This is a genomic window from Streptomyces sp. NPDC002537, from assembly GCF_053594975.1.
Genome location: NZ_JBSFWT010000061.1, coordinates 1 through 44,105 on the forward strand (window position 1 = coordinate 1; position 44,105 = coordinate 44,105).

Consider the following 44,105-nt stretch of genomic DNA (forward strand, 5'->3'; position numbering starts at 1 on the left):
CAAGAAATACCCGATGACAAAGTTATTGACGGGATTACTCACGTGTTCTCTCCCGATCTCGCCGCCAACGCGCGGGCCGCCCGGCCGGCCGCGTCGCCGAGCCGATCCCGGTCGGCGACGCGGACCTCGTCGTCCGGCGGCTGCACGGGCTCTCGCCCCTCGCCGGTACGGGCCTGGACGCCCTGCTGCGCAACCTCGGTTGCCGCACCCTCGTGGTCGTCGGCGTCTCGGCGAACGTCGCGATACCCAACACCGTCTTCGACGCCGTCAACCTCGGCTACACCGCCGTCGTCCCCGTCGACGCCATCGCCGGAGTGCCCGCCGACTACACGGTGGCGATGATCCGCCACACCCTCGCGCTCGTCGCCACCCTCACCACCACCGAGGCCCTCCTGCGCGACTGGCGCCGCCCGCAGTCACCCGCACCGGAATGACTGACTCCGGTCAGCCCAGCCGGATCGTCCCGCCCTCCACGCTGATCCGCTCCGCGGGCAGTGGACGCTGCGCCGGGCCGTGCCGCACGCTGCCGTCCGTCACGCTGAACCTGCTGCCGTGGCAGGGGCAGTTGATGGTGCCGTCCCGCACCTCGCCGACCACACAGCCCTGATGGGTGCAGACCGCCGAGAACGCCTTGAACTCGCCCTTCACCGGCTGGGTCACCACGACCTTGCGGTCCGCGAAGACCTTTCCGCCGCCCTCCGGGATGTCACTGGTCCTCGCCAGCCCCGCACCCCCGGGCGCGGCGGCGGACGGCGCGGTCGAGGTCTCCGGGGCGCCCGATGCCGCCGAGGTGCCGGACGTCTGCTCGGGCGCCTGTGATGTCTGCGGCGTCGCGCCCTTGTCGCCCGAGCCGCACGCCGCGAGCGCGGCCACGAGGCCGGATGCCCCGGCGGCCGCGACGACGGTACGGCGGCCGACACCGAGCCGGTCCGGTGACGTGTGTGTCATGTTCGCTCCCTCTGTGCTTCTTTGTGCTTCCTTCTGCGCTCGCTGGTTCACTGGAGTCATACGGCCCAGGCGGCACTCGCGTTCAGCAGTTCAGCGCGTTTTTGAGGAAATCCAACTCGAAAAGCAGCAACTGCCCGGCCGCGTCCCCGTTCGCCGCGTGCGTGACGCCCGCCAGCGGCAGGACGGTGTGCGGCCGCCCCGCCGCCAGCAGCGCCGCGGACATCCGCAGCGTGTGGGCCGCGGCCACGTTGTCGTCCGCCATGCCGTGCGCCAGGAGCAGTGGCCTGCGCAGCAGCGGCGCGTCACCGATCGTCGACGAGCGGTCGTAGTTCCCCGGTTCCTCGTCCGGGTGCCCGAGGAACCGCTCCTTCCAGTGCGTGTCGTACAGCCGCTGGTCGCTCGGGGCCGCGCCCGAGACCGCCGCGTGGAAGACGTCCGGGTGTCTGAGCACCGCGGCCGCCGCGAGCGTGCCGCCGAACGACCAGCCCCGGATGCCCACCCGCTCCGGGTCCAGGTCCGGGCAGTGCGCCGCGGCCGCCCGCAACCCGTCGATCTGGTCCTCCAGCACGGGCGTCAACTGGTCGCCGCGCACGGCCTTCTCCCACGCCGGACCCCGCCCCGGCGTTCCCCTGCCGTCCACGGTCAGCACGGCGAAGCCCTGCTCGGCGAACCACTGCGCCACGCACGCCGTCCAGGTGCGCGCCCGTACGGCCAGCCGCATGCCCGGCCCCGCGTACGGGCACAGCAGCACCGGCAGTTTCCGTGCCCCCGGCTCGTGCCAGGAGGGGAGGAAGAGCGTGCCGGGCAGGCCCCGTTCACCGAGCGTCAGGAACTCCGGGCGCGGGACGACCAGGGGATCGGCGGACAGCGAGCCGACGGAGCCGACGGGCTCGCCGTCGTGCAGGACGGTCACCGCGTGCCCGTCGGGGGTACGGCTGTCCAGCACCACCGTGGGGCCGCCCGTCACGGCCGTGTGCACGCCCGGTTCCCGGCTCAGCCGACGGAGGCCGTGCCCCGGCTCGTACGACCACACATGACGCTCGAACAGGCCGTCCCAGGCGGAGAACAGCACCCGCTCGCCGTCCGTGCCGAGCACCTCGTCGACCTGGAGGCCGTCCGGCGTGCGGAAGTCGCCGATCCGCAGCGCCCGGGTGTCGTCGCGCTCCCAGGGGACGACCGGGGTGCCGGAGGCCGTGCGGGCCGGGGTGCCGGGGACGAGCTCCACCCAGGCCGGGTCCCGCCGCTCGTGCAGCAGCGCGGTCGCGCCGGTGCCCGGGTCGACGGCCAGCAGGCGTAGCACCCGCTGGTCACGGCTCTGCACCCCGATGACGGGGCCGTGCGCGTCCCAGTCCGCGGTGGTGAGGTACTCGAAGGCCGCGCGGTCCCACACCACTTCCGTGCGCCGTCCGTCGAGCCCCACCACATACAGGGTGACCTCCGCGTTGGCGCCGCCCGCCGCCGGGTAGCGGAACGCGCGCGGCCGCCGCGCGGGGTCGGCCGGGTCGCCGAGATGCCGCAGCGGCACGGGCGTCGGGTCGACACGGGCGACGAGCAGGGCGCTGCCGTCGGGTGCCCACCAGTATCCGCGCTGCCTGCCCATCGACTCGGCGGCCGCGTGCTCCGCCAGACCGTAGGTCACCTCGGGCGCCTCCGGGGCGACCCGCAGCAGTTCCCCGCCGTCCAGGGACATCACGTGCAGCGCGCTGCCGGACACATAGGCGACGTGGCGGCCGTCCGGGGAGGGGCGCGGGTCCACGGCCGGGCCGGCGGTGGACAGGGGGAAGGGCGCGCCGCCGTCCGTACGGACCGCGTGCAGCACACCGCCGGTGGTGTACACGGCGAGCCGGACGTCCCGGTCGGCCGCGTACGACACGATGCCCTCGGACCGTTCGCGCGCCCGCTCCCGCCGGATACGCTCCGCCTCCGGCAGCGCGGCGTCCGCGACCGCCGGTGACGCGAGCAGCCGCTCCCGCCCGGACGCGTACAACCACAGTTCACCCGTCGGGTCCAGGCCGCCCCGCGTGCGGGTGAACAGGACCCGCAGGCCGTCGGGGGAGACGGTGAAACGGCCGGGGACACCGAGCGAGAAGCGACGGCTGAGGACGAAGCGGCGGGGGAATTCCGGGAGATCCATGGCGGGCACCCTGACACGGCTGCCGCCGAGGCCGCGAACGGTTTCGGGCCGGCACCCCGGCACCCCGGCAGCCTGGCAGCCTGGGCCAATGCTCCCCGAAGAAATGCCGTCGCCACGGGCAGCGGCGAGCCGGAAGGCAGCACTTTCGTAGGCACGTTGAGCGACTGCTGCGGGCCGGAGGCGGTCCTGCCGCAACCGTAGGAGACAACGCCCCGCCATCGCGGACAACCTCGCATCTTCCCAGCTCAGACAGCCCATGAGGCAGAGAGTTACACCCATCGACCGTTGATCGCTTGTTGATCACCCTGTCCCACGATGACTGGACCGGGTCGCCACGGTCCGTCGCGGCACCGCCGCTCAGCCTCCCACCGGACGTGGGCCCCGCTTTGAGAGAGGAACCGCCTGTGAACGCCCTGTGCAAGAAGCTGCTGCTGGCCGGAAGCGCCTGTGCTGCCGCCCTGATGACGGCCGCCGCGCCCGCCTCGGCCGAGACCACGGCCTTCCCCAGCTTCACGGTCAAAAACCTCGCGACCAAGGGCGTTCTCGACCTTCCCGGCGGCAACGACGAGAACGGTGCGCAGCTCTGGACGTACCGCCAGTTCGTGCCACAGGGCAAGTTTATGAACGAGTCCCAGATGTGGGTCTTCAACCGCTACGACGACGGCACCTTCTCGCTGTCGCGTGGTGCCGGAAAGTCCGTGTCCGTCCTGGATGTCGACGTCAACACCCATAAGGTGCAGCTGTGGTCGGCGTTCGGCGGTCATGACTCCATCGATTCCGGCAACCTGCCCTCGAACCAGAAGTTCCGCCCGTACCACACCGCCAAGTTCCAGGGCGACTCCGGCAACTGGAAGGTATGGCAGAACGTCGGCACGGGACTGTGTGTGACCGCCCCCTCCGGCGCGCAGCAGGAGTACCTCGTCGCGGTTGACTGCGACAAGGACGACAGCCGCCAGTACTTCGACAGCGACTTCTGACCGGGCCCGTGGGCCAGGTCGTCTTGCAGGTCCTCTGTCCCGTTGAGCCTGGCATGGACCTTCGTTTTCCCCTGAACAGCGGGCAGATTTGCGGGAGTTGTTGAGCTGTCGCATCGACTGCCTCGGACGGCGTGAAGCGCACCGCCGACTACGTCCGCCACGGCGCCACGAACCCGTTCGCGGCCCCGAGCGAAGCGTCAGCGAGACGTCAGTAAAACGTGAGCGGGGTGTGGAAATCTGCTCGAAGTTTGATCGCAGCCCACCGCGCAAAAGGAATCGGTGTAACGCCAAGGCCGCAGACGGGCCGGCTTTGAACTGCTCCGACGCCCGCATCTTCCTCACCTCATGAGGTGGTCATGCCGGGCGATCCCGAAATATTGATCAGAACCCCAACGGAACTTGTCACAAACAGCGAGCGGAACAGGGCGTACAGGACATGGCTTTTGGAGTGACGCTGCGGGAAATTCGGCTGAAGCAGGGCCTGTCCCTCTCCGAGCTGTCGAAGTTGATCCACTACAGCAAGGGGCATCTGAGCCGGATCGAATCGGGAGACAAACAGGCTTCGGAGGACTTGGCCCGTCGATGCGACGAGGCCCTCGGGGCACGTGGTGAGCTGCTCTCGGCCCATCGGGTCGGCAGCACCGTGCGGCGCCCGCGCCGGACGTCCCGGCCGCCGTTCCAGCTTCCTCCCGACACGTCCCACTTCACCGGGCGGCACGAGGAGATGGCCGAGCTCGACGGGGTCGCGGCGCGGCCGGACCTCGCGCGTCGGGGATCCGTGCCCGTGGTGCTGATCGACGGGATGCCCGGCGTGGGTAAGACGGCGCTCGCGCTGAGGTGGGCACACCGGAACGCCGAGGCCTTCCCCGACGGCGTCCTCTTCCACGATCTGGGGGCATACGGGCCTGCCGGATCCACCGTCCGACCGGACGAGGCACTCACCGCCAGTCTGCACGCCTTGGGCGTCGAGCACGGGTCGGAGCCCACCGGCCCCCGGGAACGGGCCGCGCTGTACCGGAGCCTGCTCTCCGGGCGCTCGGTCCTCGTCGTCCTCGACAACGCGGCGAGCGCCGACCAGGTCCGTACGCTCCTGCCCGGGTCACCCGGCTGCGCGGTGCTCGTCACCAGCCGCAGTCGCATGGCCGGACTGGTGGCACGGGACGGCGCGGCACGGCTCTCCCTGCGGCCCCTCTCCTGCACCGAATCGTCGCTCCTGCTGGCCAGGACCGCCAGTCCCGGGCTGCGGGATGCCCGTCCCGGGATGGTGTCCGCGCTCGCCGAACACTGCGGCCGATTGCCGCTGGCCCTGCGCATCGCCGCCGAGCGGCTTTCGGGGTTCCCTCCCAGACAACTCGACGAAGTGGTCCGGGAGCTGGGCGAATCGGAGGCGTTGCTGGATTTCCTGGACTGCCCGGACGACACGACCGCTTCGGTGCGCACCGCGTTCTCCTGGTCGTACGGACGGCTGGAGGAGGACGCGGCACGGGCCTTCCGGCTGATCGGGCCGCGCGCCGGGGCGGGCATGCCCGTACGGGACGCGGTGGGTGTGCTCGGGGTGCCGAAGGCCGCTGCCACGCGGCTGACGGAAATCCTGTACCAGAACAACCTTCTGGAACTGACGGCTCCGGGCCGGTACCGCTGCGACTCCCTTCTCGGTGCCTATGCGGCGGAGCTGGCCGCGGCGCGAGGCACCGAGGAGGAAGCGGGCGGGCCCGGCCCGGCGTACCGCCCGCTTCGGGAAGGAGCGGCCTGATCCGGGCGCCGCTCGGGCGAGCTCCTGCCGACGCGGTGCGGCCCTCGAAGGACGGGATGGTGCTCCGAGGGCCGTCGGGTGCTCAGGACGTGAAGTCGATCGCCCCGGTCCGCCGGCTCCGCTTCAGCAGGGATCCGAACGCCAGGTGTGCCGCGCCGAGCCAGATCAGCCCCACGAGCAGCCCTCCCGCCGCCTGCGCGCAGACCGTCGCCAGGCTGCTGCCGTCGAGGAGGGAGCGCAGGGCCCGCAGAAGGTGGGTGAACGGGACGCACTCGGCGACCCCTCCGACCCAGGCGGGCCAGTAGTCGACCGGCACCTGGACCCCGCACACCGCCATCATGACCAGATAGGCGGCGTTGGACACGACGTTGCGCATGCCGTCCGCGTTCAGGACGAGCGCGGCCAGGAAGAGTCCCACGAAGTAGGTGGTCACCGCGGTGAGCAGCACCAGGCAGACGGCCACCGGGACCTGCCCGGCGCTCCACCGCAGGCCGAACGCGGGGCCGAGGGCGAAGAGCGCCACCAGGGAGGTCCCCGTGCCGCTGACCGGCCAGTGGATGCTCCGGCCGACGAACACCCAGGTGGGGTTCGCCGGTGCGGCCGCGAGGAGCGGGAGTGTGCCCGCCCGGCGTTCCCAGCTGGTCGACGCGATCACGATCAGCGACTCGATCGCGCAGGCCATCAGGGCGTTGCCGGCGGCCAGGTAGCCCGCCTGCTGCGGGCCACCGACCAGCCGTCCCAGCATCACGAAGAACGTGACCTGCGCCAGCATCCGGCCGAGCCAGCCGAAGGTCCAGGTCTTCCAGGTGTAGATGGCGCGCAGGTCGGCGAAGGCGTTCAGCGCACTGTGCTTGACGATCTGTACGGGTTGTACGAGCAAAGGACCCACCTCACGTCTGGGAGAGCGTGCCGAGCCGACGCACCCTGTCGAGAACCCGCCGCAGCAGTACGAGGCCCAGCCCGAATCCGGCCGTGCCGAGGGCGAGGATCATCGCCAGCCGGAGTTCCGTGTGGGGGACGGCGGCCGGGGCCAGGCTGTCGCGCAGCAGGTCGGAGGACCAGGACAGGAACACCGCCCGTGACCCCGGCTGCAGCCAGGAGGGCAGCGCGGAGACGGGCACGAGGACGCCGCCCAGCAGGTAGAACGGGTAGCTGAGGGTGTTCTGGACGATGCGCGCGGAGGGCATCAGGACGAACAGGGAGGACAGGATGCTCGCGGTGCCGGCCGTCGCCCAGGCCGTCGCCAGGACGCAGGCGGCGGTGAGGACCGGATGGGGGAGCGCCACCCAGCGGTCGAAGACCAGCCCCGCGGCGAGCCATGACTCGGCGAAGGACACGACTCCGACGGCTCCGACCGCGCACAGCCGCCCCATCACGACGGTCCCGAGCCGGGCGGGCGCGGCGACCAGGCCCTCCAGGGTGCCGAGCGCCCGCTCCTCGTTGATGAGTTCACCGGCGGTGTAGAGCGCGAGGAGCCACAGCGACATGAGGGTCGGTGCCACCACGGCGTACGGCGAGAGGTCCGCCCGCCCGGCGCTGTCGCTGATCGCGAGGAAGACCACGGTCAGCAGGGGCGCGGTCACGCACACCTGGACGGTGTCCGGTGACTGCCGCGCCAGCCGGAGCTGGAAGCGGACAGCGGTGAGGAACAGCCTCATCTCCCCACCGCCATGCCCCGTTCGCCGATGACGTGCAGATAGACCTCTTCCAGGGTGGGACGGCCGGTGACGATGTCCGTCACGTTCGCTTCCACCAGGCGTCGCAGCACCGCGCGGGTGGCCGACGCATCTTCCGTCTCGACGTGGATGCGGCCGTCCGCGATCGTGCGGACCGAGATGACACCGGGAAGGTCCGCCACTTCCGCCGCCACTGTGGCGGGGACGGCGGCGGCCTGCACCTGTTCGTAGCGGGAGATCAGGGCACCGACCTCGGCCGGTGCCCCGGTGAGGACGATCCGGCCGTGATCGACGAGGGACACCCGGTCGCAGAGGGCTTCCGCCTCGGCCATGTCGTGGGTGGTGAGCACGACGGTCCGCCCGTCCGCGCGCAGCCCTTCCATCAGGGCACGGAAGTCTTTCGCGGCCACCGGGTCCATGCCGACCGTAGGTTCGTCGAGGATGAGCAGGGGCGGGTTCGCGACCAGCCCACGGGCGAGGTGCAGGCGTTGCTTCATGCCGCGGGACAGCGTGTCCACCCGGTCGTCGGCACGGTCCGCCAGCCCCATCCGTTCCAGCAGTTCACCCGAGCGCCGCCGCAGCTCGCCGCCGTGCAGCCCGTAGAGCGCCGCCCAGAAGCGCAGGTTCTCCGCAACGGTGAGCCGTCCGTACAGCCCCCGGTCCCCGCCGAAGACGATGCCGATGGATCTCTTGACCTGGTCCGGCTCCCGGACCACGTCGTGGCCCATGACGTGGGCGGTGCCCGATGTGGGGAGCAGGATCGTCGAGAGGATCCGGCACAGGGTCGTCTTTCCGGCCCCGTTCGGCCCCAGCAGCCCGTAGATCTCACCCCGTTCGACCGTCAGATCCACGTCGGACAGCGCCTGGACGCCGCTTTCGGGGTCCTGCTTCCGGCCTGTCCCGTAGCGGCGTGTCAAGGCACGGGTCACCACGGCTGTCACGGCGCCTCCCCGATCAGGTCCAGTTCCCGCAGTGCCGCGTCGTACCGCTCCTGTGTCACCGTCTCGTCCGCCACCAGGAGGTAGTCGCCGACAGGGGTGAGCAGCAGCGCGTCGTCCTGGAAGGGGTGGAGGCGTGCACGGTCCCAGTGGGCCCGTCCATCGGCGTGACGCAGCGGCATGCCGTAGAGAGGGCGGCCCGAGGCGAGCGCTCCGCGGGTTCCGGTGTCCTGGTCGGGCGGCGTCCGGTGGGCGGCCCGGCGGGCCAGTTCCGCCGCCTCGGCCGACTCCAGAGCCGCACCTGTGCCGGACAGGCTTCCCAGCGGCAGTCGTTGTGCGGTGTAGTCCAGAAGCTCACGCACTTCGGGCGCCAGTCGGTACGCGATGACGGCCGGGACGAGTTCGGCGGGCGATTCCGGTTCGGTCGTGCCGAGCAGGTGCACGTCGATGGCGTCCCGCGGGTGGAAGGGGCGCTGGAACCGTTCCTCGGCCAGTGCCAGCAGGTTCGAGGCCAACGGGTCGGCGGGCATGCGAGGCCGGATCGGCACCGCGGCGTCGTCACCCACCAGCGCGGCCGTGGCGACCTCCACGCGGAGTTCGGGGTCGAGCAGCGGGTCCTCGGGCTGCCAGGTCAGCGTCACCACCACATGGCGGTCGGGAGCGCCCAGCACGGAGACCCCCACGTACAGCGGGGGTTCCGTCATGAGCAGGCGGACCGCCCGCCACAGGTCCGGCTCGCTCTCGGCCACCAGGTCCAGGTCGCCTTGCGGGCGGAGCAGCCCGTCGGGGTAGGCCCGTGCCAGCAGCGGTCCCTTGATGACCTGTACGGGCACCTGGGCGGTGATCCCGGCGAGCACGTCCTCGTAGTGGCGTGCCCGCCGCAGGGCCCGCTCCAGTGTCCCGCGGGCCGCCTCGCTCATGGGGTGGCCGTCCCGGTGCAGCGCGGAGAGGACGAGGTAGGGAAGGGTGTGGTGCGCCTTGCGCGCGGCGGCGAGCAGCGGCCCGGGGCCCTGCTCCTCCGCCACGTCCAGGGCGTCGTACACCATCGCGAGGTCCATCTCATACACCGTCCTTGCCGTAGTGGTGCTGCCAGAAGACGTGGTCGACCGCCCAGCCACGCGCGACGAGCGAGGCCACGATCCGGTCGCCCTGTTCCGGGGCGACGTGCGGGGCGGGGTGGACGACATGGCCGGTCAGCGGGAGCGCCGCCCGGTGGGCATGGGCGATCGCGGCGGCCGTAAGGGCGTTGACGGCCGTGCGCTGCGCCTCGTCCGTCTCGTCGACGAGAATGTCGACGAGTTCGACGTGGTCGCGGCCGGTCACCGGGTCGTGGGCGTCGCACAGCAGGGTGGCGTGGCCGACCGGCCGGCCGTCCCGGCAGGCGACGTAGGAGAAGCGGTCGGGTGCGTCCAGGAACTCGCGTACGAGCAGGTCCACTTCCGCGGGGTCGGCCGTGCCGCCTTGGTCGGCGCTGCCATCGGCGAGTGCCTTGGCCAGCCAGTGGGCGATGGCCGGGGTGTCCGTCTCCGCATCGGCCGGGCGGACGGTGAACGGCGACGGCTCGGCGTCGCTCCGGGGCGGCGGGCCCGCATGGGTCAGATAGGTCAGATGCGGCCGCCAGGGTTCCCGGAGCCGGATGCGGGCGGGTACGCGTACGGTGACGATCGCCGTGCCGAGCGCCTGCCCACCGGCGTTCTCCAGCGCCTGCTCCAACCCGCGGGCGTCATCCAGGAGTTCCTCCGCGCAGTACTCCACGAGGAACTGGCGCCGGTCGTGGAGGGGGTCGTGGGTCTCTCCCACCACGTAGGGGTGGCCGTCGAGCCGGTGCAGGAGGCCCGCCTCGGCGGCGGCGGCGAGATAGCGAGGTGAGGCCGCGGTGGAGGTGTTCACCGCGCCTCCGGACGCACCACGGTGACGAGATCGGCCCTGAGCGACGAGGCCGCCTGACGGATGTCGTCCCGGGTGACGGCGGCGATCTCGCGCAGCTCGGTGTCCAGGTCCCAGCCGCCCCGGTGGAAGAGCGCCCGTGATGCGAGCAGACGCGCGTGCTCCAAGGGGCTTTCCGTGTCGCGCAGCACACTCATCCGCGTGTGCCTGCGGGCCGCGTCGAGGTCCGTGTCGTCAGGCCCCTCCGTCGCCAGTGTGTCGAGCACCCGCAGCACGATGCGGACCGCTTCCGGGCCGTTCCCGCTGTCCACGCCGATGAGTACGCGCCAGGCTCCGGCCTCCGCGTAGCCGCCCTCCCAGGACTGGAAGGAGTAGGCGAGGCCTGCGGCGACGCGGAGTTCGCGGTAGAGGATGGAGGAGGCGGGGGCGCCCATCAGGTTGGCCAGCACCGCGTAGCGGTGCCGGTTGCTGTCGGCCAGCCCGGTGGACCGGCCGGCCACCATCACCCAGGCGAACTCGTCGGGCCAGCCGGGCTCGGTGGCCGCGACCGGTCCGAGGGGGAAATGAGGGCGGGACGACACCTCGGCGGGCATTGCCGCGCCGACGGTCCGGTCGAGGCCGCGGGGCACCCGGGGGCCGACCACGGCGAGCGCCATCGGGCTGGTGAGCAGGGCGGTACGGTGTCCGTCCAGCACGGTTCCGAGGTCCATGGCGGTGATCTCGGCGGCCGTTCCGCCGACGGGGCGCCCCAGCGGGTGGCCGGGGAAGAGCGCGGCGAGGACCGCGTCCTGGACGGTGTCCATAGGGTCCGCCGCCGCGGCCGCGAGCTCCTGGAGGACGGCCGCCCGCTCTGTCTCCAGGGTCGCGGCGTCCAGTTCGGGCTCGAGCACGGCGCGCAGCAGGAGGTCCGCGACCTCGTCCGCGTCCTGCGCGTCCACCTGGACGTGGAAGAGCATCTGCTGCACTCCGGTCTCCGCGTTGGCGTTGCCGCCCAGGCGCTCGACATGCTGCACGAGCGGCCCGACTCCGGGGAGGGGCGCCGACATCAGCACGTGCTCCAGCACATGGGCGAGTCCGCCGCGGCCGGGCGGATCGTGACGCGCGCCGTAGCTGACCCCCAGGCAGATACTCGTCGTCTTCAGACGGTCGTCGATCGATGTGACGACCGGTATCCGATCAGCAGGTGTCATCGGGTTTCCTCGTGGGATTTCCTCGCCGTGCGGAGAATGCGGCGGCTTGAGGCGGGGAGTGGCAACAGTGCAGAGATGCCGCCGCGCACAGGCTCCGCGGCGGCATCTCACTTATTTGTTCCGGCTCGCTCAGCGGCCGGACTTGATCTTGTCCAGACGCGGGCGGAGGCCCACCTTGTGGTTACGCATGAGTACACCTCCTTTCCAGAAATCTCCGGCGGGAAAGCGGCCCGGGATGAATTCCGGGAAATCCTCTTCCCCGCACAGAAATACTCGCCTGCCCCGTCGGTGTGGATCAAGGGGTTGTCCGTTTGCCTTTGAAAGGACAACGCGGGGGTCGCACGGGTTTCCCGGGGTGGGTCCCGGACATCGGCACCGGCTCCGCCACGAACGCGTGCGGCAGGTCAATATGGCTTTCGAGGAGGGGGACTTGAGCGCGGGTGGGGCGAAACCGCCCGCGATGCAGGCGGCGTACCGGGCCGCGGTCAGGAAACCGGCCTGGAGGCTGGAGGCGTGCAGTACGTTGACGGCTACCAGGGGCAGGGCGGCCGTGGTGATCGCGTCGCCGGCGCCGCTGATCGTGGATGCCGTACACGCGAGAACGCGGATGCGGAGCGAGGCCGGCCCGCTGCGGGGTCGAGCGGCTTGACGTCCCGATGGGCCGTCAAGCGATATCGACCTCCATGGTGAGATCCCGGCAGCGCTGAATGACGAGGCCCGCCCAGACCTGGGGCTCCTCGGAGTCGAAGGACCGCATGGTCTCCAGGGCCCAGTACTCCTCGAAGGACAGCGCCTCGGGCCGCACCTCGCGGAACCGGCGGGCCCGCCACTTCGGGGTGCGCGAGCCGAAGTTGCCCTCGCTCTCCAGCAGGGCGTCCACGGTGTGCCCGAGCGCCTTGCGGGCGGACAGCACCGCGCTGTCGAAGTCCCCGTCGGCCAGCTGGCCGACGGCGTCCTCGATGGAGGAGTCGGCCTCGGTGAGCGAACGGGTGGTCACGAAGGCCCGGAACGCGGACTCCTCGACCTGGCGCCGGCGCTTCTCGGCCCAGGCGGCTCCGCTGAGGGTGAGACACGTGCCCAGCCGCTCCAGGAACAGCTCCTCGGTGTCGATCAGTGCCTTGGCGGTGGAACTGCCCGTCTCGAACTGCTCCCAGCCGACCTTGTCGATCATCTGCTGGACCTGGCTGTCGAGCCAGTACTTGATCTCCCAGCGGCGCCCGTCCACGTGCAGGACGACCGCGGGGACGGCACCGGGCTCCAGCGGCACGGGGATGGTACGGGCACTCTCGCCGGTCCACGGGGTGGAGGAGATGACGTTGAAGTCGTAGTCGCTGGTCACGTTGGACCAGCCGCGGGCGACCGAGCCCACGCAGCATACTGCGAGGCAGTCGGCCGGTATGAGCCCCAAGCGATCCATCTCCTCCAGGCAGCCGGTCAGGCTCGTACTCATCGCTCTACCTCCCAGGTCGGATCCAGCCGCAGCGTTCGACTGCCATGCGGGACAGGGTGATTGGACTCGACGGGGCTGTCACAGTCCGGTCAGCGCCATACGGCGAACGGGGTGTCGGTCTCTTCGGGAGCGAACGAACCGTGGTCGTAGCGGTAGGCGGGGTCGGTGAGGAACTTCTCCCCCTCGGCCACGAGCAGGACGTCGCCGACCCGGGCGCGTGCGGCCGAGCCCGGCCGGAAGACCCGGTCCGCGGGCAGCACCCGCACGTCGCCGGGCAGCACCTCGCGCAGTCGCGCGGACAGCTCGGCGCCGCCGTCCCGGTCGGGATACAGCCAGCGCATGCGTCCGGCGCCGCCCATGGTGAACCCGTGCCGCTGTCCCATGCGATCGAGAAGGTCCGCGAGGGCGGGGTCGTGCACCGTGGGCACCAGGCCGTGGTCGGCGTGGGCGACCGTCACGATGCCCCGCGCGGCCAGTGAGCCGGCGAACTCGCCGAGTGCGGTGAGCACTTCGACGGTGTGAGCGTCGTAGCCGTGGCGGTGCACGTGCTGGTCGATCTCCACGTAGCACCAGAGGAGGCAGGGCGGCCGGGTGCCGTGCCGGGCGAGCGTCTCCTCGACCGCCGTCCGGACGCGGGCGGCCACCTCGGCGGGCGGTCGCCTGCGGTAGGCGCCGTCCTCGGTGTAGAAGGAGTGGCCCGATACCGGGTGGGCGTGCGCCAGCAGGGCGTCGCGCCAGGCCGAGCCGTAGTGCTCCATGTCGCCGAGCACCGCGAGCGGCCTACGGCCGTGGCGTGCGGCGTCGGAGAAGACGTTGCCGTCGGCCGGGGTCAGGTCCGCACCGTGGTAGTCGAGGAAGGTGACCAGCCCGGGGCCGCCCGAGGGCGCGGAGAAGACGACTCCCGGCACCGCGTGGTCGGCGACGGTGAGGCCGGTCAGGGAGCTGAGCCAGCAGGCGGAGGACGTGGTCGGGGCGACCGCGCGCATCGACCGGAGATCGGCCGACGGCCAACAGGCCCGCGCCACGTCGAGGTTGACGCCGTCGAGCGCGAGCACGACGACGTGCCGTCCCGCGTTCTCGGCCATCACGCGGTCCAGCCGGCCGCGGAAGTCGGTGAGGGACAGTGGCGGGGCGGTGCTCAGCGGAGGCCGGCCACCCTCTCCGCCGGGTGTGCCCGGTCGGGACCGGCTCGGGCCGGCGTTCACTGGGCCCGGCGCAGCGCCTGGCCCGGTGCCCCGACCGGGGTACGGGGCGGGCCGAACAGGCGGACCGTGAGGTCACCCGGCTGGTGCAGCCGGATGCCGGGCTTGAGGCCCTCGTCGCGCTGTGGCGCCTGCGGGGTCCGGCCGGTGGTGGCGGGTGCGGTGCGGTTGAGCCGCTCCTCGGCCAACGTGCCGATGATGTCGGCCCATTGCCGGGTGTGGTCCGGTGTCTGCAGCCGGCGGGACGACTCGCGGATGCGGTCCCACAGACCGGCCTCGCTCCACTGCGTGAAACGGCGGTGGGTGTTCTGCCAGGACGCGGTGAACGCCTTGGGGAGCGCCCGCCAGGGCACCCCGCTCACCAGGACGTACACGATCGCCGCGAAAGTCGCCTCGTCGTCGGCGCGTTGGGTGCCGCCACCTTGCGGACGCACTGCCGGACGCGGCAGGTGCGGGCGGGCCAGTGGCCACAGCGCCATCGGGGCGAGCCAGGCGAAGCGGCCGGCGCCGGGCGTCGTCGCCTGCGTCGGGAGGTGCGGCACCGGCGCCCCGGAAAGGCGTGCGGGAGCGGCTGTGCGGCGCAGCGGGGACACCGTCTGCGGGTATCGGGTCACTTGGTCTCCAGGGCGGTCGCGAGGGCGCGGAGGGCCGGCGCGGCGGTCGGCGAGGCCGTCGGCCGGCGGACGTCGGCCTCGGGCCCGGGGGAGATGAACGCCCTGCCCAGGGCTCTGAAGGAGTTGCCGAACAGAGGCCCGGAAGCCCCGCCGATGGCCGCGTCCAGGCTGGTCAGCCGGTCCTTGTCCTGGTCGATGAGCGGTGCCGTCGTGCGCAGCCGCTCGCGGATTCGTGCGGGGTCCAACGGTCGTCCTCCTGTGCGTTTGTGGCCATCGGCTCGTGTCACCCTCGGCAACCCCGGCGCGGCGTCGGCGTGTTCATGGGTTCCGTCCAGAGGCCGAGCAGGTCGGACAGCACGCTCTCGGCACGGTTGATCGGCTTCTTCAGGACGGTCCCCTGCCATGAGCGACCGCCCTCCCCGAGTGGTCGGCAGACCCGCGGACGTCACCTCACGACGAACGCGGCTCCTCAAAAACTCCCAGTGCGTTCAGAACATCGTTCTCCGTTACTGAACGCTCGCCTGAAAGTTAGATTTCCCGTACCCCAAGTGTCAACGGTTGTCCGTTGTTGTCCGCTGTTGTCCGAGCGCCGGACAACGAACGGTGTGGGAGTCCACGAGCACCATGGCGCTCGGCGCCACCGCGGGCAGCCGCGAGCAGCCCGAGCAGGCCCCATGGGCAGTGGGCCGTCAGCGTGCCGCCGCCCGGCTCAGGCGTGACTCCAGTTCGGTCAGGCGGTGGGCCGTCAGCGGCACACTGAGCCGGCCGACCGAGGTGAGGGCGCCGGTCCGGGATGACCACACCGGCTGCACTTTGCCCTGGACGCCACGGGACGCGAGAAGCTCCACGGCCTCCTGCGGCTTCTCGGGGAAGAGCACGTAGGGCAGCCCGTCCGCCGCGGCGACCGGCTCCGGTACCCCGGCGGCCGCCAGGAGGTCCCGTACGTACGGCTTGTTCCTCGTGATCCCGGCCCGCAGCCCGGAGGTCACGTCACCGAGTCCGAGGACACGCCGCCCGATGCGCAGTGACAGCGAGGACGCACCCAGCGGGGCCACCGCGCCGCGCACCGTCCCGGTCAGGGCGGCGGACGCCACGCAGTAGCCGAGCCGCACCCCGCCGAGGCCGTAGGCCTTGGACAGTCCGCGCACCACGATCAGGTTGGGCAGCTCCGCGGCGAGGTTCGCGGCGCTGAACTCCGCGGGGCAGTAGTTGGCGTTGGACTCGTCGACCAGCACCACCGCGCCACGGTCCGCCGCCCCCGCGCACAGCTCGCGCACCGCGTCGAGACCGGCGAAGCGGTCGTCGGCGAGTGCGGGCCGCTCCAGCAGCAGGACGTCGCCGGGTGTTCCGGAGCCGAACGGCACGCACCGGCCGCCGGCCCTGGCCACCCAGTGCGGGTAGTCGGGGTAGACGTCGGTCACGACCTCTGTCGTACCGCCCGCGGACAGCAGGCTCAGGCCGTGCAGCAGCGGTCCGACACCGGCGCCGCACGTCACCGAGGCGGTCCAGCCGGGCCGGCCGAGGAACTCGGCGACCGCCGGGCCGAAGGCGCCCTCGCCGTAGGGGTCCTTGACCATGTAGTCGCCGGCGTAGGGCAGCGCCTCGGCCACCTCGGCGGTCAGCTCCTCCGCCACGACCGCCATGACGTCCGCGCTCAGCAGCTCCCGTTCGTCCTGGGTCCAGGCGAGGTTGAGCAGGTCCGACCCGTCGGACAGGTCGCGGAGCTTCTCGTACGAGCCGATGGCGAGGGACATGGAGCGGGAATCGCCTTCCGGTGCGGGGTGCGGGGTGCGGGGTGCGTGCGGGTGCGGCACGGGGCGGGCGCGGTGGGCGCCCGCCCCGGAGGCCGGTCGTGATGGCGGTGTGCCGGCGTCAGCGCACGCGCAGGACGCTGCTGCCCGGGTAGACGGCCTGCGAACCGAGCTCCTCCTCGATCCGGATGAGCTGGTTGTACTTGGCCGTGCGGTCCGAGCGGGACAGCGAACCGGTCTTGATCTGGCCGCAGTTGGTGGCCACCGCCAGGTCGGCGATCGTGGTGTCCTCGGTCTCGCCGGACCGGTGCGACATCACCGCGGTGTACCCGGCCTTGTGCGCGGTCTCCACGGTGGTGAGGGTCTCGGTGAGTGAGCCGATCTGGTTGACCTTGACCAGGATCGAGTTGGCGTAGCCGTCGCGGATGCCGTCCTTCAGCCGCTCGACGTCGGTGCAGAAGACGTCGTCGCCGGTGAGCTGGATCCTGCCGCCCAGCTCGGCGGTGACCCGCTTCCACCCTTCGATGTCGTCCTCGGCCATCGCGTCCTCGATGGAGGCGATCGGGTAGCGGGAGACGAGTTCGGTGAGGTAGGCGATGTGCTCCTCGACCGAGCGCTTGACGCCCTCGCCGGCGTAGTCGTAGACCCCGTCGCGGAAGAACTCGGAGGTGGCCGGGTCGAGTACGAGGACGATGTCCTCGCCGGGGGCGTAGCCGCTCTGCTCGATCGCGCGGACCACGAAGCCGAGGGCCTCGTCGGCGGAGCGCAGGTTGGGCGCGAAGCCGCCCTCGTCCCCGACGTTGGTGTTGTGGCCGGCCTCGGACAGTGCCTTGCGTAGGGTGTGGAAGACCTCGGAGCCCATCCGCACGGCCTCGGCGAAGCTCGCCGCCCCGACCGGCGCGATCATGAACTCCTGGAAGTCGATCGGGTTGTCGGCGTGGGCGCCGCCGTTGACGATGTTCATCATCGGTACCGGCAGGGTGCGGGCGCCGACGCCGCCGACGTAGCGGTACAGCGGGAGCCGGTGGGCCGCGGCGGCGGCCTTCACCGTGGCGAGCGAGACGCCGAGTATCGCGTTGGCGCCCAGCGCGCCCTTGTTCTCCGTGGCGTCCAGCTTGATCATCGTCTCGTCGACGAGGGACTGGTCCTCGGCGTCGAGGCCGCGCAGCGCCTCGGCGATGGGTCCGTTGACCGCGTCGACGGCTTTGCGCACGCCCTTGCCGTGGAACCGGGAGCTGTCGCCGTCGCGCAGTTCGACGGCTTCGTTGGCGCCGGTCGAGGCGCCCGACGGTACCGCGGCCCGGCCGAATGAACCGTCCTCAAGGGCGACGTCGACCTCGACGGTCGGGTTGCCGCGGCTGTCGACGATTTCACGGGCTATGACTCGGGATATCGCGGTCATGTGACTCCTCGAAGGCATTGATTAACTCGGCGCCATCCTGCCAGAGTTCTGCCAGTCGTGCGACTGACGTCTCACCATTCGCAACCCGACAGCGCCGATTGAGCGGGATGCCGCGCAGTTGACCTGCGCCACTCGGGGGTTGGGCGAGTTCCGTGCGCATCCGAGCCTTTTGCCAACCGTTCGAAGGAGTTCACCAAATGACGGCTGTCGGTCTCCGCCGCTCTCAACCCGCCTGCTCGTTCTGCGAGAAGAGACAAGAGGAAGTCTTGAAGATTGTGTCGGGACCGGGCGTGCACATCTGTGACGGCTGTGTCGACCTGTGCGCGGAAGTGGTCGCGGAAGCCAGAAATGAGGGCCCCGACGGACTTCTCGCCGTCGGCCTTCCGAAGCCACGTGAGATACGGGCATTCCTGGACACTTATGTGGTGGGTCAGGAGCGGGCCAAGAAGTCGCTTTCCGTCGCCGTGTACAACCACTACAAGAGGGTGCGGGGTGCGGCAGCGGGCGACGACGATGTCGAGCTGGCCAAGTCCAACATCCTGCTGCTGGGGCCCACCGGCTCGGGCAAGACCCTGCTCACCCAGACGCTGGCCCGGATTCTCGACGTCCCCTTCGCCATCGCCGACGCCACCGGTCTCACCGAGGCGGGGTACACGGGCGAGGACGTGGACGCGATGCTGATGAAGCTGATCCAGGCCGCCGACCACGATCCGCGCAGGGCGGAGACCGGCATCATCTACATCGACGAGATCGACAAGATCGCCCGTCGGGGCGACGGCCCGGCCGTCTCACGTGATGTCTCCGGCGAGGGCGTGCAACAGGCGCTGCTGAAGGTGCTCGAGGGCTCGGTGGTGACCGTCACCCCGACGGGGCGGGGGACCGGCGCGGTCGCGGGGAGCCGCAGCCGCACCGCCCAGGAGGGCATTCAGCTCGACACCTCGCACATCCTCTTCATCGTCGGCGGCGCCTTCCCGGGCCTGGAGAGGGTCATCGAGGCGCGGACCGGGGCCAAGGGCATCGGCTTCGGCGGCAGCGTCCGGTCCCGGCAGGACGTCGCGGCGGACGACCTCTTCGACCAGGTGACGCCCGAGGACCTGGTGAAGTTCGGGATGATCCCCGAGCTGATCGGGCGGCTGCCGATGATCACCTCGGTCGCCCAGCTCGACCGGGAGGCCCTGCTGCGGATCCTCACCGAGCCGAAGAACGCCCTGGTGCGCCAGTACCGCAGGCTGTTCCAGCTGGACGGCGTCGAGCTGGTCATCGAGCAGGGGGCGCTGGAGGCGGTGGCCGACCAGGCGATCACCCGGGGCACCGGCGCGCGCGGGCTGCGGGCCATTCTCGACGAGGCGCTGATGTCGGTGATGTACGACGTGCCGTCGTTGGAGGACGTGGTGCGGGTGACCGTGACCGAGCGCACCGTCCTGAAGGGCGAGGAACCGCTGCTGACCCACCGGGACGCCTCGGTGATCGCCGGGTGACGACGACCGGGTGACGGGTGGGCCGGGTGACGGGTGGGCCGGGGCGTGGCCCACCCGTCACGGACATGGCCGACGGACGGGACCGGGGGAGCGCGTCACCCGGGCCCGCCCGTCGGCCTGTGCCGTACGGGGGAAGGCGTCCGGCGCGGACGGGGGCCATGCCTCCGGCGCACGGACCGGCCCGCGTCTCCGGAACGGTCACCGCGCGCGACCTCGGTCATGCGACGACCTCCACCACTCCGTGTCCGAGCAACTGCGCGGCGAAGTCCACGGTGTCGGTGGTCGCTTCGTCCACCGGCACCCCGTACTCCTCGGCGAACCCGGCCGCGATCTCGCGCAGCGTCGCGGTGCCGTCGACGCGGCGGAAGACGGCCTGCGCGATCTCGTCCAGCTCCAGTGCCTGGTCCCGCACGGCTACGTACAGCTTGCCGCGGTACTTGCGCGCACGGGCCTCCAGCCGACGGCGCACCACGTTGTCCGGCTGCAATTCCGTATCCCCCATCAGTAAAATCTCCACGTCGGTCGACAGAGTTTGCGGCATGGGGAATGCAACTGTCCGTTCGGCGACCGCGTCAAGGTCCACGTGAGACAGTGAAATGCCGAACCACCCGGCCGGGTTGGCGTTCTCGCAGGTCAACAGGCGTTCTGGCGGGGCGCCCAGGCTCCGCCGCCCGCGCGGGAACAGGGCACGACGTGAGACGGATTCGCGATTGCCCAGCCGCGGTCGGGCTCTGTATAGATGGGAGCACAGGCAACCCGGCCGTCTTCCGGAGCGTTTCCCATGGGCGATTCCCGCATACTTGACGATTCCCTGGTCCGGCGGATCCTCCGCACCGTGCGCATCGACGACGTCATGGACCACGTCGCCCGGGTGAGCGCCCACGACCGTTACCAGGCCTCGCTCGGTCTGGAGCGTGCCGCACAGCTCGTGGCCGAGGCCGCCGAGGCGGCCGGGCTGGACGACGTGGGCGTGGAGCGCTTCCCCGCCGACGGCGAGCCTCAGTGGTGGACCTTTCGCGCGCCGGTCTCCTGGACCCCGCTCGGCGCCCGCCTGACCGTGCACGCCGGACCCGGCACGGATGCTCCGGTGGTGCTGCACACGGACCACGACGAGCAGCCCTTCACCGTGGCGACCCACTCCGCCGCCACCCCGGAGGGCGGCGTCGTCGCCCCGCTGGTCCCGGTCCGCGGCGACGATCCGGTCGGCGCCGCCGTGGCCGGGTCGATCGCGGTGGTGGACCGGGCGGCCTTCGTGCGAGGCTCGCTGCTGACCGAACTGACCGCCGCGGGCGCGCTCGGTCTTGTCACGGACGCGCCGTGGAAGGGCACGGAGACCGCACCGCATGCCGGCCGCATCGAACTTCCTCCCCACAGCACCCTGTTCGGCTTCAGCCTTACCCCCGCGATGTTCCGGCGCGCCTGCGCCGCCGCGGACCGGGGCGCGGTCGCGCGCGCCGAGGTCACCGTGGACCGGAGCGCCGCCATGCCCCTGGTGAGCGGGGTGCTGCCGGGCGACGACGACGCGGGGGAGATCTGGCTCACCGGCCACCTGTGCCATCCGCGCCCCGGCGCCAACGACAACGCGTCCGGGGTCGCCGCGCTGCTCGGCATCGCCGCGACCCTGGCCCGGATCCGGCGCGCCGATGCCCGGTACGGCACCCGGCGCTCGATCCGGTTCTTCTGGGGCGCCGAGTTCCTCGGCAACGCGGCGGTGCTGCACGGCCGTTCCCGGCCGGGCGGCGGTGGTCTGCCGGAGGCGCTGATCAACCTGGACATGGTCGGCGAGGACCAGGCGCTGTGCCGCTCGCCGTTCGTCGTCGAGCGGCCTCCGGAGACCACGCCGACTCTGCTCGCGCCCCTGGCCGAGCACGTGGTGGAGCAGGTGTTCGCGGCCACCGCAGACAGCCCCGGTACCTGGCAGCCGTCCCCGTTCCTCGGCTTCTCCGACCACGCGCTGTACGCCGACCCCTCGGTGGACCGGCCGGCCGTCCAGTTCTGCCACCCGGCCGACCGCTTCAACCACTCGGCCGGTGATTCCCCGGACAAGGTGTCTCCTGTGGAGATGACGCGCTCCTGCGCGGCCGGTGCGGCCCTGGCCCACCTGCTCGCCTCGGACGGCCCGGATCCGGTCGCGCGGACCGCCGTGGTGGAACGCTGGTGCCGGCGCGAACAGGAGGCGGCGTCCCGCGTGGTCCGAAACGCCGGCGGCGCGGACGACGGCTGGGCCCGCGGCCTCGTCGGTCACGTGGCGCGCCGGAACACGGCCCTGCGGGCGCTGGCGGCCGGGGCGCCGGTGGCCGAGGCGGGCGAGCTCGCCTCGGCGGGTTCGGCCGCGGCCGGCCTGCCGGTGCACCGGCGCTGGCAAGGTCCGCTCAACCTGCGGGCCATGCTCGGCGAACTACCGCCCGCCACGCGCGCCGTGCTCGGGGGGATGATCGCCGAGGACAAGCACCATCTGTCGGTGCTGTTCAACCTCGCCATCCGCGCCGACGGCACCCGGGACCGCGAGCAGATCGTCACCGACACGTCGTACGGCCTGCGCCGCCCCCTGGACCCCGCCACCACGGCCCGACTCTTCGACGCCCTCCTGGAGTCGGGCTGGGTGACGGAGTCCTGACCCTGCCCCTCGCCCGGCCCCGGGCCGGCCGGCTCAGCCCTCTCGTCCCACCGTCGCCGCCTGCGCGGCGAAGGCGGCCGGTCTGTGTTCCGGGTGCCGGGTGATCGCCTCCACCGCCGCGCCCACCCGCAGCACCGTCGCCTCGTCGAAGGGGCGGCCCGCGATCTGCATGCCCAGCGGCAGTCCGGTCATGGACAGGCCGACGGGCAGGGCGAGAGCCGGGTGGCCGGTGACGTTGAAGGGGATGGTCTGCATCGCGGACAGCTCGCGAGGCGGCGGCCAGTCGAGCGGGAAGGCGTCCAGCCGGGGCGGCGGGGCGAGTCCGGTCGCGGTCACCCACACGTCGTACCGGTCGAAGACCGTGCGGCGCACCTCGTCCGCCAGCTCCTGCCGCAGCCGGTACGCCTGCACCAGGTCGGCCGCGGTCAGCCCGGCCGCGGGCGCGATCCGCTGGTAGGTGTAGCGGCCGTAGGAGCCGGGCCGCTCCCGCAGGTCGGCCTCGTGCACGGCGTACGCCTCGGCGGCCATGATGACCCGCCCGCACGCGTTGAACCGCCGGTACGGCGGTGGCTCCACCTCGTGGACCGTGGCCCCGCGCCCGGCCAGCTCCGCCAGCACCCGCTCGATGGCCGCCGTGACCTCCGGCGAGGTCACCGGGTCGTCCCGGAACCAGCAGGGCGAGTAGGCGACGCGCAGCCCCCGCACGCCGTGTCCGAGCCCTGCCGTCAGATCCGGCACCGGACGCCGTACGCTGCCCGGGTCGCGCGGGTCGTACCCGGCGATGACCTGGGTGGCGAGCGCGGTGTCCTGCACGGTCCAGCCGAGCGGGCCGATGTGGTCGAGCGCGTACGACAGCGGGAAGGCGCCCCGCCGGGACACCAGGCCGTAGGTGGGTTTCAGGCCCACGGTGCCGCAGTGGCAGGCCGGGCCGCGCACCGACCCGCTGGTGTCGGAGCCGATCGCGACCCGGACCAGCCCCGCCGCCACGGCCGCGCCCGCGCCCGTCGACGAGGCGCCGGTGAAGTGGTCGGTGTGCCAGGGGTTGCGGGCGGGCGGAAAGGGCAGTTCGGGGCTCGGGCCGCCGAGCGCGAACTCGTGCGTGGCCAGCTTGCCGACGAGGACCGCGCCGCCGGCCCGCAGCCGGGTCTCGACCTCGGCGTCCTCGTCCGGCACATGCTCCGCCATCAGCCGGGAGTGGCTGGTGGTGCGGATGCCCCGGGTGTCGAAGATGTCCTTGAGGGCGTAGGGGATGCCGTGCAGCGGGCCGCGGTCGAGCCCGGCCGCCAGTTCGTGGTCGGCGCGGTCGGCGTCCTTGAGCGCCCGCTCCTCGGAGACGGTCACGAAGGCGTGCAGTACCGGGTTCACCGCGGCGATCCGCGCCAGCGTGTGCCGGGTCAGCTCGGTGGAGCTCAGCGCGCCCGAACGGAGCAGCACACCGGCCTCGGCGACGGACAGTTCGTGCAGCTCGCCTGGTTCAGGCATGGTCGTCCTCCACGGCGACGCGATAGACGGCGGAAGGTTCGTGCCCGGGAGGCCGGCCCGGTGCGCGCAGCAGGTCGGTGAACGCCCTGAGCTCCGCGTAGGAGGCGACGGTCCCGGCCCGCCACTCCGCCGGAACGGTCAGCCGGGCGTGCTGTGCCACCCGGTCGAACTCGGCCGCGAGGGTCTCCTCGTCCCGCCGTTCCCGCTCGTTCACCGGCCCGGCCTTCCCAGTCCCAGGTGGTCGCGGAGCGTCGTGCCCTCGTACGCGGTCCGGAACAGCCCGCGGCGCCGCAGCTCGGGCACGACCAGGCCGACGAAGTCGTCCAGGCCGTCGGGCAGGGACGGCGGCATGACGATGAAGCCGTCGACCGCCCCGCTCTCGAACCAGTCCGCCAGCTCGTCGGCGACGGACTCGGCCGTGCCCACCACCTGCCGGTGCCCCCGGGAGCCGGCCACCCGCTTGTAGAGCTGCCGGATGCTGAGCCCCTCGTCGGCCGCCATGCGCACCAGCAGATCCCGCCTGCTCCGGCCCGAGTTGGAGTCCGGCAGCTCCGGCAGCGGCCCGTCCAGGTCGCAGCCGGAGAGGTCGACGTGGCCCAGTTCGCTGGTCAGCAGGGCGAGTCCCACCTCAGGATCGATCAGGTCCTGCAGCCGCTCCGCCTTCTCCTCGGCCTCGGCCCGCGTACGGCCGACGAAGGGGAGGACACCGGCCAGCACCTGTACGGAGTGCGGGTCGCGGCCGTTCTTGCCGGCGCGCGCCCGTACGTCCTCGGTGAAGGCACGTACGTCGTCCTTGTCGTGCTGCGCGGTGAACACCACGTCGGCGGTGGCGGCGGCCAGGTCGCGGCCGGGCTCCGAGGAGCCCGCCTGCAACGTCACCGGGTGCCCCTGCGGACTGCGCGGCAGGTTCAGCGGCCCGCGCACCGAGAAGTGCTCCCCGCGGTGCTCCAGGGGACGGACCCGCTCCGGGTCGAAGAACCGGCCGGACTCCTTGTCCCGCACCCAGGCGTCGTCGCTCCACGTGTCCCACAGCCCCTTGACCACCTCGGCGAACTCGCGCGCCCGGCGGTAGCGGGCGTCGTGCCCGGGGTGTTCGGGAAGGCCGAAGTTGTGGGCCTCGTAGGGGTTCTGGGAGGTCACCAGGTTCCAGCCGGCCCGGCCCCGGCTGATGTGATCCAGCGAGGCGATCATCCGGGCCGTGCGGTAAGGCTCGTTGTAGGTGGAGGAGACCGTGGCGGTCAGTCCGATCCGCTCGGTGACCGCGGCCAGCGCGCCCAGCAGGGTGAGTGGTTCGAACTGGGCCACGTACCGGATGGCGGCGCGGCTGAGCACCGGCATGTCGGCACCGCGCATCGCCGAACTGTCCGGCAGGAAGAGGAAGTCCAGGGTGCCGCGTTCCGCGGTCCGGGCCAGCTCGGCGTAGTGCGCGAAGTTCACGCCCGCGTCGGCGGGCACCTCGGGGTGGCGCCATGCCGCCACGTGGTAGCCGGTCGGGTACAGGAAGGCCCCGAGCCGCATGTGGTGGGGGTGTCGGGTCAACGCGTCAACCATCCTTCTGCATACGGCGGTGGGGGTCCTTCTGATGGGGCATGCGCTGCACCGCCTCCTCCGCCCAGTCCGCGGCGACCGCGAGGACCGAGCTGTTGGAGTGCGGCCGGGCGGCGCTCTGCTGGAAAACCCGCAGTCCCTCGGCGGGAGCGCCGAGGAAGGTGAGCCGGGGTTCGTCGGAGCCGTCGGGGAGGACAGGGTGGAAGCGGTCGGTCAGGTCCAGCGCGCCCGGCACGTAGTCGTCACCGGTCCGCCCCCGGTTGTGCCACAGCCTCACCAGGCCGGCGTCCAGCAGCGAGCGGTACAGCGGGAGCACGTCACGCCGGGGGGCGAACGGATGGACCCGGCCCTCGATCACGGTGTCCACCGCCCGTACGACCCCGGTCCGGCCGCCGGTCACGGTGAATCCGCCGGTGCCGTCCCCGGCCGGGCGCATCGTGGGTTCCGGCCCGACCGACAGGTCGAGCAGCCCGGCGTCGAGCAGCGCCAGCACCTTCCGCATCGGCTCCGGGCCCGCGCCGTTGGAGAGCCGGTTGTAGTGGCGCAGATGAGTGCGGACGAAGCGGCGGTGGGAGCCGGGAGTCAGGCCGCCGAAGTCCACGGCCTCGGCGAAGACGGCCCGCAGGTCCCGCCAGACGCCGTCGCAGGCCGCCTTGACGGCGTTGCGCAGATTGCCCTCCAGGGCGTCGAGATGGTCCCGGCGCAGGTAGTCGGCGCTGCGCCGGGACCAGTCGGCGCCGTCGTCGCCGCGCCGGGCGGAAGCCGCGGGCAGCGGGTCGAGCAGCGCCCGCCAGTCGAACCGGCCGGGCTCCGCCGTGCCGAGCGGGGCCTCGAGCGCTGCGATCAACGCGTCCGCGCCCGCCTCGCCCCATGGCCCGTGCCCCGCCAGGAAGCGCCGGTGCGCCGGCTCCACCGTCGCCCGCAGCCGCCGTACGGCGGTCTCGTCCCCCAGCGTGCGGTGGTGGACCCAGGCCATCTCCAGGGCGACGAGTGGAAACAGGTGCCGGTCGAAGTCGAGCGCCCGGCGCCCGCCCGGCAGGGGCGTGCCGACCCGGGAGCGCAGGGTGCGCACCGCCTCGACGGTGAAGAACTCCCCTGTGTGCTCCAGCCGGGCCGGGTCGGCCACCTTGCCGTTGAGCGGCCGTCCCGAGACGGGCACCCCGCTGGGGCTGCAGGCGACGATCACCGACGGCTCACGGCCGGACGGTACGTAGCGCAGGCCGTGCGGGGCCGCGTCCGCGTCGGCGACGAAGGTGCCGCCACGGCCCTCGGTCAGCCGGAGGAAGACGTCGATCGCGGTGAGCCCGAGCCCGCGCACCGCCACGGGCCGGCCGGACGGCACCGCCGGCTCGGCCAGCCGCTCGGCCGTCCCGTAGGGCATGGGCACGTAGCCCGGGTGCGCGGCGAGCAACTCCTCCTCGCTGCCCGGTGCGGGTGTGTTCCACGAGTGCCCGGTGACGAACAGGATCTCGTCGGCGACGAGGTCACCGCCGTCGGCGGAGCGGACCACGAACCGCCCGGCACCGGCGCCGCCGACGCGGCGCACGTCGGTGACCTCGGCCTCCCGCACCTCCACGGTGACGCCGGCCACCTCCCGCAGCCGGTCCGCGTAGCGCAGGAACATCTCGCGCAGGGCGAGCCCGTGGACGTACCGCTTGGGCACGTCGTGCGGCCGCAGGCCGAAGTCGGGGTGACCGGTGGCGGCGTGCCGTTCGGCACACCACTCCTGGAACGTGGGCCGCAGGGCGCCGGGCAGCAACTTCCGCGGCGGGTCGCTCGACTCGTCCGGGGCGAAGGCGATCTGTCCGGCCACCCGGTTGAGATAGCCGGTCGGCGGCTGCGCGTCGCTGTGCACCTCGCCCGCGCCCGCCCGGCCGCCCCGCTCGAAGACCACGATCCGCACCGGCCGGGCCGGCGGCGCGTCCGGCAGCACGGCCGCCAGATGCGCCATGGCGTAGGTGCACATGGGGCCACCGCCGACCACGACCACGGAGTGCGCGGTCATGCCCATCGTCCCGCGCCCGTCATCCGGCGGTCGGCTGTGCGCCGCTGAGCATCTTCTGGAACCTGCGCAGCAGCGGGAAGGGCACCGTGCGCTCGACGTGGAAGCCGAGCTGCTCGTTGTACGTGTACTCGACCGGGTCCTTCATGCTCAGCTGCGACAGGCCGCGGGCGACCTGCTCCAGGTACCCGGGGAACTGTGACTGCAGTGCGTAGACGACGCTGTAGTACAGATTCCGGCCGAGCGAGAAGCACGGGTAGCGGGCGTCGTAGTTCTCCAGCGAGAACTTCGGGAAGCAGCCGTCGATGATGCGCTTGGGGCACAGCCACAGCGGCAGCACGAGTGTCGTCTCGCCGATCTGCCGGGCCGGGAACGCGGCCGGCTTCAGACCGGTGGTGACCCGGTAGAGGTTCTCGCAGACGATGTCCTCGAGGTTCACACCTGTGGCGATGTACGGGGTGCCGATGTCCCGGGCGGCCTTGGAGAGCGCGAGCCGGATCAGCAGCGTGCCGAGGAACTCGAAGTCGTCGCCCTGGAATTCCCGCTCGAACCGGTCGATCAGATCGACGGAGTCCGCCGGAATACCCAGCAGCTGCTTGACCTCGGCGGCCTCGATGACGGTGAGCTCCAGGCCGTACTTCTCGCACAGCGCCTGCGCCCGCGGCACACCGGCGTCCCAGTCCGGAATGCCCTTGAGGATCACCGGGTGGACGGTGATGCCGTGGTCGGACAGCTGGCTCAGGCCGTACAGCAGGGCGTTGCTGTCGCCTCCGCCGCTGACGCCGACAACCAGGTCCGCGCCCTGCGGGACATGCTCGCGGACGGTGTCGCCGACCCGGTCGGCGATGATCTGCCGGCATTCCTCGGGGCTCAGCTTCTTCAGGAACGACTCGGCCGTCCCGGACTCGTTGTCGAGGCGCTGGTAGACGTATTCGGTGGCCTCATTGCCCGGGTCACCGCTCTCGATGGTCTTGAAGTCCTCGATCGAGAAATTGAACGGATTGACGTTCCGGTTGAAGTACAGCAGGATTTCCGAGGCGTCCTCGAATTCGGCCAGGGTGCGGTCGAGCGAGGGCGAAAGACGCGGATCGCCACCGGATTCCGGCACCACATAGGCCGCGACCGCGGACCAGGGGACGCGGTTCCGGTTGAGAATGTCGATGAGACGCTCGTCGGCTGCACCGCTCAGCGGCTGCCGGCCGTGCGCGGTCACAACGGAAACCGTGGGAAGTGCGCGGGATGAAGTGTCGGTCATGACCTTTTTCTCCGACGTCGAATGCGATGGGTAAAAGGAAGGGCGAGTGCCCTGGAAAGGCGCCGGGTGGGCCCGCCCGGAAGAGCGGGCCCACCCGGCTGTTGTTTTACTGGGCGCCGGTCTCGCAGCTCGCGCCGGTGATGACCTCGAGGCCGTGCTTCGAGGCCGACACGAAGGAACCGGCGGCACGGAAGGCCTCCAGCTCACGGATGCCCAGAACGGCGTGCCCGGCGGCAGCGCCGGAAGGAATGAGCTCGACGACCTCATTCTTCAGGTTGAAGTTGCTGCTCTGGACCGCGGTGGAAACAGCTTCACGCATGTTGACCACCCTCCTTATCGGTTTGAGCGGGAGGAATTTCCCGCTGCCCCGGAGATTAGCCGGACGCCGTCCGTGGCCGTCAAGCCCCGCCAGGGCGTCATAAGGTGCGGTGGCCTGCGATTTTTCTTTGCCGAACTGCCCCGGATGCCGCCGAAGTCTGTCCGGATTGGACCGTAAACACCCCTTCTGGTGGGGGTGGTGGAGTGCCCGCGGCGCGATATCTGTCTCAGGTGGGGACCCGGCCCGCATGAAATCCCAAATAGCGTCTCACGTGATCCGGGACTGAAATGCGGGCCTTGCTAGCATCCAGTCGATGCCAGCAGACGGAACCGGCATAGGGGAAGGCCTCATGACAATGCTCGACTGGTCGTCACTGACCCGCAGTCAGGCGAAAAGGAATCTGTACGCCCGTGAGACCTACTTTCGCGAGGCGCTGAGCGACGCCGAGGAGGTCCTGGCCGGACATCTGCCCGCCGCTCTGCGCGACGGCGCCCTGCTGATGCTCAAGCCGGACGGCCTGGCCGCCGGCCGGCTGCTCCCTGTCCTGGACTACCTGGGCGAGCACGGTTTCACCGTGACCGCCGCCAGGGAATTCCGCTTCCAGCCCTTCCACTGGCGGGAGTTGTGGCGCTACCAGCTCACCTCGGCGACCCTCGACCGGCTGGCCGTCAACGAACTGCTGCTGGGCGCCGGCCCCGCCCTGTTCCTGCTGCTGCGAAGCGAGCCCGGACATCCGCTGCCGGGCACCGTGCGGCTGTCAACGCTCAAGGGCTCCGCCACCCTGGAGGCGCAGAAGCCCGGCACCCTGCGCGCCCTGCTCGGCCAGCCGAACCGCGTCCTGAGCTATGTCCACGTCGCCGACGAGCCGGCGGACCTGCTGCGCGAACTCGGCCTGCTCTTCGGCGCCGCCGACCGCCGCGCACTGCTGGGCAGCCTGGCCGACGGCGTCCTCGCCGCCGAGGACGAGGACACCCTGGGCCGCGCCCGGGAACGCTTCGCCGCCCCCACCCGATCCCTGGCCCGCGCCGATGTGCTGGACCGGGTGACCCGGGCGGTCGAGGCGGCCGCCCCGGGCCCGGCCGCCGACGCCGCGCGACATAGGCTGGAACGCATGGCGCGGGGCGAGCGAGTCGAGTGGCGGCCGTTCCTCGCGGACCTCGCGGCGGCCGGCGCGCACCCCGACCGCTGGGACCTGGCCGTGCTGGGCACCTACGTCATCGAGTACGACGAGCCCGGGCACCCCAAGATGCTGACCAACCCCGATCCGCAGTCCTGGGCGACTGCCCCGCAGCCGCGAGCGAGCGCCGGCGGCCGGAGCCCGCAGAGGGAGACCGCATGACCAGCGCACCCGTCGCACGTGACAGCCGGACCCCGGACGCGCAGCTGTGGCGCTCGCTGACCGTGTCGGCCACCAAGGCCGACCTGTTCGCCGAGGACCTCTACTTCCGCGAGTGCTGGTCCGACGCCCTCGACGTACTCGGTGCCCCCGGCGCCCCGGCAGCCGCGACCGACCGCGCCCAGGCCACGGCCGACGCGCTGGCCCCGCTCGGCCTGCTGAGCTTCAAGTGCGACGGCATGGCCGCCCGTCGCGCCGGGCGGACCCTGCGCTACCTCACCGACCAGGGCTTCAGCATCCTCGCCAGCGCACCCGTCCGGCACAACCGGCACTCGATGCGCGAGTTGTGGCGCTACAACTGGCACGTCTACACCACCGACCGGCTCGCGCTCATGACGCTCATGCACAGCGTCACCGATTCGCTGCTGCTCATCGTGCGTGACGACCGTCACGACCCGGCGGTACCCGGATCGGTGCGGCTGGCGGACCTCAAGGGCTCGGCCGATCCCGAGGCCCGCGGCCCCGAGCACCTGCGGACCGTGCTCGACCCGCCCAACAAAATCATCAACTTCGTGCACGTCGCCGACGAGCCGGCCGACATCTGCCGCGAAATCGGGATCTTCCTCGACCGGCCCGAACGCCGCGCCCTGCTCGCGCAGGTCCGGACGGCCGACCCGGAGGCGGCCACCCGGCAGGCCCACGCCGAGGTGGCCCGGCTGGAGGCCCGGATCCCGGCGAGCGACTTCGACCTGGACGCCGCGCTCAAGAGGGTCGAGCCGGTCACCGCCGCGGATGCCCTCGCCCGCCTCCGCTTCGCGGTCTCCGGTGGCACACGGCTGAGCTGGGACGAGCTTGGCGCACTGCTCGATCCGGCGGAACCGGCGGTCGGCGTCTGGGACTTCGTCCGGATCGCCACGGAGGTCCTCGACGCCGACCGCCCGGCCTCCGCGGACCTGCTGCCTCCCAGCTCCGCGGCCGAGTGGCGGGCAGTCGCCACCCGCTGACCTCCGCCTCGCCCCGTCCGAGGCCTTCCTCGCGGAAAGAACCGCCGGCACCTGCCGGGCCTATGGCTACGGGCCCATCGTTCTCACGGTGGGCCCGTAGCCATATGCGAGGCCAAGTCCCTGCCTGTGGGCGGCCGGACATCCTCGACCCGTCGCGGACTCGCCAGTACCCCTGACCATCTCCGTGGCCAGGGCAACCGCTTGGCAGGGTTGATCGGTCGAACAGGTTTCTGTCCGGGTGATTGATCCGGCGGTGGTCGGGGCGCAGTGGTGCCGCAGGCGGACGTCGATTCCAGCTCGGGGCGCGGGAGTTGGGCCGGGCAGGCAGCGTCGCGCCGGTCAGTTCCCGTCGCCGGGACGACCCGGAAGGCCGGCCAGGCGGCTCAGTGTCTCGGTCAGCCAGCGCGCATGGCTCTCCGGCGTCCAGCCGATCATGTCGCGGGCGAGCAGATACGTTTCCACATGGATGAGCAGCGCGCTGGTGTCACTCAGCCAGTCCAGGTCGCGGCCCGGTTCCAGTAGCCCGTCCTCGGCCATCCGCGTCCAGAACAGGCGGAGGTTCTTCCGGGTGGCGCTGCGTCCGGCACGGGTGGCGGCGGCGAGTTCGGGTTCGACGGCCGCCGCCTGCCGGGCGACATCGAGGATGTCGCCGGCTCTTTCCATCATCCGAGTGGCTCCGGTGACCAGCGACTCGAGGCGTTCGGTGGCCGTGGGGGCGGTCCGGGCGCGCACGTGCCAAGGCCGATCCCGCACCTCGACGGGGGCCGTGTCGCCGGCGAGCGCGACGTCCACGGCACGTTTGAGCAGCGCCGCCTTGGTGCCGAAGCGAACGTAGACGGTACGGGCGCCGACCTCTGCGCATTCGGCCACCCGAGCCAGCGTGGTGGCCGCGTAGCCGTCCCGCACGAACAGTTCGGTGGCCGCGCGGAGGATCTTCTGCTCGGTCTCGGCGACGCGGGCGGCACGCAAGTCAGGCTTGTCGGGTGGCATGCGTTGCAGTATAACTGCATCAATGCAGTGGAGCTGCAAGGAGGTATTCCCGTGGCAGACGTACCCGCCTCCGCACCCCGGCTCGACGGGGTGCACCACCTCAAACTCCCGGTCCGCGACCTGCACCGCTCCCTGGACTGGTACCGGACCCGCCTGGGATACGAAGTGGAGATCGAGTTCGTCGAACAGGGCACCCTGATGGGGTACGCCCTGCGGCACCCGGCCGGCGGCCCGAGGCTCGGACTGCGCCTCGATCCGCGGCGAGCGGAAGCCGCGGCGGGCTTCGACTACTTCTCCATCGGCGTCCCCGACAAGGCCGCTCTCGAAGCGCTCGCCGCGCACCTGACCGCTCTCGGCGACACCCACGCCGGCGTGCACCAAGCCACCCTCGGCTGGGTCCTCCCGCATCTGCACGACTCCGACGGGCACGAGGTCCGCTTCTACACCACCCAGCAGCACATCAGGCCAGGGCCCGGCGCACTCACGGCCGTCGACCCGGCCGTACCCGACGCCCCGGCCCAGGCCGCCGCACGTCAGCAGTGACACCGCGAAAACGAGCAACAGCCAGAACCGCAAGGGGGATCAAGATGGCCAACTTCATCGTCAACGGTGACGCCGAGGCAGGAGGCCCCGGCTCAACGGACGGCAGCGCCACAGGCACCGTCCCGGGATGGGAGAACACCGGTCATCCGATGCCGGCGGTCGTGCAGTACGGAGCCGTCGACACACTGGGACTCCCGTTCCCCACCGCCACGAGTCCGGGCCCGGACCCACGCGGCGCCAACTTCTTCGCCGGTGGCCCCGGCACGCTGATCTCGGCGATGCAGCAAACCATCTATCTGGACGGCCAACAGGACCTGATCCGGACCGGGGCGACGTACGACTTCACGGCATGGGTCGGCGGATACGCGGATCAGAACGACTACGCGGCCATCACCCTCGGCTTCCGCGGCACCCAGAACGGCCAGGTCATGTGGGAGAACCGGCTCCTGCCCCTCGTCCTGGCCGAAGACCGCGACAACACCACCGGCCTGCGCCGGAGGTCCGTGAGCGGCCCCGTGCCCTCATGGACCTCCTACGCCGTGGTCGGGGTCCAGTTCATCAGGCAGGACGGCGTGTACGACGACGCCTACGTGGACGAAGTGGCCCTGGACATCCACTGACAGCCTCAAGCCGCTCCCCGTCCGAGGTCGGGCGGGGAGCGGCCACATCCGCCTCCTGGGTCCGTCACTCGCCCCATGGGGCAGGCCCTGACGTTGCGCGTCGAACTCCTCGGCATGACAGAAGAATTCGCCTGCTTTCACCCTAAAGTGCCAGAGAAGTCAGTTTCCTTGGGCGCGCGCTCTTCCTGCCCTGCAGGATGGGCATGTGACCGTCCGGTCGTTGCACCGCTTGCACTGCTCATGGGGGACCGCCATGCCGGATGCACGTCCGCCCTCGTTGCTCCGCCGTATCCGGACCGCGGCCGGCCCCCGGATCGCCGCCGCGCTCTGCATCGCCTCCGCCGCGCTCGCCACCGGATTCGGCCCCGCCTCCGACGCACAGGCCGCGGCGGCGCCCGCACCGGTCGGCCTGCAAAAGGCGCTGGACGACATCGTCAGCGGCGGCAAGGCGACCGCCGCCCTGGCCGAGCTCGGCGCCAACGGCTCCACCACATGGCAGGGCACCTCAGGGGTGTCCGATCTGGCCACCCGTGCACCGGTACGCGGGGACGGGATGTTCAGGGCCGGCAGTGTCACCAAACCATTCGTCGCGACGGTCCTGCTCCAACTCGCCGCGGAGGGCAGACTGCGCCTGGACGACCCCATCGAGCGCCACCTCCCCGCCACCGTAACCGTCCCGGGCGCCGGCCTCATCACCGTGCGCCAGCTGCTGAACCACACAGGCGGGCTCTACGAATACCTGGACGATCCCCGGTTCGACCTCGCCGAGGAACAGGTACCACGCTGGCTGGCGGTGGGCCGCTGGCAGCACCACAGCCCGCAGCGGCTGGTGGCCATCGCGGTGAGCCACCCCCCGTACTCCAGGCCGGGAGAAGGCTTCCACTACTCCAACACCGACTACGTACTCGCCGGAACGATCATCGAGAAGACCACCGGCCACCCCTACGCCGAAGAGATCAGCCGCCGCATCCTGCGCCCCCTCGGCCTGCGACACACCTCCCTGCCCGGAGACAACCCCTTCATCCCCGGCCCGCACACCCACGCCTACCTCAAACTCTCCACGGGCCCGGCCGACATCACCGAGATCAACCCGACCGTCTACGGTGCCGCCGGCTCCCTGATCTCCACCACCCCCGACCTCAACCGTTTCCACGGCGCCCTGCTCGACGGCGAGTTGCTGCGCCCCGCCGAGCGGACCGCCATGATGCAGACCGTCGGCACCGGCAGCCCCCTCCAGTCGTACGGCCTCGGCCTGTCACGTCTGAACTCCCCCTGCGGACCTCTGTGGGGCCACACCGGCGAGGCGACAGGTTTCCAGACCCTGCTGCTCGGAACACCCGACGGCCGACGTCACGTCACACTCTCGTACAACCCCTACGACCCCACCCAGGCCGACGCCCTGGAGCAAGCAGTCCTCGCCTTCGCCACCACGGCACTCTGCGGCACTCACTGACCGACTCACCGGATCCACACCGGCCATAGACGACGCCCACACCGAGTGCTGCCACTCCTGTGAACGGCGGCCCGCAGGGCATTGAGCGCGGCCTGGGGCCGGCGGGAGGCGGTGGCTCGAGGAGCGGCACCTGGCCGCGGCCAGTGACGGCTGGGCCGCGAGCAGCGCGGCCCTGGGCGTCAGCGAAGACACCGCGGTACGTCACTACCGCGGCCCCGGCCCTGACGGGGTGTCAGGTCATGTGTTCCCCCTGGAGAAAAGCGCGGCCTGGTGTCGGTGAGCGGGGCTACCCTCGTGCGGGACAGCAACTCCAGCAAGGTCTCACGCAACCGAATGATGACGCCCAAGAGGACGGAGCATCACCGGCGCACGGCGGCACGATCCACTTCACGAAATTCGTTCCTGAACCCGATCAAGAGGCCGTTGGCACCGCAGCGAGCCCGGTATGCACTGATCAAGGGCTCTGAGGGGAAGAAATCCACTCGTCACCGTCTTCAGGGATGTGAGGTTCCTGTCATGGACAAGACGTTCGGCGGAGAGGAATTCCGTCAGGCCCTCGCAGCCGGCACGGTCGTCGCCCCGCTCGCCGTAACCGGAATGGCGAAGACGGCGGACGTGCCGGACGCGATCCTGTTCGCTCTCGGCACCCGGTGCGAGAACTGGATCAACCTGCCCCTCTCGCTCATCGACTCCGTGCAACCCCTGGGGCAGACACCGTGTGACGACCACCAGCACCCCCTGGTGAGAGTCTTCCTGAATGACACCGGCAGCCCGGAGTTTACGGTTCTCGCCGCCCTGCTCCGTGCGGTGCAGCAGCAACCCTCCGGGTGCGGAAAGCCATCCGGCCCCCAGCCGGTCCGGGCGCAGCGGCAGCCTGCGACTGTGACCATTCCGCCGCCAGGTCGCACGGCGGCGGGCTCAACAGCCCAAACCCACCTTGCAGACTGCGTCGACGGTGATTCGACGTGCGACAGCACCGGGAACTGCTGGGCCTGCTGTCACGGCTACTGGAATCTCATCGGTGGCTGCGACTACGGGCGCCGTTTCAACTGCAACGGTGTCCCGTACAACGCGATCAGCTGCTGGCCCATCGGCTGACGAGGCACTTGCCGAATCGGCGGCCTCTCGGTTCCCTGGCCGCCCCGGCGCCGGAAAGCAGGGCCTGGACCGGCCACTTCAGGATGGCGCGGCCCCGCTCGACTTTGGTCGGGTCAGCGGCGCGCCCGGCATATGACGTGCCCGTTGTTGTGGAGCGTCGAGTCCCCACCCCTTCGAAGCGAGGAGACCGATTGGCTGGCTGCATAGAAGATCGCCGAGGCCGGCATCATTCCTCCGCGCCCCGAAGGGGCGAAGCCGTGACAGTGGGAGGCGGCACTGAAGGACGGCTTCCACGTGCTGCGGCACACCTGTGCCTCGATGATGCTCAAGGCGGGGGAGTCTGTGGTGACTTTGGCGCGGTGGCTCGGCCACTCCTCGCCTTCTGTCACGCTCGGTTACTATGCTCACTGCGGTTCTCTCTGCGGGCCCCCGAGAGTCGGTCATGGTTGCAAGGTAAGAGAAGTGTGGAGCCTGGGATAATGCTGCCAGAGGTAACGGCCACCCGCTATGTCACGCCCTTGCGTGAAGGCGGCTCGCTCCCCGGCATCGTCGAGGCCGACGATCTCGGCACGTACGTCATGAAGTTCACCGGCGCGGGCCAGGGCCGCAAGACGCTGGTCGCCGAGGTGATCTGCGGACAGCTCGGGCGCGCGCTCGGGCTGCGCGTCCCCGAACTGGCGCGGATCCAGCTCGACCCGGTCATCGGGCGGGGTGAGCCCGACCAGGAGGTGCAGGGGCTGCTCAAGGCCAGCGGTGGGCTCAACCTCGCCATGGACTTCCTGCCGGGAGCCCTCGGCTTCGACCCGCTGGCCTTCGAGGTCGACGCGGCGGAGGCCGGGCGCGTGATCTGGTTCGACGCCCTCATCAACAACGTCGACCGCTCCTGGCGCAACCCCAACCTGCTGGTGTGGCACGGCGAGATGTGGCTCATCGACCACGGCGCCACCATGATCTGGCACCACAACTGGCCCGGCGCGGCGGCCGCGGCGGGCAAGGCGTACGACGCCTCCGACCACGTCCTGGCCACCTTCGGCCCCGACCTCGCCGGGGCCGCTGCCGACCTCGCCCCGCGGGTCACCGAGGAACTGCTGACGGCGGTCGCCGCCGACGTGCCGGACGAGTGGCTCGTGGACGAACCGGGCTTCGACGGCCCGGACGCCCTGCGCCGCGCCTACGTGGAGGTGCTCCTGGAGCGCGCCGCGACGGTCGGCGACCGCATCGTCATGGGGGAACGCAGCAAGGACAAGCCCTCGCAGGCGCCGGAGTGGGTGCGTGTCAGGCTCGACGGAAGGGCCGGGAAGTGACCGGGCGCCACAACGGACGCGATGTTTTCGAGTACGCGCTGCTGCGCGTCGTCCCCCGGGTGGAACGGGGTGAGCTGATCAACGCCGGGGTCGTCGTCTACTGCCAGGCGAAGTCCTACGTCGCCGCCCGCGTCCACCTCGACGAGGCACGGCTGCTGGCCCTCGACCCGACGGCGGACGTCGAGGGCGTGCGGGCCGCGCTGTGTGCCGTCGAGAGCGTCTGTCTCGGCGGGGAACGCGCCGGACAGGCCGCAGGTGACGATCCCGGGCGGCGCTTCCGCTGGCTGATCGCGCCCCGCAGCACCGTCGTGCAGCCCGGTCCCGTGCACACCGGGCTGACCGCGGACCCCGAGCACGAGTCGGAGCGCCTCCTCGACCTCCTGGTGCGGTGAGCGTGGTGGATGCTGTGCGTGCGGTGAGCCGCGGGGCGTTGACAGCGGGTGGCGGGGCTTCTAGCGTCTGATCCGCCGAGAGGTACTAAGCGGTCGCTCATCCGCCGGTGCGGGCGCGGCCCGTCGGCGCGTCGACGTTTCCGAGGTGAGGAGAGCCCCGCATGTCCACCACCGAGCAGCGCGTAGCCGTCGTCACGGGCGCGGCCCGTGGCATCGGCGCGGCGACCGCCGTACGACTGGCCGAGGAAGGTCACGCGGTCGCTGTCCTCGACCTCGACGAGGCGGCCTGCGCGGACACCGTGGAGAAGATCGTCGCGGCGGGCGGCAGGGCGCTCGCCGTCGGCTGCGACGTCTCCGACTCCGCGCAGGTGGAGGCCGCCGTCGCGCGCGTCGCCGCCGGACTGGGCGCGCCGGTGATCCTCGTCAACAACGCCGGCGTGCTCCGCGACAACCTGCTGTTCAAGATGAGCGACGACGACTGGGACACCGTCATGAACGTGCACCTGCGGGGCGCGTTCCTGATGGCCCGCGCCTGTCAGAAGCACATGGTCGACGCGGGCTTCGGCCGTATCGTCAACCTGTCCAGCAGCTCGGCGCTCGGCAACCGCGGACAGGCCAACTACGCCGCCGCCAAGGCGGGGATGCAGGGCTTCACCAAGACCCTCGCCATCGAGCTCGGCAAGTTCGGCATCACCGCCAACGCCGTCGCCCCCGGCTTCATCGCCACCGACATGACCGCCGCCACCGCGGCCCGCGTCGGCATGGGCTTCGAGGAGTTCAAGACCGCGGCGGCGAGCCAGATCCCCGTGCAGCGGGTCGGCGAGCCCGCGGACATCGCCAACGCCGTCGCCTTCTTCACCGGTGAGCAGGCCGGATTCGTCTCCGGCCAGGTGCTGTACGTGGCCGGCGGGCCGCTCGGCTGACGGGGGACGGACGGATGAGCGTGCAGGACAGCGGAAAGGTCGCGCTGGTCACCGGCGCCAGCCGCGGCATCGGATACGGCATCGCCGAGGCGCTGGTCGCCCGCGGCGACCGGGTTGTGATCACCGGGCGCGACGAGGACTCCCTCAAGGCCGCCGTCGAGTCCCTGGGCGCCGACCGGGTGCTGGCCGTGCCGGGCAAGGCGCACGACGAGGCCCACCAGGCGGCGGCCGTCGAGCGGGCCATGGACGCCTTCGGGCGGGTCGACTACCTCGTCAACAACGCGGGCACCAATCCGGTGTTCGGGCCGATCGCCGACCTCGACCTCGCGGTCGCCCGGAAGGTCTTCGAGACCAACGTCGTCTCGGCGCTCGGTTTCGCCCAGCGGACGTGGCACGCGTGGCAGAAGGAGAACGGCGGGGCGATCGTCAACATCGCCTCCGTCGCCGGGCTGGGCGCCTCGCCGTTCGTCGGGGCGTACGGCATCAGCAAGGCCGCCATGGTCAACCTGACGCTTCAGCTCGCGCACGAGATGGCGCCGGGCGTGCGCGTCAACGCCATCGCCCCCGCGGTGGTGAAGACCAAGTTCGCCGCGGCCCTCTACGAGGGGCGCGAGGAGGAGGTCGTGGCCTCGTACCCGCTCGGGCGGCTGGGCGTGCCGGAGGACATCGGTGGCGCGGCCGCGTTCCTGCTCTCCGAGGCCGCCGGGTGGATCACCGGTCAGACGCTCGTCGTGGACGGCGGCATCCTCCTCAACGCCGGGTTCTGACGGTCGCGGGGACCCGGGCGGCGGGCTTCGCGTCGGGCGTTGTCAGTGGTCGCCGGTAAGTTCTGGGGTGAGAACGGAACGAACCCCGGAGGTTGTTGACGTGACCGTCACCGACATGCTGCCCGAGTCCTGGCGCGGAGTCCTCGGCGAGGAGCTGGAGAAGCCCTACTTCAAGGAGCTCACCGCCTTCGTCGAGGAGGAGCGGGCGAAGGCGCCGGTCTACCCCCCGCGCGGCGAGGTCTTCGCCGCGCTGGAGGCGACGCCGTACGACCGGGTGAAGGTCCTCATCCTCGGACAGGACCCGTACCACGGTGCGGGGCAGGGGCACGGCCTGTGCTTCTCCGTGCGCCCCGGTGTGAAGACCCCGCCCTCCCTGCGGAACATCTACAAGGAGATGCGGGACGAGCTCGGTTACGAGGTCCCCGACAACGGGTTCCTGATGCCGTGGGCCGAGCAGGGCGTCCTGCTGCTCAACGCGGTGCTGACGGTCCGCGGCGGCGAGCCCAACTCCCACAAGGGCAAGGGCTGGGAGAAGTTCACCGACGCGGTGATCCGCGCGGTGGCCTCCCGGCCCGACCCCGCCGTCTTCGTGCTGTGGGGCAACTACGCGCAGAAGAAGCTGCCGTTGATCGACGAGGAGCGGCACGTCGTCGTCAAGGGCGCGCACCCCTCGCCGCTCTCCGCGAAGAAGTTCTTCGGCAGCCGCCCCTTCACCCAGATCGACGAGGCGGTGGCGGCCCAGGGCCACGAGCCGATCTCGTGGCAGATCCCGGACCTCGCCGTCTGACCGGGTCCTCAGCGCCCGTACACCTGGCCGCAGATGCGTGACGCGTCGCTGCCCTGCTGCCAGTGCCCGTAGGTGTGCCCGAGCTGACAGACGCCGCTGCCGGAGCCGCCCTGGCGCGGAGCCGGTGCGGGCGCTTCCCTGCGGGGCGGCGCGGCGGGCGCCGGGTCGGCGGCGCGGGCGGACGAGGGGGGAGCCTGCGGCGGGCTGTGGGGGAGCGGGTCCTCCCGGGCGGGGGTGGGGCGGCCGGGGGACTCCGGCGGGTGCTCGGTCGTCCTCGAAGGGCCCGAACCGTGCGACGGATTCGGCGAGTCCCCCGGTGGCCGCGCGGTGCGGGGAGGATCTGCCGGGTCCGAAGGGGGCCGGGGGTCCCTCGGGTCGGACCTGACGGCGGGGTCCCTCGGATCGCGCGGGTCGCGAGGCGCACGGGGGTCACGAGGGTCATGGGGGTCGTGTGGGTCGGTGGCCGAACCCGGTGGCGCGTGGGAGGTCGGGTCCCGCGAGGGGTCGCCCGGCGGGCCTCCCGAGGCGTCCGGTCCGATGTCGACCAGGGCCTCGCGCGCGTGCCCCGGGCCGACCGGCTCGGCGGAGCGGGAGAGGCGGTGCGGCCGGGCCGCGCCGTGACCGGCCGGCTGCGAGGGGACGGCGACACATCCGGCAGCGGCGACGAGGGCCGCTGCCGCCAGGGCGGCTGTTGCGGGGATGCGATGCATTCGGTCAACTCTGCTGGCGGACGAGCCGCGTTGGGAATTCCCCGCACGGGTGAAGTGTGATCATCCACGGCCGGGCCCGCGCCCGCGGCCTCCGTGAACGGCCGCCGCGCCCGCGGTCGTTCAGCCGCGCGCCGTCACTCGCCCGTCGCCCCGTCGATCCGTTCGCGGATGAGGTCCGCGTGGCCGTTGTGGCGCGCGTATTCCTCGATCATGTGGGTGTAGATCCAGCGCAGGTCGAACTCCTTGCCGTCGCGGGGGTGGGCGACCCGGTCGTCCAGGGACCGGCCGCGCGCCGCCTCGCGCGCCGCGGCGATCTCCGCCTGCCAGGTGGCGTACGCCTCTTCCCAGCTGTCCTTCTCGGTGACGTGGATATCGCCGTCGAGGTCCTCGTCGCTGAAGTAGATCGGCCCGGCGGACGCCTCTCCGGCGAGCACCCGCCGGAACCAGCCGCGCTCGACCTCGGCCATGTGCCGTACGAGTCCCATGAGGCTGAGCGGCGATGGCGGCGCCGACGCCTCGCGGAGCTGCCGGTCGTCCAGCCCGGCGCACTTGAGGGCCAAGGTGGCGCGGTGGTAGTCGAGCCAGCTCTCCAGGCCGGTGCGTTCGCCGGAGACGGTGGGCGGTTCGGGGCGTTCACTCGCGGTTGTCATGGTGCGCATCCTCGCGCCCGGCGCACGACACCGCCACGGGTTATCCGTCCAGCATGCCGCGCAGCAGTTCGCCGACCCCGGCGCGGAGCTGCGCGGGGTCCGGTGCCTCGGTGTGGAAGGACCCGGCGACGCGGGAGAACATCATCCCCTCGCACCACGCCACGAGGGACAGGGCGTGCCGTTCGGGGTCGGGGGAGCCGTTCGCGGCCATCAGGAGCGTCAGCGGTTCGCGGAAGACGCGGCCCGCCGAGTCGTAGATCCGCCGCAGTTCGGGCCGCCGGGTCGCCTCGAGCGCCAGCTCGTACCGGGCGATCAGCAGGGCGCGCTGCCCGGTCAGCGAGCGGTGCAGCGCGAGCGCGACGGCCTCGGCGAGCGCTTCGCGCCCTGCCGCGGGACCCGGCAGTTCCGGCACGCCGAGCACCTCGCTCTCGCGGTGGGCGAGCCGTCGCACCGCGGCCTCCAACAGGGCGAGCCGGGTCCGGGCCTGGTTGGAGGTCGAGCCGGGCGGCAGCCCGGCCGCCTCGTCCACGGCGCGGTGGGTCAGCCCGCGCATGCCCCGCTCGGCGAGCAGGGCGAGGGCGGTGTCGGCGATCAGCTGGGCGCGCGCGGAACCGGGGGCGGCTTTCTCGACTGGCATACGGCCCAACCTATCGCCATCACTACAACAGTAGTAACCTCGAAGGGAACTACATCCGTAGTGATGGAGGGGAATCATGCGCGAACTCCGTGCGGTCGTCATCGGCGGTGGGATCGGCGGCCTCACAGCCGCGGCCGCCCTGCACCACGGCGGCTGGGCCGTCACCGTCCTCGAACGCGCCACCGCGCTCGAACCCGTCGGCGCGGGCATCGCGCTGGCCGCCAACGCCCAGCGCGCCCTCGACACCCTCGGCCTCGGCGAGGCCGTACGCGCCCTGTCCGGCTGGCAGGCCGAAGGCGGGCTGCGCCTGCCGAGCGGCCGCTGGCTCTCCCGCACGAGCAACGAGGCCGCCGCCCGCCGCTTCGGCGGCCCGGTCGTCGTCGCCCACCGCGCCGAACTCGTACGCCTCCTCGCCTCACGGCTCCCCGAGGGTGCCGTACGCACCGGAACCCCCGCCACCCTCGCCGACCCCGGCGCCCCCGGCCGGCCCGCCGAAGTCGCCACCCCCGACGGCCCGTTGGCCGCCGACCTCGTGGTCGCCGCGGACGGCATCCACTCGCCCGCCCGCCACACCCTCTTCCCCGGCCACCCGGCGCCGCCCTACGCCGGATTCACCTGCTGGCGCCTGGTCGTCCCCCGCCCGCGGGAGCCCTTCCCCGCCCACGAGACCTGGGGCCGTGGCCGCCTCTGGGGCACCGTCCCCCTGCACGACGGCCGCGTCTACGCCTACGCGCAGGCCAACGCCCCCGCGCGCGGCAAGTCCCCCGACGGCGAACTGGACGAACTCCGCCGCCTGTTCGGCGACTGGCACCACCCCGTACCCGCCGTCCTCGCCGCCGCCGACCCCGCCGCCGTCCTCCGCAACGACCTCCACGCCACGACGGCACCGCTCCCCGCCTACCACCACGGCCGGGTCGCCCTCCTCGGCGACGCCGCCCACCCCATGACCCCCCACCTCGGACAGGGCGGCTGCCAGGCCGTCGAGGACGCCGTGGTCCTCGCCCACCTGCTCGCCGCGACCGACGGCGACGTCGTCCGGGCCCTCCCCGCCTACACCGGACAGCGCCTGCCCCGCACCATGGACGTCGTCCGCCGCTCCGCCCGCGTCGGCCGGCTCACCGCCCTCTCCTCCGCGCCGGCCTGTGCCCTGCGCACTGCCGCCCTTACCGTTCTCAACCGGCTCGGCCCCGGAGTCGCCCTGCGCAGCCTGGACGGAGTGGCCGACTGGCGGCCTCCCGTACACACGTATGCTGCACAAACGGAAGCGCGTCCCAGGGAGGTTCAGTGAAGGTCGGCTGCATCGGGCTCGGAGACATCGCGGAGAAGGCTTACCTGCCGGTACTCGGCCTCCGGCCGGAACTCGAACTGCACCTGCACACCAGGACCGAGGCCACGCTCCACCGCGTCGCGGACAGCTACCACGTCCCCGCGGAGCGGCGCCACACCACCCTCGACTCGCTCCTCGCCACCGGCCTCGACGCCGCCTTCGTGCACGCCGCGACCGCCGCGCACCCCGCGCTCGTCACCCGCCTCCTCGAAGCGGGCGTTCCCGTCTACGTGGACAAGCCGCTCGCCTACGACCTCGCCACCAGCGAGCGGCTCGTACGGCTCGCCCAGGAGCGCGGGGTGAGCCTGATGGTCGGCTTCAACCGCCGCTACGCACCCGGGTACGTCCAGTGCGCGGACCACCCGCGCGACCTCATCCTCCTCCAGAAGAACCGCGTCGGCCTCGCCGAGGACCCGCGCACGCTCGTCCTCGACGACTTCATCCACGTCGTCGACACCCTGCGCTTCCTCGCGCCCGGCCCGGTCGAGCACGTCGACGTACGGGCCAGGGTGCGCGACGGCCTCGCGGAGCACGTCGTGCTCCAGCTCTCCGGCGACGGCTTCACCGCCATCGGCGTCATGAACCGGCTGAGCGGCTCCACCGAGGAGATCCTCGAGGTCTCCGGCCAGGACACGAAGCGGCAGGTCGTCAACCTCGCCGAGGTCATCGACCACAAGGGACAGCCGACCGTCCGCCGCCGCGGCGACTGGGTGCCGGTCGCGCGACAGCGCGGGATCGAACAGATCGTCCTCGCGTTCCTGGACGCCGTGAGAGCGGGCAAGCTGCTCGATGCCGGGGACGCGTTGCGTACCCATGAATTGTGCGAGGAGATTGTCTCGCGGGTGGGGTGACCCACCGTCGCCGCCTGCGGCGGGAGCGGCCTGCGGCCGCGTCCTCAAACGCCGGACGGGCTGAAAATTCAGCCCGTCCGGCGTTTGAGG

At 71.7% G+C, this 44,105-nt stretch carries 42 protein-coding genes and 2 pseudogenes; 19 read left to right on the top strand and 25 right to left on the bottom strand.

Annotated elements, in window-relative coordinates:
* Positions 1-62: 62 nt before the first annotated feature.
* Positions 63-434 (top strand): annotated as a pseudogene (locus ACWD4A_RS24640) (isochorismatase family protein); the annotation flags it as partial.
* A gap of 10 nt (positions 435-444) precedes the next feature.
* Here the strand turns inward: ACWD4A_RS24640 and ACWD4A_RS24645 are convergent.
* The gene (locus tag ACWD4A_RS24645; protein ID WP_451197235.1) at positions 445-948 is read right to left on the bottom strand and encodes a Rieske 2Fe-2S domain-containing protein; all 504 of its coding nucleotides are present in this window, start codon (positions 946-948) and stop codon (positions 445-447) included.
* 82 nt (positions 949-1,030) lie between these two features.
* Positions 1,031-3,082 (bottom strand): prolyl oligopeptidase family serine peptidase, encoded by a 2,052-nt coding sequence (locus ACWD4A_RS24650; protein ID WP_451197236.1) that lies wholly within the window; start codon positions 3,080-3,082, stop codon positions 1,031-1,033.
* A 404-nt stretch (positions 3,083-3,486) separates the two neighbouring features.
* On the opposite strand from ACWD4A_RS24650, the gene ACWD4A_RS24655 reads away from it, so the two are divergent.
* Positions 3,487-4,059, top strand: coding sequence for an RICIN domain-containing protein (locus ACWD4A_RS24655; RefSeq protein WP_451197237.1), 573 nt, complete (start codon positions 3,487-3,489; stop codon positions 4,057-4,059).
* 436 nt (positions 4,060-4,495) lie between these two features.
* On the top strand, positions 4,496-5,812 hold the full coding sequence (locus tag ACWD4A_RS24660) for a helix-turn-helix domain-containing protein (protein WP_451197238.1): 1,317 nt from the start codon (positions 4,496-4,498) through the stop codon (positions 5,810-5,812).
* An 82-nt stretch (positions 5,813-5,894) separates the two neighbouring features.
* Here the strand turns inward: ACWD4A_RS24660 and ACWD4A_RS24665 are convergent, their stop codons facing one another.
* The 12 genes from ACWD4A_RS24665 to eno form a co-directional block, all read right to left on the bottom strand.
* Positions 5,895-6,692: an ABC transporter permease gene (locus tag ACWD4A_RS24665; protein ID WP_451197239.1), complete on the bottom strand. Its 798-nt coding sequence runs from the start codon at positions 6,690-6,692 to the stop codon at positions 5,895-5,897.
* 10 nt (positions 6,693-6,702) lie between these two features.
* On the bottom strand, positions 6,703-7,470 hold the full coding sequence (locus ACWD4A_RS24670; protein WP_451197241.1) for an ABC transporter permease: 768 nt from the start codon (positions 7,468-7,470) through the stop codon (positions 6,703-6,705).
* Positions 7,467-8,429, bottom strand: coding sequence for an ATP-binding cassette domain-containing protein (locus ACWD4A_RS24675; RefSeq protein ID WP_451197243.1), 963 nt, complete (start codon positions 8,427-8,429; stop codon positions 7,467-7,469). The genes ACWD4A_RS24670 and ACWD4A_RS24675 overlap by 4 nt, the downstream gene beginning before the upstream one ends.
* Positions 8,426-9,493 carry a nucleotidyltransferase family protein gene (locus ACWD4A_RS24680; protein ID WP_451197245.1) on the bottom strand — a complete coding sequence of 356 codons (1,068 nt, stop codon included), beginning with the start codon at positions 9,491-9,493 and terminating at the stop codon, positions 8,426-8,428. Before ACWD4A_RS24680 ends, ACWD4A_RS24675 begins: the two co-directional genes overlap by 4 nt.
* A complete protein-coding gene (locus ACWD4A_RS24685) occupies positions 9,486-10,316 on the bottom strand; it encodes a hypothetical protein (RefSeq protein WP_451197247.1) in 831 nt (276 codons plus the stop codon). The genes ACWD4A_RS24680 and ACWD4A_RS24685 overlap by 8 nt, the downstream gene beginning before the upstream one ends.
* A complete protein-coding gene (locus tag ACWD4A_RS24690) occupies positions 10,313-11,503 on the bottom strand; it encodes a M16 family metallopeptidase (protein ID WP_451197249.1) in 1,191 nt (396 codons plus the stop codon). Before ACWD4A_RS24690 ends, ACWD4A_RS24685 begins: the two co-directional genes overlap by 4 nt.
* A gap of 664 nt (positions 11,504-12,167) precedes the next feature.
* Positions 12,168-12,953, bottom strand: a complete 786-nt coding sequence (locus ACWD4A_RS24695) for a hypothetical protein (protein ID WP_451197251.1) — start codon at positions 12,951-12,953, stop codon at positions 12,168-12,170.
* A gap of 89 nt (positions 12,954-13,042) precedes the next feature.
* The gene (locus ACWD4A_RS24700; RefSeq protein WP_451197253.1) at positions 13,043-14,038 is read right to left on the bottom strand and encodes an alkaline phosphatase family protein; all 996 of its coding nucleotides are present in this window, start codon (positions 14,036-14,038) and stop codon (positions 13,043-13,045) included.
* A 116-nt stretch (positions 14,039-14,154) separates the two neighbouring features.
* Complete coding sequence (locus tag ACWD4A_RS24705; RefSeq protein WP_451197254.1) at positions 14,155-14,769, bottom strand: transposase; 615 nt, start codon at positions 14,767-14,769, stop codon at positions 14,155-14,157.
* Positions 14,766-15,014 carry a hypothetical protein gene (locus ACWD4A_RS24710; protein WP_451197255.1) on the bottom strand — a complete coding sequence of 83 codons (249 nt, stop codon included), beginning with the start codon at positions 15,012-15,014 and terminating at the stop codon, positions 14,766-14,768. Before ACWD4A_RS24710 ends, ACWD4A_RS24705 begins: the two co-directional genes overlap by 4 nt.
* Before the next feature lie 444 nt (positions 15,015-15,458).
* Positions 15,459-16,523 (bottom strand): aminotransferase class I/II-fold pyridoxal phosphate-dependent enzyme, encoded by a 1,065-nt coding sequence (locus ACWD4A_RS24715; protein WP_451197256.1) that lies wholly within the window; start codon positions 16,521-16,523, stop codon positions 15,459-15,461.
* Positions 16,524-16,641: 118 nt separating this feature from the next.
* Positions 16,642-17,922 carry a phosphopyruvate hydratase gene (gene eno / locus ACWD4A_RS24720; RefSeq protein ID WP_451197258.1) on the bottom strand — a complete coding sequence of 427 codons (1,281 nt, stop codon included), beginning with the start codon at positions 17,920-17,922 and terminating at the stop codon, positions 16,642-16,644.
* Positions 17,923-18,119: 197 nt separating this feature from the next.
* On the opposite strand from eno, the gene clpX reads away from it, so the two are divergent.
* Entirely contained in the window at positions 18,120-19,400 is a 1,281-nt protein-coding gene (clpX, locus tag ACWD4A_RS24725; RefSeq protein WP_451197259.1) for an ATP-dependent Clp protease ATP-binding subunit ClpX, read from the top strand.
* Between the two features lie 217 nt (positions 19,401-19,617).
* Here clpX and ACWD4A_RS24730 read toward each other — a convergent pair whose 3' ends face one another.
* The gene (locus tag ACWD4A_RS24730) at positions 19,618-19,902 is read right to left on the bottom strand and encodes a PqqD family protein (RefSeq protein WP_451197261.1); all 285 of its coding nucleotides are present in this window, start codon (positions 19,900-19,902) and stop codon (positions 19,618-19,620) included.
* A gap of 279 nt (positions 19,903-20,181) precedes the next feature.
* Between ACWD4A_RS24730 and ACWD4A_RS24735 the strand changes: the two genes are divergently transcribed.
* Positions 20,182-22,017, top strand: coding sequence for a M28 family peptidase (locus tag ACWD4A_RS24735; RefSeq protein WP_451197262.1), 1,836 nt, complete (start codon positions 20,182-20,184; stop codon positions 22,015-22,017).
* A 33-nt stretch (positions 22,018-22,050) separates the two neighbouring features.
* On the opposite strand, the gene ACWD4A_RS24740 is transcribed toward ACWD4A_RS24735, so the two are convergent.
* The 6 genes from ACWD4A_RS24740 to ACWD4A_RS24765 all read right to left on the bottom strand — a co-directional run bounded on the left by ACWD4A_RS24740 (position 22,051) and on the right by ACWD4A_RS24765 (position 28,623).
* A complete protein-coding gene (locus tag ACWD4A_RS24740) occupies positions 22,051-23,499 on the bottom strand; it encodes an amidase (protein WP_451197263.1) in 1,449 nt (482 codons plus the stop codon).
* Positions 23,492-23,713 carry a hypothetical protein gene (locus ACWD4A_RS24745; RefSeq protein ID WP_451197265.1) on the bottom strand — a complete coding sequence of 74 codons (222 nt, stop codon included), beginning with the start codon at positions 23,711-23,713 and terminating at the stop codon, positions 23,492-23,494. Before ACWD4A_RS24745 ends, ACWD4A_RS24740 begins: the two co-directional genes overlap by 8 nt.
* Positions 23,710-25,038, bottom strand: a complete 1,329-nt coding sequence (locus ACWD4A_RS24750; RefSeq protein ID WP_451197266.1) for an LLM class flavin-dependent oxidoreductase — start codon at positions 25,036-25,038, stop codon at positions 23,710-23,712. The genes ACWD4A_RS24745 and ACWD4A_RS24750 overlap by 4 nt, the downstream gene beginning before the upstream one ends.
* 4 nt (positions 25,039-25,042) lie before the next feature.
* Positions 25,043-27,052, bottom strand: coding sequence for an FAD/NAD(P)-binding protein (locus ACWD4A_RS24755; protein WP_451197267.1), 2,010 nt, complete (start codon positions 27,050-27,052; stop codon positions 25,043-25,045).
* A gap of 19 nt (positions 27,053-27,071) precedes the next feature.
* Complete coding sequence (locus tag ACWD4A_RS24760; RefSeq protein WP_451197268.1) at positions 27,072-28,262, bottom strand: hypothetical protein; 1,191 nt, start codon at positions 28,260-28,262, stop codon at positions 27,072-27,074.
* A 148-nt stretch (positions 28,263-28,410) separates the two neighbouring features.
* The gene (locus tag ACWD4A_RS24765; RefSeq protein ID WP_451197269.1) at positions 28,411-28,623 is read right to left on the bottom strand and encodes a hypothetical protein; all 213 of its coding nucleotides are present in this window, start codon (positions 28,621-28,623) and stop codon (positions 28,411-28,413) included.
* A 349-nt stretch (positions 28,624-28,972) separates the two neighbouring features.
* On the opposite strand from ACWD4A_RS24765, the gene ACWD4A_RS24770 reads away from it, so the two are divergent.
* Both ACWD4A_RS24770 and ACWD4A_RS24775 read left to right on the top strand, forming a co-directional pair.
* Positions 28,973-29,962, top strand: coding sequence for a hypothetical protein (locus tag ACWD4A_RS24770; protein WP_451197271.1), 990 nt, complete (start codon positions 28,973-28,975; stop codon positions 29,960-29,962).
* A complete protein-coding gene (locus ACWD4A_RS24775) occupies positions 29,959-30,963 on the top strand; it encodes a hypothetical protein (protein ID WP_451197272.1) in 1,005 nt (334 codons plus the stop codon). Before ACWD4A_RS24770 ends, ACWD4A_RS24775 begins: the two co-directional genes overlap by 4 nt.
* 339 nt (positions 30,964-31,302) lie before the next feature.
* Here ACWD4A_RS24775 and ACWD4A_RS24780 read toward each other — a convergent pair whose 3' ends face one another.
* Positions 31,303-31,953 (bottom strand): TetR/AcrR family transcriptional regulator, encoded by a 651-nt coding sequence (locus tag ACWD4A_RS24780; RefSeq protein ID WP_451197273.1) that lies wholly within the window; start codon positions 31,951-31,953, stop codon positions 31,303-31,305.
* Between the two features lie 51 nt (positions 31,954-32,004).
* Between ACWD4A_RS24780 and ACWD4A_RS24785 the strand changes: the two genes are divergently transcribed.
* The 10 genes and pseudogenes from ACWD4A_RS24785 to ACWD4A_RS24830 all read left to right on the top strand — a co-directional run bounded on the left by ACWD4A_RS24785 (position 32,005) and on the right by ACWD4A_RS24830 (position 39,840).
* On the top strand, positions 32,005-32,496 hold the full coding sequence (locus ACWD4A_RS24785) for a VOC family protein (RefSeq protein ID WP_451197274.1): 492 nt from the start codon (positions 32,005-32,007) through the stop codon (positions 32,494-32,496).
* Between the two features lie 44 nt (positions 32,497-32,540).
* Positions 32,541-33,116, top strand: coding sequence for a hypothetical protein (locus ACWD4A_RS24790; RefSeq protein WP_451197276.1), 576 nt, complete (start codon positions 32,541-32,543; stop codon positions 33,114-33,116).
* A 253-nt stretch (positions 33,117-33,369) separates the two neighbouring features.
* Complete coding sequence (locus tag ACWD4A_RS24795; protein ID WP_451197277.1) at positions 33,370-34,569, top strand: serine hydrolase domain-containing protein; 1,200 nt, start codon at positions 33,370-33,372, stop codon at positions 34,567-34,569.
* A 516-nt stretch (positions 34,570-35,085) separates the two neighbouring features.
* On the top strand, positions 35,086-35,667 hold the full coding sequence (locus ACWD4A_RS24800) for a hypothetical protein (protein WP_451197278.1): 582 nt from the start codon (positions 35,086-35,088) through the stop codon (positions 35,665-35,667).
* A 210-nt stretch (positions 35,668-35,877) separates the two neighbouring features.
* Positions 35,878-36,075: pseudogene (locus ACWD4A_RS24805) on the top strand (tyrosine-type recombinase/integrase); the annotation flags it as partial.
* Between the two features lie 71 nt (positions 36,076-36,146).
* Entirely contained in the window at positions 36,147-36,971 is an 825-nt protein-coding gene (locus ACWD4A_RS24810) for a HipA family kinase (RefSeq protein WP_451197279.1), read from the top strand.
* Positions 36,968-37,363 carry a DUF3037 domain-containing protein gene (locus ACWD4A_RS24815; RefSeq protein ID WP_451197280.1) on the top strand — a complete coding sequence of 132 codons (396 nt, stop codon included), beginning with the start codon at positions 36,968-36,970 and terminating at the stop codon, positions 37,361-37,363. Before ACWD4A_RS24810 ends, ACWD4A_RS24815 begins: the two co-directional genes overlap by 4 nt.
* A 161-nt stretch (positions 37,364-37,524) precedes the next feature.
* Positions 37,525-38,286: a 3-oxoacyl-ACP reductase FabG gene (fabG, locus tag ACWD4A_RS24820; RefSeq protein ID WP_451197281.1), complete on the top strand. Its 762-nt coding sequence runs from the start codon at positions 37,525-37,527 to the stop codon at positions 38,284-38,286.
* A 14-nt stretch (positions 38,287-38,300) separates the two neighbouring features.
* On the top strand, positions 38,301-39,053 hold the full coding sequence (locus tag ACWD4A_RS24825; protein ID WP_451197282.1) for an SDR family oxidoreductase: 753 nt from the start codon (positions 38,301-38,303) through the stop codon (positions 39,051-39,053).
* 100 nt (positions 39,054-39,153) lie between these two features.
* On the top strand, positions 39,154-39,840 hold the full coding sequence (locus ACWD4A_RS24830; RefSeq protein ID WP_451197283.1) for a uracil-DNA glycosylase: 687 nt from the start codon (positions 39,154-39,156) through the stop codon (positions 39,838-39,840).
* Positions 39,841-39,848: 8 nt separating this feature from the next.
* Here ACWD4A_RS24830 and ACWD4A_RS24835 read toward each other — a convergent pair whose 3' ends face one another.
* The 3 genes from ACWD4A_RS24835 to ACWD4A_RS24845 all read right to left on the bottom strand — a co-directional run bounded on the left by ACWD4A_RS24835 (position 39,849) and on the right by ACWD4A_RS24845 (position 41,837).
* A complete protein-coding gene (locus tag ACWD4A_RS24835; RefSeq protein ID WP_451197285.1) occupies positions 39,849-40,550 on the bottom strand; it encodes a hypothetical protein in 702 nt (233 codons plus the stop codon).
* Positions 40,551-40,684: 134 nt separating this feature from the next.
* Complete coding sequence (locus ACWD4A_RS24840; protein ID WP_451197286.1) at positions 40,685-41,200, bottom strand: DinB family protein; 516 nt, start codon at positions 41,198-41,200, stop codon at positions 40,685-40,687.
* 40 nt (positions 41,201-41,240) lie between these two features.
* Complete coding sequence (locus tag ACWD4A_RS24845) at positions 41,241-41,837, bottom strand: TetR/AcrR family transcriptional regulator (protein ID WP_451197288.1); 597 nt, start codon at positions 41,835-41,837, stop codon at positions 41,241-41,243.
* 76 nt (positions 41,838-41,913) lie between these two features.
* Here ACWD4A_RS24845 and ACWD4A_RS24850 point away from each other — a divergent pair, with 76 nt between their 5' ends.
* Both ACWD4A_RS24850 and ACWD4A_RS24855 read left to right on the top strand, forming a co-directional pair.
* Positions 41,914-43,125, top strand: coding sequence for an FAD-dependent monooxygenase (locus tag ACWD4A_RS24850; RefSeq protein WP_451197289.1), 1,212 nt, complete (start codon positions 41,914-41,916; stop codon positions 43,123-43,125).
* The gene (locus tag ACWD4A_RS24855; RefSeq protein ID WP_451197290.1) at positions 43,122-44,015 is read left to right on the top strand and encodes a Gfo/Idh/MocA family protein; all 894 of its coding nucleotides are present in this window, start codon (positions 43,122-43,124) and stop codon (positions 44,013-44,015) included. The genes ACWD4A_RS24850 and ACWD4A_RS24855 overlap by 4 nt, the downstream gene beginning before the upstream one ends.
* Positions 44,016-44,105: the final 90 nt, after the last annotated feature.

Bases quoted from the DNA above. Each gene is read 5' to 3' on its own strand.
- ACWD4A_RS24790 (WP_451197276.1), top strand. From the start codon at position 32,541: ATGGCCAACTTCATCGTCAACGGTGACGCCGAGGCAGGAGGCCCCGGC.
- ACWD4A_RS24730 (WP_451197261.1), bottom strand. From the start codon at position 19,902: ATGGGGGATACGGAATTGCAGCCGGACAACGTGGTGCGCCGTCGGCTG.
- ACWD4A_RS24800 (WP_451197278.1), top strand. From the start codon at position 35,086: ATGGACAAGACGTTCGGCGGAGAGGAATTCCGTCAGGCCCTCGCAGCC.
- ACWD4A_RS24735 (WP_451197262.1), top strand. From the start codon at position 20,182: ATGGGCGATTCCCGCATACTTGACGATTCCCTGGTCCGGCGGATCCTC.
- ACWD4A_RS24780 (WP_451197273.1), bottom strand. From the start codon at position 31,953: ATGCCACCCGACAAGCCTGACTTGCGTGCCGCCCGCGTCGCCGAGACC.
- clpX (WP_451197259.1), top strand. From the start codon at position 18,120: ATGACGGCTGTCGGTCTCCGCCGCTCTCAACCCGCCTGCTCGTTCTGC.
- ACWD4A_RS24645 (WP_451197235.1), bottom strand. From the start codon at position 948: ATGACACACACGTCACCGGACCGGCTCGGTGTCGGCCGCCGTACCGTC.
- ACWD4A_RS24850 (WP_451197289.1), top strand. From the start codon at position 41,914: ATGCGCGAACTCCGTGCGGTCGTCATCGGCGGTGGGATCGGCGGCCTC.
- eno (WP_451197258.1), bottom strand. From the start codon at position 17,922: ATGACCGCGATATCCCGAGTCATAGCCCGTGAAATCGTCGACAGCCGC.
- ACWD4A_RS24755 (WP_451197267.1), bottom strand. From the start codon at position 27,052: ATGACCGCGCACTCCGTGGTCGTGGTCGGCGGTGGCCCCATGTGCACC.
- ACWD4A_RS24715 (WP_451197256.1), bottom strand. From the start codon at position 16,523: ATGTCCCTCGCCATCGGCTCGTACGAGAAGCTCCGCGACCTGTCCGAC.
- ACWD4A_RS24670 (WP_451197241.1), bottom strand. From the start codon at position 7,470: ATGAGGCTGTTCCTCACCGCTGTCCGCTTCCAGCTCCGGCTGGCGCGG.
- ACWD4A_RS24650 (WP_451197236.1), bottom strand. From the start codon at position 3,082: ATGGATCTCCCGGAATTCCCCCGCCGCTTCGTCCTCAGCCGTCGCTTC.
- ACWD4A_RS24845 (WP_451197288.1), bottom strand. From the start codon at position 41,837: ATGCCAGTCGAGAAAGCCGCCCCCGGTTCCGCGCGCGCCCAGCTGATC.
- ACWD4A_RS24835 (WP_451197285.1), bottom strand. From the start codon at position 40,550: ATGCATCGCATCCCCGCAACAGCCGCCCTGGCGGCAGCGGCCCTCGTC.
- ACWD4A_RS24660 (WP_451197238.1), top strand. From the start codon at position 4,496: ATGGCTTTTGGAGTGACGCTGCGGGAAATTCGGCTGAAGCAGGGCCTG.
- ACWD4A_RS24825 (WP_451197282.1), top strand. From the start codon at position 38,301: ATGAGCGTGCAGGACAGCGGAAAGGTCGCGCTGGTCACCGGCGCCAGC.
- ACWD4A_RS24795 (WP_451197277.1), top strand. From the start codon at position 33,370: ATGCCGGATGCACGTCCGCCCTCGTTGCTCCGCCGTATCCGGACCGCG.
- ACWD4A_RS24740 (WP_451197263.1), bottom strand. From the start codon at position 23,499: ATGCCTGAACCAGGCGAGCTGCACGAACTGTCCGTCGCCGAGGCCGGT.
- ACWD4A_RS24700 (WP_451197253.1), bottom strand. From the start codon at position 14,038: ATGGCCGAGAACGCGGGACGGCACGTCGTCGTGCTCGCGCTCGACGGC.
- ACWD4A_RS24695 (WP_451197251.1), bottom strand. From the start codon at position 12,953: ATGAGTACGAGCCTGACCGGCTGCCTGGAGGAGATGGATCGCTTGGGG.
- ACWD4A_RS24810 (WP_451197279.1), top strand. From the start codon at position 36,147: ATGCTGCCAGAGGTAACGGCCACCCGCTATGTCACGCCCTTGCGTGAA.
- ACWD4A_RS24840 (WP_451197286.1), bottom strand. From the start codon at position 41,200: ATGACAACCGCGAGTGAACGCCCCGAACCGCCCACCGTCTCCGGCGAA.
- ACWD4A_RS24690 (WP_451197249.1), bottom strand. From the start codon at position 11,503: ATGACACCTGCTGATCGGATACCGGTCGTCACATCGATCGACGACCGT.
- ACWD4A_RS24765 (WP_451197269.1), bottom strand. From the start codon at position 28,623: ATGCGTGAAGCTGTTTCCACCGCGGTCCAGAGCAGCAACTTCAACCTG.
- ACWD4A_RS24770 (WP_451197271.1), top strand. From the start codon at position 28,973: ATGACAATGCTCGACTGGTCGTCACTGACCCGCAGTCAGGCGAAAAGG.
- ACWD4A_RS24775 (WP_451197272.1), top strand. From the start codon at position 29,959: ATGACCAGCGCACCCGTCGCACGTGACAGCCGGACCCCGGACGCGCAG.
- fabG (WP_451197281.1), top strand. From the start codon at position 37,525: ATGTCCACCACCGAGCAGCGCGTAGCCGTCGTCACGGGCGCGGCCCGT.